This is a genomic window from Novacetimonas hansenii JCM 7643, from assembly GCF_000964405.1.
In the GTDB taxonomy this organism is placed as follows: Bacteria; Pseudomonadota; Alphaproteobacteria; order Acetobacterales; family Acetobacteraceae; genus Novacetimonas; species Novacetimonas hansenii.
In genome coordinates, this window is the sequence record NZ_BANE01000168.1 from 1 (window position 1) to 48,754 (window position 48,754).

Consider the following 48,754-nt stretch of genomic DNA (forward strand, 5'->3'; position numbering starts at 1 on the left):
CCCCAGCCATATTGCGCGCCACATCGTTCTTTATATCCGTGTTCAAAATACACAGTCCCTGGAATGGCGCTGGTTATTGAGCCTGAACCGTAACAATATAGGTTTCACGGCATGAAGTGCCTAATGCAAGAGTATGAGCGTTTACGTAACAATGGCCAGTGCCATTATGGTTGTGAGGCTATTGAATAATCTTATGGATCAGCATGATAGCCGGGCCATCATATTATGTTATGGCGTGAGAACGAAGTGCTCTTGGCGCAAGCTGTTCATGGCCGTTAGCATGCCGGTCAATAGCTGAACATCCGGTATCCGCTGTAGGCCGGGTGGTATTAGTTTTTCTGTTCAGGATCGGGTTTTCTTACCATGAGCAACCAGCCGTACCGTACCGCCCTCGTCACTGGCGCATCTTCTGGCATTGGCGCGCAGATCGTGCGCCGCCTGGCGCTGGAAGGGATTGAGGTTCATGCCCTGGCGCGTGACGCGGCCCGACTGGAGCAGCTTTCGCAGGAAACCGGCTGCATCGTGCATGCCGTCAGCGTATCCGATCAGGCGGGGATCGAGGCGCTGGTCAAGACGCTCGCGATCGACATCCTGGTCAACAATGCCGGGCAGTCGCGCACGGGCAACATCACCAACACCACGCCCGAGGATATCGATGCGCTGGTGGACGTGAACCTGCGTGCGGTGCTGCAACTGACCCGCCTTGTGGTGGCGGGCATGATCGAACGTGATCGCGGGCATATCGTCAACATCACCTCCATTGCAGGCCATTATGCCTTTGCTGGCGGCAACACGGTCTATCATGCCACCAAGGCAGGCGTGCATTCGCTCTCGCAGCAGTTGCGCTGCGACCTGTTCGGCCACCGCATCCGCGTGACCGAAATCTCGCCCGCGCGTTGCGAAACCGAAGTGTTCGGCCGTCTGATCGGCAACATGGAAGAGGCGAAGAAGCGCTTCTTTGATGAATATGAGTCCCTGCTGCCCGAAGATATTGCAAACTCCGTCGCCTTCGCCGTCATGTCACCGCAGCGCATGAATGTCAGTTTCATGGAAGTACTGCCGACCATGCAGGTCGTGGGCGGCCTGAACTTCGCCAAGAAGACATCCGGCGCGGCGTAAGGACGGTGGATCTCACGCATGTCAGGCGGCTGATCGACCTGCTGGCCACGGCTCCGGTTACGGAGCTGGAGGTTGAGGAAGGCGGCTGCCGCATCCGCATCACCCGTGGCGGCGGCGCGCAGCCTGAGGTTGCGCCATCTGCCCCCCCCGTGGTGAGTCCCGTGGTGGGGACGCCCGCAGCGCTCCCGCAGTCAGCAGAGGCATGCGTGGTGGCGGAGACGGTCATTACCGCTCCGTCCTATGGCGTGTTCCATCTCTCGCCCACGCCAGGTGCGCCGCCGTTTGTCACGGTGGGGCAGGCGGTGCGGGCCGGGCAGGAAGTCGGGCTGGTTGAGGCCATGAAGGTATTCAACGCCGTCCGTACCGAGCAGGCTGGCAAGATCGCCGCCGTGCTGGTGGAAGATGGCACCGAAGTGGAGGCAGGCACCCCCCTGTTCCGGCTGTCATGAGTGAGACCCCACGTTTCAACCGGGTGCTGATCGCCAATCGCGGCGAGATTGCATTGCGCATACAGCGCGCCTGCCGCCAGCTCGGGCTGGAGACGGTGGCCGTGTATTCCGAAGCCGATGCCGACAGCCGTCATGTGCACGAGGCTGATATAGCCCTGTGCATTGGCCCTGCCGCGGCTGCCCGCAGCTATCTCGACACCGACGGGCTACTGCTTGCCGCCCGGTTGACCGGGGCGCAGGCCATTCATCCCGGCTACGGCTTTCTGTCGGAAAATGCTGATTTTGCCGATGCTGTGGAAAAAGCGGGCCTTACCTTCATCGGCCCGACCGGCGCTTCCATCCGCATGATGGGCGATAAGATTACCGCCAAACGCGCCATGCGTGAGGCAGGCGTGCCCTGCGTGCCCGGATCGGACGGGCCGCTGCCCGCTGACATGGAGACCGTGAAGGCCATTGCACTGGACGTAGGTTTTCCCGTTATCGTCAAGGCGTCTGGCGGTGGCGGTGGACGCGGGATGCGCGTGGTCGAGCGTGCGGCCGACCTGGCACAGGCCGTAACGCTCACCGCAAAAGAGGCCGAGCAGGCCTTTGGCAACCCGACGCTGTATCTTGAACGCTTCATGCAGAAGCCACGTCATATCGAAATTCAGGTTCTGTGTGATACACATGGCACTGCGCTGTGGCTGGGAGCGCGTGACTGTTCGCTGCAGCGTCGCCACCAGAAAGTGCTGGAGGAAGCATCCGCCCCTGGCATCACACCGCAAACCATTGCAGAAATTGGCACGCGCTGTGCTGAAGCATGCAGGCGTATCGGCTACCGCGGTGCAGGCACGTTTGAGTTCCTGTATGAAGACGGCGTGTTCGCTTTTATCGAGATGAACACCCGCGTACAGGTCGAGCACCCGATTACGGAAGAGACAACAGGCATCGACATCGTGGCCGAGCAATTGCGCATTGCCCAGGGTGCGAGGCTTGGCATCGCGCAGGCGGATATCGGGCTGCAGGGCCATGCTATTGAATGCCGCCTCAATGCGGAGGACCCGTTCACCTTCATGCCCTCGCCCGGTACCATCACGCGCTGGGATCTGCCCGGTGGCCCCGGCATCCGGGTCGATACGCATGTCGTGGCGGGTTACACGGTGCAGCCTTATTATGACTCGCTGATCGGCAAGGTCATCAGTTACGGCGCCACCCGTGAGCAGGCGATTGCGCGCATGCGCGTGGCGCTGGCGGAAATGAAGGTGGAAGGGATATCAACCAATATCCCCCTGCATCAGGACCTTCTGGCCGATCCCGCCTTTGCGCAGGGTGGGGTGGATATTCACTACCTTGAACGCTGGCTTGCAAAAAGGACAGCCTTATGAGCAACCGGTCCGGACAGATGGTGCCCCATTTTGATCGGCTGCCTGAACCCGAACAGATTGGCCAGATGGCGACATGGCTGGCGCAGGCAGGGCTGGAAAGCCTGGAACTGAGCAACGAGGCAGCGGGGCTGAAGCTGCGGATTTGTGTGGGGCAGACCGCATCCGGGGCCACAGCCCCCGATGCCCCGACAGCAGCGCAGCCCGATGTGTCGGCGGGACTGGTGGCGGTGAAAACGCCGTATTTTGGCCATCTGTGCCTGACTCATCCGCAACGCGACAGCGCTTTTTCTCCGGTCGGGGCAAAGGTGGCGCAAGGTGATATTGTAGCGCTCCTCACGCTGGACAGCCTGCAACTGCCTGTTCGCGCATCGGTTGCGGGCACAGTAGCTACAGTAACGGGACAGGCTGGTGCGCTGGTTGGATATGGCACCACGATCATGCAGATCCAGCCGGACTGATACGCTCAGGCCGAGCCCTGGGGTTGTGCACATGGCTGTATCCGGCGCGTTTTTCTGGCCTGTTATCATGTCATTACTGGCGAATATTTGCATGGTGCGGGCGCTTTTATGCCCTCGTCCTGGCGTTATTCTCAACGTGGATAGATCAAAATGATTAATATGCCCGCTCCGGCACGAGATGGCGCAGCTAGCACCCTGACAGGCAAGGCCAGCCCCATGGGTGCGCAGTCCGGCCCCCGCGTCGAGCGCGACCTGCTGGGCGAGGTCACATTGCCTCCGGGCGTGTTGTGGGGCGTGCATACACAGCGTGCGCTGGATAACTTTCCCATAAGTGGCAACACCATCGGCAGTTTTCCGGATCTGGTGCGGGGGCTGGTCGTGGTCAAGCAGGCTGCGGCGCGGGCCAATCTTGCGCTAGGCTACCTCGACCCCACGCGCGCCAGTGCCATTGATGGTGCCTGTCAGCACATACTGCAAAACCCCTCCTGTCATAAGCAGTTTGTGGTAGACGCCATGCAGGGCGGGGCGGGTACCTCGACAAACATGAATGCCAATGAAGTTATTGCCAATGTTGCCCTGGGGCTGCTGGGCGAAAAACCGGGCACCTATGGCGTGCTGCACCCCAATGACCATGTCAATATGGCGCAGTCCACCAATGATGTGTACCCCACGGCGCTCCGCCTGGGGCTGTTGCTTGCGGTTGATCCGCTGCTGGTTGCCCTTGAAGGATTGCACGAAGCACTAGATAAAAAGGCAGAGACCTTTGATGGGATCCTGAAGGTTGGCCGCACGCAACTGCGCGATGCCGTGCCCATGACGCTGGGGCAGGAATTCGGGGCGTTCCGGACTGCTGTGGCGGGAGAAATCAGAAGCATCAAGGCCCATGCCGCAGCCTTTGAGCAGGTCAATCTTGGTGGTACTGCCATTGGCACGGGGCTGAATACCGACCCGCGCTATGCTTCTACCGTCATGGCGGAACTGCGCAGCCTGACCGGGCGACCCATGAGCAGTTCGCCCGACCTGATCGAGGCAACATCGGATGTGGGCGCTTTCGTGCTGTTTTCAGGCGCGCTCAAGCGCCTGGCGCTCAAACTGTCGAAAATGTCCAGTGACCTGCGCCTGCTCTCAAGCGGGCCGCGCACGGGCTTGGGCGAAATCGTGCTGCCCGCGGTGCAGGCCGGGTCTTCCATCATGCCGGGCAAGGTCAATCCCGTCATACCCGAGGCGGTCAATCAGGTGGCCTATCTGGTTGCGGGGCACGACCTGACCATTACCATGTGCGCCGATGGTGGCCAGTTACAGCTTAATCCGTTTGAACCGATGATCGGCTATTGCCTGTTTACATCGATCAAGATATTACGCGCCGCCATCGAAACCCTGACCACGCGCTGCATCAGTGGTATTTCTGCCGATCGGGCGCGGTGCCAATATCTGTTTGACCTGAATATCGGTATCATTACCGCACTGGTGCCGGTGCTGGGATATGATACCTGTTCGGCCCTTGCCAAGCGTGCGCTGGCGGAAGACCGCAAGGTCACGGACCTGATCACGGAGGAGCAACTGCTTTCTCCCGAACGGCTTGCGGCCCTGTTGCAACCCGATGTACTGACCCGCCCCAATATCGGGTGCGTACCGGTCTGATCCCTTAATCGAAAGGTTGGGTACCCGGCCAGTTATGTGAAGCGGCCATCGCCTTGGCAAGGCCGATGAGGAGTTCGCGCACGGCCACCGAGGCCTCAGTCTCGGGAATGATCTCGGGGATGCAGAGCGAAACATCTTGCTGAATGACGGGGTTGTGCAGCGGGAAGATGCGCGACTTACCCGGCATGACAATGCGGCTGGCAACCGACCAGGGCAGGATGGTGCTGCCGATGCCTTGCTCGATGGCGCCTTGCAGGGTGATCAGCGCCTCGATTTCAGCCACGATGCGGGGATCAAGCTGCTTGCGCATGAAGGCCATGTCCACGCTCTTGCGCACAAAATTATGCTTGGGCGGAAGCAGAAGGGGAATGTCAGCGATATCCGCAAGCTGCACGGCCCCTTTTTCATTCTGGGGAAATTCCAGGTCATGGGGTGCAAGCAGGAAGAATTCTTCCTTCATCAGCGGCGTGAAAATAACCCCCTTGATGGGACCAGCGCCATGGATCACGGCCATGTCCAGCCGCCCGGTCATGATCAGTTCGCTGTAGATGTCATCAAAGCTTTCGGTCAGGTGCAGGGTGATGTTGGGCAGGCGCTCGCGCACGAGCTGCAATAGCTTGACCGAAAGTGTGGAGCCCGCGCTGTAGGGAGAGAGTCCGACCGAGACCTTGCCCACCAGTGGACCTGCACCCTGCGTGATTTCAACCATGGCCCGGTCGAACTGTTTGGTCAGGGTCTGTGCATGCCGGTACAGTTCCGCCCCGGCCGTGGTGGGGGTTACGCCGCTCTTGCTGCGGATGACCAGCTTCTGCTTGAAAGCATTTTCAAGTGTGGCGAGTTGCTGGCTTAAGGCGGGCTGAGCAATATTGAGCAGGTCAGCCGCACGCGAAATGCTGCCAAGGTCAATAATCTTAATAAAAGCCTGTAATCGGCGTATATCCAACGGGAACTCCGTAAAGGTTATATTCTATGGATTTATAGGCTTGACATTAAGGACTTTTATTTAACTGTCAACATATTGTGCCAGGAGCAGGCCATATGGAAGGTCGTGCGCTACACCTGCTGCATATACGCAGTGCGGGACCGCCCGAACATGCCTGATGCAGGGTTGCAGATACTTGGCAATATTGTACGAAAAGTAACGTTCGCACAAAAAACGAAACAATTTCAATTATATATTTTTTTATCTGCAAGCAAGAAACAATCCGGGTTCGGAACATATCAATAATTCATATGACGCCAAATCATAACGAATGCGCATCATATCATTACACATATTCACGCGAAACGTTTCGGTCGAGTTCCAAGGGGGGAGAGGCAGATGTCACGCCTGTCAAAGCACAAGTTATATCTGGTGGCCGGGGTAGCATTTGGCGCATTCGTGCCGCTTGCAGGTGAAGCCGCGACCGCTACCGTTTCGTCAGTGCAAAAACATTATCGGGTTGCCGCCGATAAAAAGGCACCCACCCCCAAACAGGCCATGCCCGCAGCCCTGCGTGCATCGAGCCGCCCCGAAGAAATCCATGTTGGCGGTCACCAGACCAATTCCATCTTTTCACCTGGCACAGCACAGCACAGCACCACGCAGGTTACGGTCGTAACGGGCGCGGAACTGCTCAAGACCGGCCAGACCAATGTGCTGTCGGCGCTGTCGCAGGCCAATCCGGCAATTACCACCGCAGCCCTGCCCGGTGGCGGTGCCAGCTCCTTTGTTCAGACCATGCAGCTCCGTGGTCAGTCGCCGGATGATACGCTGATCCTTGTCAACGGTCATCGTCGCCATATTGGTGCCAACTTCAACGCCAACGCAGGCACAAACTGGGGCAGTGAGCCGGCTGACATTTCGCTCATTCCCATCACCGCGATCGACCATATTGAAGTGGTGACCGAAGGTGCTTCTGCGTTGTACGGACAGGACGCCATTGCAGGTGCGGTCAATATCGTGCTCAAACGCGATACGCATGGTGGCACCGTCAACTTCAAGAACAGTGGTTATTACGCAGGCGACGGCCAGGCGCTTGATGGCTCGGCCAGCTATGCCATGGCGCTCGGCAACAGGGGCGGCTACCTCGACCTTGCGGCACAGGTGACCCACCAGTTGCCTACCACCCGTGGCGGTGATTACTATGGCAACCTGTTTTCTGCCAACGACCCGCGTAATGCCACGGCGGACCGTAACGTGCAGCGTGGCCTGGGCCTGCCCAAGAGTACGCTGGAAACCTTGAGCGAAAACATGTCCGTGCCACTTGGGCATGGGTTCAATTTTTACAGCACGTCCACCTTTTCGCATCGTCGTGCCAACGTGGCTGAAACCTATCGTGCCAATAACGGTGATGATATATGGATTAATTCGGCTCTGTACCCTACTGGTAACCAGCCTTACATCACCATGGACCAGTACGACTTCGAGACTGATAATGGCATCCGTACGCGCAAATTCGGCTTCGCATGGGATGCTTACGTAACCTTTGGGCGTGACCAGCAGACATACGGTACGAAGGATTCCGAAAATGCCTCGCTGACGTCTGGCGGCGCATATGCATACGATCCGACGCAGACATCCTTTTATGATGGCAAGTCGATCTCGACCGAATTGACAACCGGGCTGAGGGGATCACGTTCGTTCCATACCGGCCTGCTGCCCAGGGACATCAACCTGCGGTTCGGTGCGGAATACCGCCACGATACCTTCCAGATGACCGAAGGTGAGACCGCGTCGTGGAGTGGGCAGGGCGCAACCGATCACCCTGGCAATCCGGCGCTGGCCGTATCGAACACGAACCGTGACGTGTACGAAGGTTTTGCCAACCTTGATTTCCATATCACCAAAAAGTGGGAATGGACGCTGGGCGGCCGCGTTGCCAACTACAGCAACATGGCAACCGTCGAGACAGGTTCGGTCGGCACGCGCTACAACTTCAATAAGCACTGGGCCATCCGCGCCAACATCAATTCCGGTTACCGCCCGCCAACGCTGGGTGAGATTTCGTACTTCTATTCGGCGCCATATCCCGGCTATGTTGTGGATCAGGTTCCCTCCAACAGTGCCCTGGCCAAGTCCTATGGCGCGACACCCCTGAAGGGTGAATATTCACGTAGCTATACCATTGGGATTGATGCGACCCCCGTAGATGGTTTCCACCTAGCAGGCAACCTGTACTACATCGCCATTAATGACCGGATGGGCAGCTCCAAGAGTTTTGCCGTTGACTCGGGTAATATTACCGGTCTGGGTAACGTGACTTCGATCAGCTACTATGCCAACCTGTATAATACCCAGACATTCGGTGGCGACCTGACTGCTGATTACACACTGCATACCAGTCATTACGGCAAGTTCCGCTTTGCCATGGGTATCAATTTCTCGGATAACGAAATCCGTTCGAGCAAGAGCAACCTGGTCAACGAATATACCAAGGAAATGGTGCTACACGCCGCGCCGAAAAACCGCGAGCAGATCAGCGTGAACTGGCAGTATAAAAAGTGGTCGGTTTTCGTGCAGGAAATGCGCTATGGCTCCATGACCTACATGGCGGCGCCGACAGGCCCGGGCTCCGTGCCGTTCGAGCAGAATCCCGCCTTCATTACCAATATGGAAATTGACTACAAGCCTGTTCCGCGCTGGACCATTGGCATAGGTGCGAACAACCTGGGCAACAAATACCCGACCCGTATTTCCTCGGCTATTGCCCAGTCGCAGCAAGGCCTTGCCAAATATGCTTCCTATTCGCCCTACGGGTTCAATGGCGGCATGTATTATGTCAAGACGTCGCTCGATTTCTGAGCAAGCGCATCGGAGCATAAAAAGCATTTGATAAAGAGTAGGGCAGGGGTTTCATGATCCCTGCCTCGTTCCCCAGGGCCGGAGAGCAGGTTGCCAGAACTTTTCCCGATGGCTTTCGAAAGATGATTTTTCAATAACAGAAGTTCCTGAATATTATCTTTCAAGATCAGCATGTTTTTTCAAGATGTCAGGAACAACCATCAGGTTCGCCTGCAGGTTTATTGTTTCAAAGAACGTGCGAAATTCAGCGTTTCCGACAGATGCTTACGATAACGGTCAATCGTCCCGTCGACATCCGGGGCTTTCATGACATCGGTGGCCAGAAAGGTCGGCAGGGCTGACAGTGCCAGAAACTGATTGGCCTTGTGAAAGGGGAAATAGACAGCATCTATACCTCTGCCTTCCAAGAACTGCACAGGATCCGTAAAGGCATCATCCGGCGCGTTCCATGTGAGGGACAGCATGTAACGCTTACCGCCCAACAGGCCACCCGAGCCATATTTGCGTTCGGGACAGGCCCGGCTGCGCCCATCATTAGCGTAGAGCGTGCCGTGACCGGCGGTAAAGACCTCGTCCATGTATTTCTTGACGATCCATGGCGCGCCCATCCACCAGCCGGGCATCTGGTAGATGACCAGATCTGCCCACAAAAAATTCCGGACTTCCTGCTCGATATCGTAGCCTGCGTCGATTTTGGTCTCGCGTGTCGCGAAACCTGCTTCTGTCAGCACCCGTACCGCGACATCATGCAATGTATCGTTCAGACGGCCATGCGAATGCGCAAAGACCTTGCCACCATTCAGAAGAAGAATGTTTTTCATAGCTCAGAATATTCCTTAATGGGGAATGACAATGACAGGGTGACCGTATCATCGCTGAACGATGCCGCTTTTGGACGGGCTTGATAATCGGCTTTTCCTCCACATAATCTTGGATTCCAATTCACAGATGGGCTCAGGAATATGGATAATCGCGCGGGAGAGATGCAGGTCTTTGTGAGAGTGGCCGAAGCTGGCAGTTTCTCCGAGGCGGCAAGACATCTCCTGATGACACCATCGACGGTCAGCAAGCTGATCGGCCGCATGGAGGAGCGGCTGGGCGTGCGGCTGATTGAGCGATCGACCCGACGGCTCTCTCTGACTGACGAGGGGCGCCTGTTCCATGAACGCAGTGCCGCACTCTTGGCGGAACTGAATGATATCGAGCGCGAGGTCTGTCATGGGGCGGGTGGTGCCAGCGGAATTGTGCGGGTGAGCGCCTCGGTCCCATTCGGCGTCCTGGGGATCGAGCCGCTGCTGCCGGAATTCTGGCGGACCTATCCAAATGTCATCGTTGATCTGTCGCTGTCGGACGAGATCGTCGATCTTTATCTTGATCGTACCGACATTGCTTTCCGTGTTGGCCCCCTGACGGACAGCAGCCTGCTGGCTCGCAAGATCGGAGTGGCACGTCGGCAGATCGTCGCCTCACCCGACTATCTCAAGAATCATGGTACCCCGATCACGATCGACGACCTCAACCACCATAATTGCCTGGGATTCAACTTTCGCCGGGCTGCGCCGGTCTGGCCGTTGCGCGAAGGAAGGCGGATCGTGGACCGCATGGTCGGCGGCAGCCTGCTGGCCAACAATGGCGAGACGGTGCGCCGCCTGGTCCTGGCAGGGGTAGGGCTGGCGCGTCTGGGCGACTTTCATGTCCGCGACGATATTGCCCATGGGCATCTGGTCGAGGTGCTGGCAGATGCGGGGCATGGCGATGCGGAGGACGTCCACGCCCTTTATCTCGGGGGGCAGCGCATGCCGCAGCGTATCCGGCTGTTCCTCGATTTCATGGTACCAAGGTTGCAGGCATTCATGCGGAACGGAGTGTAAGGGGCGTTTCCAACCCATTGGGCTCTTTTTTGTGATCCTGGTTCACAGCTCTTGTGGCCACAAAGCCTCTGGTTGGTTTTATCCTACACTGGCAATTTCCATTTTTCGCCCATCTTTGGCCAAAAAGGGTTGCTGATGCTGTTTTCGCCTTCTTCACTGGGTGGTCTGAACCTGCCCAATCGTATCATCATGCCGCCCACGACACATTCCCGCGCCCAGCGCGAGGGGATGCTACCCCTGGTCATCAATGTGATGCATGCTCAGGGTGATTGCATTTTCACCCGAGTGTAGCATGCCGGACGTGTTTCCCACACCGGCTGCGTATGACCATGTATTTGAAATCTCTTATCGAACCAAAGAGGCGAATGTGCCGGATTCTCATTCTTCGTCAGATCGTGCGCTGTTGTCCCTGGCCTGCGGGGCCTTCGCGATCGGGGTGACGGAATTCACCCCCATGGGTCTGCTGCCTGTCCTGGCAGACGGGGTCCATGTCAGTGTACCCAAGGCAGGCAGCCTGATCAGCGCCTATGCCTTCGGCGTGATGGGCGGCGCACCCTTCGTCACCCTCTTTCTGGCACGTTATCCACGCAAATATGCGCTGATCGGACTTATGATCCTCTATGCGATCGGCAACCTGACTTCGGCTGTCAGTGGCGATTATATGCAGTTGATGCTGTCACGGGTGCTGACCAGCATGGCCCATGGGGCATTCTTCGGGCTGGGCGCGGTGGAGGCAGCAAGCCTGGTTGCGGCCAACCGGCAGGCCAGTGCTGTGGCCAGTATGTTCATGGGTCTGACCGTTGCCAATATCTTTGGCGTGCCGGCCGCGACATGGCTGGGTGACACACTGGGCTGGCGCAGTGCGTTCGCCTCCATTTCGGTGCTGGGTCTGATCGCGGCTGCGGCCCTGTCGGTTGCCCTGCCATTGGCTGAGGCCGGTCCAAGGCCGGACGCGGTGGCCGAGATGAAGGTCATCATGCGCCCCAATGTGCTGATGGCACTGGGCGTCACGGTGATCGGCGCTGGAGCGATGTTCGAACTCTATACCTATATCGTGCCGATGCTAGAACATATCACCCATGCGGGGCCAACCTTAACGACGGTGGCACTGATGCTGATCGGTATTGGTTTCAGTATAGGCAATGCTATCGGCGGTCAGGCGGCAGACCGGTCGCTGGCCGGTACGTTGCTGGTGTTCTTTCCACTCCTCGGCCTGATCATGCTGGCCTTTCCCTTCGCCGCGCAAACGTCGGCCGGTGCGTTGGTCGGAGTCCTGCTGTGGGGCATCGCCAGTTTCTCCCTTATGCCGGCCCTGCAGATGCGCACCATGCAGGCCGCACACGATGCACCGGGCCTGGCTTCGTCGGTCAATATAGGCGCGTTCAATCTGGGCAATGCCTTGGGGGCGGCGTTGGGCGGGGCTGTCTTGTCTATGGGGTTCGGCTATCCGATGGTTTCCGTCGCGGGCCTAGGCATCAGCTTGCTGGGCGTGCTGCTGGTCCTGCTGTCCCGTCAGGGACGGCTGTCACCCGAAAGGTCGCTTTCAGAAACGCGATGATCCGGGGTTCATCGTCGCTGTTGCGGATCAGCGTCGGTACGTTACGCGACGTGCTGCAGGCCGGATTGTGGTAGATCATGAGTAAGAATCCGGATTTGGGCAGCAGGCGGATAAATCGGCGCCCAGAAGCACACATGGTTCGGGATTTCCTGCCCAGAAATCCTTGACTAGGAACAGCATCAGTAAAGTATCATTAAAAATAAGCATATTATTCTATATTTAGGTGAATAATTGCGTGCGATTTAAACCCCGACACTCCGAACGGTCTGGATTCCTGTGTGGGGAGACATGTGCAGGATGAAACCATGGAATATGGGAGTGCCTGGTAGATTTGTTGATGGGATATACACCCGATGGATCAGTTCCAGTTCATTGCCGTGTTCCCATTCAACTGCGAAGATATGCTGCTGCCATGACAGGGAAGCAGAGAGATCCCCGGATGCATGTGAATAATTGAGAACAGCAGCATTCTGACGTGCAATCTGGCCACCTGCTGTGATCACCATCATGAGGCCTGCTACAACCATGGCTGCGTGACCGATATGGTGAAACAGTCGGTCATGTAGGTAAGGAAGCAGATGGCGCATGATGATCGAAGACAGGATTGCGGCCGCGGCAACAGCGATACCCACGATGACGACATGAATACTCATCAGGCCGAATGCCGCGTAGAGAATGAGCTTAAGACCATGCAGCATGATTTCATTGGCGGCGCGAGTTGCAACGATTTCTTCCTTGCGAAGACCAAGCTGGTAATAGAAACCGTTGAAGATCAGGCCGATCGCCCCAGTAAAACCGGAAATGAAGCCTGCGGCGGCACCCAGCGCATGGAGCGATACGATACGAACTGGTTTCCTGTTGGGCTGGATTGGAGGTGTGCGAAATAGAAGGGGGAGATTACCCACCAAAAACAGACCCAATAACAGCGATAGATAGACGGGATTCATGCGACTGAGCGCCCAGGCACCGAGGGCGGAAAATGGCAGTGCGGTTGGCGCAAAATGCCGAACAATGTCCCACCGGATCGCTTTGTGAAACGAAATGATGCGCGCCGCCGAACTGGTAGCAGTGCCAATTGATAGGGCGGCGGGCACCTGCATGTCAGGCAATACCAGCCCCAGCAGGGGCATCAGGATCAGCCCTGCACCGCCGCCCGAAACGGCACTGATCCCAAAGGCCAGTGTCGACGCAACCAGAATTGCAAACCAGAGCAGCATTGGCCGTATAAGCTCCGATTGAAGGCCCTGTGCGCCGGGGCCATGACGGGCGGCCACGTCCTGAAAGGTGCGTGACAGCATTATACCTGGCGAAGGTTCACGGCGATGTCAGCTTACAATATCCCAACCCTCTGGAGAATCAGGGGCCATGCCTCATGCCGGACAACGCACGCTGTCTGAAACACTACTCCTTGGAGATACGTAAGGGTTCCTGTCGTGCAGTCATGACGTTTTGAAGAAATCTTCATCAAAACCCATCCTCGTTTAGCAACCAGCCAGTAAGGCTTTATCAGGCGTGTTTCGCTATCCCATATGAACTTGAGCGGCGGGAGTTCCGGGGATGATGAAAGTCATGAAGGGTCTGGTAGCTCTTGAGTTCGAACGTCTCTACAACATGGAAGTGACCTGTATCGACATCTTGATGGTGGCGCGTCGGGAAGCTGCGATGGTCTGTTTGTCCTGTAACCATGCCCGTAACACTCTCTCTATGGTCGCCGGGTGGGCAGCACATGCCACAGCCGTTGCTGGTCTGGCATTCTGACGCGCATATGCGATGACAATGCCCATTCCGCATCTGCTGTCTTCTATTGCCATCCGTGGATGAATGGCCAGGTTGAACGCATGAACCGGACGATCAAGGCGGCGACGGTCAAGCGCTTTTATTATGAAACGCATGACTAACTGCGCCAGCACTTCGCAGGCTTCGTCGTCGCCTGCAATTTCGCCAGCAGACTCAAAACACTGCGGGGACTTACTTCGGATGAATTTATTTACACGTAATGGGAAAAAGAACCACTACGGTTCATGCAAAATTCGCACCATCAAACCACGGAACTAAACAGCTTATGGACTTGTTTGAGGTTCCCGCAGACGCCGTCGCGCAGCGCGGCGTTCCTGCAAAGCAAGATGTTCATAGCGAACACGCTGGCGTATCCAGTTCAGCATGCCTGAAAATGTCACGACGACAATACCGATAAAGGTCCATCCATCCAGCGCCTGATGAAACAGGAAATAGCTAAAACCCACCGCCCATAACATCTGGCTGTATTGGGGCAGGGCCACCCGGTTGGCGGGGGCACGGGCTGTTGCCACCATCATCAGCAATTGTCCCAACGCCGCCAGGAAACCATACCCGAACAGGAAACACCACGTTTGCAGGCCATGCGGCCAATGCGCATGCGCCAGCATCAGCAGGCCATCACCCACCAGCGGCCCAAACAGGCTGGACCCGAACAGTGACAGGCGTGGCGTATCATTCCCCGCAAGGCGATAGGCGATAACGCCCACGGCATTCGCAACCGCCGCGATCAGGGCGCACAGATGTCCAAGATGCAGGGCACGCATCCCCGGCCGCAGAACGATCAGAACCCCGATGAACCCGACGATAACCGATACCCACGCCCACGCTGATACCTTTTCATGCAGCAAGGTGACAGACAGCATGGTCACAAAAAGCGGCATAAGGAACATCAGTGACAGGGCTTCGGGCATGGGAAGCAGCATGAATGCTTCAACACTTGCGGCGGTAGCGGTAAAGGTCGCGATCGCACGCACAAGCCACATGCCCGGCTTCTGTGGGGAGAAAATATCCAGATAGGATTCATTGTCCCGCCTGATGAACGGAATGATCAGAAAACCGAAGATCCCACCCGAAAAGGCAACCTCAAACGGGTCAAGCTGTCCTGCAAGCAGCTTGGAAAAAGCGTCACTGATTGAAAATGAAGAAAAGGCGGCGAACGCCAGCACCATCCCCGAGGAAAGAAAGCCCATCTTCATCTGTCGCATCCATGATCAGTATTCCGCCCCAGGGGGCTTTACGGGCCAGCAGGCATAAAAACCAGTGCTGTCACACATTACCAGCCATGCATGAAGAATACATCCTATGATATTACTTATATATGAAGAATTATTTTGGAAATAATTTATATATAAAAAATAATAAATCCCGCGACCAGCTTCTGTCCAGACGGCCTGTCACCGTCATTTATCCAGGACAGGTGCCACGTGACATATGATGGCTCTGTCCCTGCCATGGCCAGGTCATACATCGATTATGACAGGGACAGCACCCAAAATGGGGAAACACTCAGTCAGCGGATTTACGACCGAAGATATAGCTCGCCAGCGATGCAGCAGCGAGGATCAGAACCCCATAGACCTTGCATGAGGTCGGGATTTTGTTTTCATGGACCCGTACTTCCCCTTTCAGCGCGCCCAGATGTTCGGCAATCTGTTTGTGCAGTTCCGCCTTGTGCTGGTGAAGGGATTGTTCCACGTGCTTTGTGATGTCCTGAAGGTCTTCAGGGCTCAGCTTGCGTAGGTTTTCGGCAACACTCATGATCCGGTTCGTCCCTGTTTATCATCACTTTGGATATGCCCATGAAATCATTGGGCATATTTTTTATATCGGTTCGGGGGAGATATATTTCAAGCCTTGCCCCTCGCCATGGAAGTCCGATCATTGGCCATGAAATGATGGTGCGTCATTGCAAGGAATGGTTGTAGTGTGAAGACCGCAGGGGATTTTTCCCATTAGTGCAGTTTAGGTACCTGATTTTTGCAATGAAACATAGTTCATCTCGCCATCTCCATCCTCCCCGGCCCCGCATAAAGGGCCTGGCACGCACTGCCGCAATTTTCACCCTGACGATGCTGGCGGCATGCGCGGGGCCGGTTGAGGTCCGGCATGTTTCCCTTATCAAAAGCTATAACAACGCCCGCCTGACCGCGTTACAGGGGCATGGCCTTGGTCCGAATACGCAGATCGTCCTAAGGCGGCACGGGCTGGCCCCTCTGTGGGAGCGTCATCCCGATCGCGCGATCGAAACCCTGCGTGGGCTGGCGGGCAAGGGCACCGGCGATGAACTGCCAGATATGCTGTTTGCACTGGCGGAACTCAGCTACCGTCAGGGCCTGCGTCACCGGCGGGCGGCCGATTTCCTGGCGGCTGCGGTTTATGCCTACGCCTTCCTCCAACCCGGAGAGGTGGGGGGACCCAGCCCCTATGATCCACGTTTCCGGCAGGCGGCCGATTTCTACAATCTTGGCCTGACGGCGGCATTCCCCGCCCCCGTTGCGATCATAACGCAAAACCGCCTCCTGCCGTTCGGGGATATCGAACTTGGCGCCGACCCGGCACAACTGCACTGGCATGGCCGCCTGCTGGAGAGTTTCCTACCGACGGCCACACTTGCCGTCAGCGGCATAAGCAATGTCTATCGCACCCCTGGGCTGGGCGAGGCCCTGACCGCCCTGGGCCGCCCTGAGGATGGCACAATAGAGGCCACAGGCGACGGGGCACAGACAGGCATGCTGTTTGACGTTTCCACCCGCCTGCGGATTCCCACCAGCATGATGTTGGAAATCCGCAATCCACGCGCGCAGGTACTGACCGGACACCTTCATGGGCGTCTGGTTGTGCATGTCATGGATGACACTCCCGGCGTTTCCATCCCGCCCGCATATAATCAGACAGCCGCCCGCGCCATCAGCCTGCATGAAACTGCATTATGGACCAAGGAATATCGCGGTTTCTTTGATGGCACCACCTATGATGGGACGCAACCTCGACTGGTCGCGATGACGCCACACCGGCCTGGCAACATGCCCGTCGTCTTCATCCACGGCACAGCCTCCAGCCCGTATCGCTGGGCCAACATGGTCAACGATCTTCTGGAAGATCGCACCATCCGCGATCATTTTGATTTCTGGTTCTTTTCCTACGCCACCAGCAACCCCATCCCATATTCCGCATGGCAACTGCGCCGTGCCATCACCCAGGCGGTGGACAGTCTGGGCGGCACAAAGGCCGATCCCGCACTGGGACATATCACGCTGGTGGGACACAGCCAGGGGGGGCTGCTGGCGCGTATGCTGGTTATCAACCCGGGAGACAGGCTGTGGGATGGAACGGCGGGACGTCCGCTTTCGACATTTCACCTCAATACCCGCACGCGGCAACTGATCAAGGACACCATGTTTCCGACCCCGATGCCTGAAATACAGCGGGTCGTCTTCATCGCCACGCCACAGCATGGCAGTTATCTGGCCGGGATGTCACTGGCCCAATTGGTTGGCGGTATGGCAAGCCTGCCATGGCGGGTCAGTGAAACCGCGCGCGAAATTGTCACCGGTGCAGGCGACAGCACGCGTCTTGACAATCGTATACCACGATTGGGCAGTGTCTATGCCATGTCCCCACGCAGCGCCTTCATGCGGACGTTACCCACAATCCCGATCATGACTGATGTGCATACGCATTCCATCATCCCGGTCTGTGGCACGGGGAACCCGCTATCCAACGCGAATGATGGCGTGGTGTCGTATGAAAGCGCCCATATCCCAGGAGTGGAATCCGAACTGATCGTACGCCATTCAGAACATTCCACGCAATCCAATCCGTTTACCATCGCCGAAATACAACGCATCCTGCTGCTGCAACTGGCCCAAAACCCTGCTACCGCCCCACAGGGTTCGTCCGTACAGGCCGCAAGGCAATGAACTGGCGCAACTCACTCAGGTGGGGCGGTCATATTACGCTGGTCCTGTATGGTGTGCTGGGGGCGGCGGCAGTCTACTACTCCACCATTCAGCCGGACGTGCTGCGGGTGGGAGGCGCCCTGGTTTTTCCCATCCTGCTGTTTGGTAGTGCATGGATACGCCTGCCGCGCCGCAGGCGTATCCTGCGCACGGCATTGGTCGGGGGTATGGGTGCATGGTATGTCACCGACCCGCCGCGCAATGATCGGTCATGGGCACGCGAATATGCCATCCCCGCCGACGCATGGCGCGACGGTAATGACGTCCATGTCCATAATGTCCGTAATTTTCGGTATCGCACGCCAGATGACTATCTTCCCGCATGGTATGATGCGACCTATCACCTTGACGGGTTACAGAGTGTTGACCTCGTCACCTCTTACTGGGCAGGGGACTCCATTGCACATGTTTTCCTGAGCTTCGGCTTCACAGATGGGCAACACCTTGCCATTTCCATAGAAACCCGGCGGCAGGCACGTTTTGCCTATTCCACCATTGCCGGTTTCTTTCATCATTATGAACTGTTCTATGTCACGGCGGACGAACGTGACCTGATCGGCGTGCGAACCGATATCCGGCGCGAACGTGTCTATCTTTATCGCCTGAATCTGTCGGCACAGGTACGTCAGCGCCTGTTCATAAGTTATGTCGATGCAATCCATGACCTGATCCGCCATCCACAATGGTACAATACCCTGACAGACAACTGTACCACCGGTATTCTGGCACGGGCAGGAGCACGACTGCGCTACCGGCTGGACTGGCGCGTGATCCTTAGTGGCCATACAGCGGCCATGGCTTATGACATGAACCTGCTGGGACCGTACGATTCCACCCATCTGCCGGATTTTGCCGCCCTGCATGAAGCAAGCCATATCATCCGCCCCCCCGGTGCAACTCCGGGGCCGGATTATTCAATTGCAATCCGTGCCAGCCTGCCGCCCCCTGAAGGAACCGGCGGAAAATAAGCGGCCGTTTTTACGACCCTGTTGATACATAAGAGACTGTTTAAAAACAACCTATTGGTAAGGAATGACAACCCCGTCTGGACAGCGACCTTCGAAGATTTTTAAAAATCTTCGCAAAAATTTTATCATTCCAATGGGGTGTCGGTTCCATATTTTCAGACAGGCCGCCAAAAGCATCCCATGTTTTTTGATGCCACCCGGTTCCACGGACTATGGATATCCCTGTCCCACCGATGTTGTGCTGGCGCGATTACGGCGGCGTGCCACCACCTGCCACCCGTCATAAAGACAGACAAAAAACACGGCATTCAACAGGCTGGCGATGGCCGTCATGCGTTCCGTCGGATCCAGCAGCATTGCCACAAAGACCATGCAGATCCCGCCAATACTTACATATCCCTGCCAGATACGACCCATCGTATTCCTGCGACGCATCATTACAAGGTAACTGACCGCGATCAGCAGATAGACCAGCAAGATGACGCCGCCACTGCAACTTAGCAGGAAAGAGAAGATCACGTTTGGCGACAATATGGAGCAGAATGCGACAACAAGACCAGCAAACGTACTGGCGATCAGGGCCGACCGCGGGGCACCCTGTGCCGAATGCCGCGCCAGCAGGGCAGGGGCATTGCCTGAGCGTGCAAGTTCGGCAAGGATACGCGATGTTATGTAAAGGCTGGAATTCAGGCATGACAGGATCGCGCTGAATACGACAACACGCATGATCGTTGCGGCACCGGGAACACCCATGACACTCATGGCGGCGATGAAGGGAGATTTCCCCGCCGTCACCTCAGTCCATGGCACGATCGCAAGCAGCAGCATGATGGATGTCAGGTAAAATACCGTGACCCTGACACCGATACTGCGTGTCACACGGGCAACCCCCACACGTGGGTTAGCGGATTCCGCAGCCGCCACCGTCGCAACTTCGGACCCGATCATGCTGAACATGATCGTCGGTATGACCGCAAGTATGGCCGTAATCCCGTGGGGGGCAAACCCTGCATGCCCAAGGTAATTGGCCCGCACGGAAATGCCTGGCCCAAACATATGCCCCACGAAAAGCACACCCATCACGATGAACATGATGATGCTTGCGACCTTCATCAAGGATAGCCAGAATTCACATTCCCCGAATACATCCACCGACCGCAGGTTGACGGCCATCAGCACAAGGATAATGCCGACCGCCAACAACCAGATGGGCAATGCGATCCAGTCCTGCATCAGCAGACCGCCTGCGATGGCCTCGCTCCCCATTGCGACCACCCAGAAAAACCAGTACATCCATCCCGCGACAAACCCGGACCTGCTGCCATATCCCTGCCGGATATATTCCACGAACGAGCCCAGGCCCGGTTGCTGCATCACCATTTCGCCCAGCATGCGCATCACAACCATAATCAGTCCGCCGCACAGAGCATATGCCAACAGAACCGCCGGGCCGGCCACGGTAATGGCGGAACTGCTGCCCACGAACAGGCCCGCCCCGATGACACCACCAAGGGCGATCATGGCAATATGGCGATTTTTCAGCGTTCGGCCAGAAACGGCATCCTGTGTCATCAAATATCCTTCGTGGGCCACGGACCGTCTGTGGCCCGCCAGAACCGTCTGCTGCCCATCAGGGAAAGGGCGACATAATGTTAGTTCCTGTGTGCTGGGAACGATACCACCTTTCATGGCATATGTCCAAAATCGTAACGTAAATCTTCTTTATATTCTTATATTTTCCATATTTTATTACATATTTTTCGCTTCAGATCCGAAAAGATATCATGCGAATTTCAGGATTTTATATTCTGAAACTGATCTCACTTTCCATCATGTTTATTTATAAAATTCAATAAAACAACCATATTACTCTCCCACACCATGCAGGACATGCGATGGTGTGGGGTAACGATATGCTGTGTAATCAGAAATCGGCCTTGATGGCGCCAAAGGCCATACGTGGCGTGCCAAGCAGCATCGACTGATCACCATAGGCAGATGCGCCATTCATCGGGTTGCCATTTTCCCCCATCGTCGCGATATAGCGGGTATTGGTCAGGTTGGTCAGGTTGAAAGACAAGGTCAGGCCACGCAGGAAACCGCCAAGGCGCGGACCGGTATCGCTGGTCTTCTTTACATGCCATTGCAGGCCAAGATTCGACAGCCAGTAACCCGGAATCCGGTATTCTCCCTCATAATCATAATTACGCTGCCCGACATAATTTCCATCAATATAGAAACTGAGTGAACGCCAGTCATAGGACAGCCGTGCTTTGTACATGAACCGCGGATAATTCACGACCTGCTTGCCCTTTGTGGCATGTGTGCCGTTGGAATCCGTAATGTTATCGTCATAAACGGCATGGTTGTAGCTGACGCTGTTGGTGATCGCGAGGTTACGCAGTGGCGTTATCGTCAGGGCCGCATCCACGCCATTCATGGTCACGCCGCCCACATTGGCAACACTGGAAATCGGGTTGACCGCAGGACCAGACGTAATCTGTTGCAAGCGATTGTTGAAATTCGTGCGATAGGCATAAACCGAAGCCCCAAGCAACCGGTCATGATACCGATAACCGATGGCATAGGTCCACGCTGTCTCCGGCCGCAGGGTGCTGCGCGCATCGTTATAGGCGGTTTGTGTCACCGCAAACGGCGAGTTGGACAGCTTGAACCCTGACTCCGCATAAGTATGGACATTTTCTGAAATGTCGATGAACAGCTCATGACGTTTCAGGAATGTCCAGTCCACGCCAATATGTGGCAGGAAGGGCTTGGCAATTGTCTGGCTGACGCCACTCGTGATATTACCGATATTGCCGTAATAATCCTGATTCAGATACCCATCACCCACGCGTGTTGTATTCAACAGTGACTTGAACCCGAAATGCAGCGCAAGATTACGGATCGGACGATATGTATCCTGCACGAAGGCGGTGAAGGTATTCGTGTTATAGTTCTGGTTGAAAACCTCGGCAAACGGGTCTTTGAAATGTCCCAGTGGATTGACAAGGTTGCCCTGCACGACGCCGTTGACGACATTGGGTTCCGCATACTGGTACATCGGGGACTGATAATCATTGTTTTCATACCAGACGCCACCACCAATATGATTATGCGCGATATCATATGTGACCTGCGACAGCACGCCAAAGCGCCGGATGGAAGGCTGCTTGACCAGTTCGCTCAGGGGGGAGCCATTGGGTGAACCACTATAGGGCGTGGTCCAGGTGGTCTGCTGTGATTCCCCGTGACCATAGGCAGTGGTTGTCCAGCGCACCTTGTCCGTCAGTGCCAGGTCAGCCTTGAGATAGCCTACGATGTCGTCCTGGTTGGTCGCCCCTTCGTAATAGGATGCATCCGACGCATCACTCAGGTTGCCATATCCGGCGGGATAGCCACCGCCCTTGTTCTGTGCCGCCAATGCTGCGTCATAGGCACGGATATAACCGCTTGCCCGGCCATTATAATAATTATCGGCATTGGGGCCGAGATGATTGAGAATATCAGGCGACATGTCCTGATATTCCAGTTCATGCAGGTCGCTCCAGTCGAAATAGGCGGAAAGTGAGCTATTATTCCCGATCGGCTGAACCAGCTTGGCATTGACCTGCTGATAGAACTGCTCCCCGTACCCTTTCCATTTATCCTGATCATTGCGCATATAGGATGCATAAAAGCGGGTGCCGGTGCTGTTCAGGTCACCACTATCGACCCGTGCAAATGTATGGAACGTATTAAAACTACCGAAGCCCTGATTGACCGTGCCGCCGAGCTTATGGCTCGGGTCAGTAGTGGTATACGCCAGGGAACCCCCAAGATTATTGGTCGCCGCCACATCTTCGGCGCCCGCTGACTGCGACACGTCAATGCCCTGTACATTTTCGGACGAAACAGCCAGAACGGGATTCAGACCGTTATAATTTCGATATGTCATTTCACCCAGCGGCACACCATCAAGCGTCATGCCGATTTCCTGCTGCTGGAAACCATGCATGAAGATCTGCGTACTCCACGTACTGACGCCCTGCGCATCGGCGGACTGGAAATCCACACCGGGCATGGTGTTCAACGCCGCCATCGGGTTGGTACCCGGTGGCGCTGCCTCCAGCAGTTTCTTGCCAACAACCAGGTGCGCACCATGCACCGTGCGATGTGCCGAAACCGACAGGGATTCAGGTGCGGCACGTGAACGGACCGGACCGGTATCATGCGTCGTGGCCGTATGATGTGCTGCATGTACGCCCATCGGGCGCATATTGCCCCGCGATGTGGCATGTCCTGTCTGGATCGTACTGGTGGCGGCATAGACCGAATGTGAGGACACGCCCGACAGGACCGTTGTCATCAAAAGCAGGCCTGAGAAAATTTTACGGTTGCTCATGCGTCTGTGTTCCTACCGGGCGTATGGACAGGAGAGGGTCACAACATGCGCGGGCACATCACAGCCCATGGCGGCAACCCGGTTTAACAGTCGGTGGAACAGGTCGTTTTCATACAGCATCATTCCTAACCCCTCTGTATATATTTTAGAATACCAAGAACAAAAACATGAAACCTGCATGAATATGAAAGTATTCCCTGAATATGGCACATGACCAAAGTGTCTTTTCCGTCACAATCACCTGACATCGCTGATGTGTGGAATATTGCAGAAATTGGTATGGCTTCCCCCTTTGAGGATTTATGCATCTCAAAGTCAGGATTTCTGTGGGAAAATTGCTTTCATTAAAAGTGTTTCGTTGTTTTTGTTTCCTAAAACCCCGCGATTGGTATCGAATATATCGTATACCGTGCATGAAATATAATATATGATCAATACGTTTCCGCATTATTTTGCGACAAAAAAGAGATTGATTCCCCAGATCGTTGCATATTTAACACACAATTTACGGCGGAAAGTTCTAAGAATATGTTTGTTTATTTTAAAAATAAGCAAAGAAAATTCTCATGAATTTTAATGATTTATTCCATATATATAATAATTATACAATGAAATGAAATTATTATAATGGATCATATTCCATTCATATGCTCTGGAATTATATCACGGTATAACTTGAATCAAAACTACAGCTTTTACTTACAATCCACTTTGCGCGCACATCTGTACAACGACAGACGTCAGCATGTCACCATCTGCCCAAAGATGCAACATCATATATTATATGATGTTGCGATTTTTATATATAAAATATTCCATTCATGTCGCGAAATAGGGCATATTTAGAATAAAATATATGCACATGCCATTATTTTCATCATATTGGATATGTCAGGCGAACTCTCCGCCCCGTTCGTGCTGTTATATCCGGCGTGCCGCAGGTTGAAACAGCACTGAATGATTTGCGAATAATGTCCTGATAAAAAACAATGAATACCGAATCATTTTTCGAAAAAGCTAACTGTCGAGGATATCACGGGAAAGATTCCTCGAAATTTTCAGGGCGTTGCAATTATCTTTCCGACAGTTCCTTGGGGGCTGTCGGAAAAAAACAGGTCCAACAACCCGCTGAAATCATGAATATTGTTGGTCGATATTGTCCTGGAAACGCTTTGAAAAATGTCAACTTCTTGAAAAAAGGCATAGATCAGAATTTTTATTATTGTATTTCAGTTGGTTATCCGAAAATTTCTTATTATTTAGAACCAGCACGCGGCAGTTCCTTACGCAGATCCTCATGTGTATCGCGGATATGGTTGCGTGACAGCTTCAACAGGGTCTTTTCATCCCTGTCGATCCAGGCCGCCAATATCTTGCCATGTTGTATGTTGGCCTGTTCCGGTCGCCCCATCGGACCAAGATGAAAACGCACATATCGGTCCGCGATGACATTAAGGCGTTCAATCATTGTATAGGTTAACGTGCCCGCCCCAGGGCGGATCAGGGACATGTGAAAGGCGCGATTACATTCCCCCCAATCCCCGTCGCCCTGCATGCAGGCATTTCCCACCTCCGCCAGCATGGCGCGCGCATGTGCATGATCCGCAGCCGTGGCATGCCGGCTTCCTGCTACGGTAGCTGTTGGTTCAAGTTGCAGCCTCAGCGCAAAGACCTCGTCCGCTTCTTCCGCGCTCAGTGTATTGACGGTGAAACCGCGATTGACGTGTGACCTGACCAGGCCATCCTGTTCCAGGCGGGCCAGGGCCTCACGCAGCGGGATCTTGCTGATTCCCAGTTCGGCTGCAATCGTATCTTGGCGTATGGGCTCTCCCTCCGCCAATTCTCCTTGCAGGATACGTTTGCGAATCAGGTAGTAAAGCTGATCCGCAATGGTGCGTATCTGCAGCGATGCGGAATGGCGTACGATGCCCATGCACAGGGGGCCTTTATGCAAGATGTAAGGTCAGGACTGCAGCGGATGGCCGGTTTCAGACCACCTGGAAACCGTTGCTGAAAACATCTTCCTTATCAATCCAGATCGTATTGAACCCGGTTGAAATGGCGCTTCCCGTAATCAGCGGAACGATCGCCTGATGGTCGCCTACTTTCGTCTTGCTGTCGATACGTCCGGTAAAACGGCTGCGGATATAGCTTTCATGGATGAATGACTGTCCCTGATCAAGGATTCCCTTGTGCGACAGATGTGCCAGTCGCGCCGATGTCCCGGTGCCACAAGGGCTACGGTCAATGGCTTTGTCACCATAGAACACGGCATTGCGTCCCTGACGTGCGGGATCTTCACCCGGTTCCGCCCACAGGACGTGGCTGACCCCCTTGATTGTGGGGTCAAGCGGGTGGACCGGGGTATAGGCCTTGCGCACCAGATCACGGATCACGGGGCTGAGCTCAAGTATACGGCGTGCGCCAAGTTCATCGAGCGTATGGTATGCGCCCTGCGGTTCCACGATGGCATAGAAATTCCCGCCATAGGCCACATCCACCGTCAATGGGCCAAAACCCGGCAATTCAATGGAAATCCCGGTTCTGGCCACCCATGCCGGCACATTGCGGATGGTGACAGACGTCACCCGGTTATGTGCATGTGTATAGGTGATGTCGATTATGCCCGCAGGAACTTCCAACCGCAATTCACCTTCTTTGCGGGGTTGCAGCAGCCCATGTTCCAGCCCGAATGTTACCAACCCGATCGTGCCATGGCCACACATCGGCAGGCAGCCACTGGTTTCAATGAACAATATCCCCCCATCCGTATCGGGACGGGTAGGGGGATACAGGAAACCGCCGGACATCATGTCATGGCCACGGGGTTCGAAACACAGTCCGGTGCGTATCCAGTCGAAACGCGTCAGAAAATCCTGACGCCGCTCGCTCATGCTTGTCCCGCGCAGCAAGGGCGCCCCGCCCGCGACCAAGCGGACGGGATTGCCCGCTGTATGCCCATCAACACAGAAAAACGTATGTCGCATTGTCATATCCCTGATGTAAACGCGGCGGACGCAGGCGTGTGGCCTATTGTGCGCAAGGGCGTGTGGCGGCCGCTTTTTCCACCATGGCCGTGACTTCGGCGCGACGCGCGCCGGTCAGGGGCATGCGTGGCATACGGACGCGTTCATTGCCACGCCCCATGATCTGTTCCGCCAGCTTGATCGACTGCACCAGGTCATGTTCCGCATCCAGATGCAGCAAGGGCATGAACCAGCGATAGATTTCCAGCGCCCGCGCCATATCCCCCCTGTTCAATGCCGCCACCAGCTCGACCGATTCCTGTGGAAATGCGCTTGTCAGCCCTGAAATCCAGCCCGCTGCCCCCAGGGTCAACCCCTCGAACGCCACGTCATCCAGCCCCGCCATCATGATATAGCGTGCGCCAAACGCATTGACCACATCGGTATAGCGACGCGTATTGGCTGAACTTTCCTTAACCGCAACGATCGTCTTCACATCCGTCAGCTCTTGCAGAACCTCCATGCTGATGTTCACGCGATAGGCGGTGGGATTGTTATACAACATGATCGGCAGGTCGGACGCCCCCGCCACGGCCTTCAGATGGGCGACAAGCTCCGCTTCCTTGGGGACATAGACCATCGCTGGCAGAACCATCAGCGCATCTGCACCAATCCGTGCGGCATCGGCCGCGAACTTCACCGCGCGCGGCGTCGTCAATTCGGATACGCCCACAATAACGGGCACACGCCCTTTTGCCGTTTCACATGCGGCGGCAAGGACCTTCAGCTTTTCTTCGGGTTCCAGAGAATTGTTCTCGCCACATGTTCCCATGATCGTCAGGCCATGGACGCCATCGCCGATCAGGTTATCCAGAACTGTTTGCGTCGCTGTAAAATCGATCGACAAGTCCGGGGCGAACTGCGTGGTCGCCGCAGGAAAAACACCTGTCCACTGCATTGGAACTCTCCACTTGATTTCGATATCGTTTCGTCTATCGTATACGTATTGATTTGGAAAGGACGAAATATCCATGCCCCCAAAATCCGGTCGCGTTGCATCCGCTGTCGTGGTCGGGGGTGGGGTCATAGGGCTTTCGTGTGCGCTGCGCCTGCGACAGAAGGGATTTTATGTCGTGGTCCTGAATACGGGTGAGGCACGCGACGCCGCGTCATGGGGGAATGCAGGGCATATCGCGACTGAGCAGGTGATGCCGCTGGCCTCGCCACGCATGCTCCTGTCCGCACCGGGGCGCATGTTCACGCTGACGGGTGGGGCGCTGGATATCGGCTGGCGGCATATTGGTACATGGCTGCCATGGGGCATGCGCTATGTGCGCGCGTGCGCACCTTCCACGGCGCGACGCGGACACATGGCCCTGCGTGACCTGCTATCGCACGCCATGCCCGCATGGCGACGCATGGTGGGTGATCTTGGTGCGCCTGACCTGCTTATCGACAAAGGGCACCTGATGCTTTGGGATGGAACGACCGACCCACGCCGCGCGATGCGTGCGGTCATGTCGTCCGACCTTGGGAGCGCAACGGCATGTGCCATGACACGGCAGGAACGCGAAAGCCTGATCCCGTTGCTTGGGCATATTCCACGCGCAGGGCTGGCTTTTGGCGGAACAGGGCAGGTCCGTGACCCCGGATTGGTGCTGACAACATTGCAGGACCGTCTGCACGCGGAAACTGGATGCGAACTGCGACAGCAACGCGTTATCCGGGTTTCATCCGGCCCGTCGGGGGCGCAGGTCATCGTGCAGGATGGCACATCCCTTACGCCTGATATCGTCGTGATGGCCGCAGGGGTGGGGACGCGCGACCTCGTCCATGGCTGGACGCCCCCGCTAATCGCGGAACGTGGTTATCATATCGAATGGGACCATGGCGGCATGCCCGAAGGGCCACCGATGATCTTTGCAGATCACGCCGTCATCGTATCGCGCTTTGAAGCACGGATGCGGGCTTCGACGTTTGTTGAATTCACCCGTGCCGATGCACCACCTGACATGAGGAAATGGCAGAAACTGGAACATATGGTGCAGAAAATCGGCCTGCCCGTCAGGTCCGGCTTTTCCCGCTGGGTCGGCTGCCGCCCCACTTTACCCGACTACTTGCCTGCCATCGGCCGTATTCCCGGGCTGCCGGGGATCATCGCCGCGTGCGGACATCAGCATCTGGGCCTGACACTTGCGCCATTCACGGCGGAAATTGTGGCAGCCATAGCCACTGACGAAGACATATCGCTGAACCTGCATCCCTTCCGCCCGGATCGCTTCGGACGGACACATGCACGAAAGGTATAAAATATGACAGGAGGAAAAGAAAATATGACATTAAGCGGAACCTTGCTGATCGGGCAACGCGATGTCGGGGGTGACACGCATTTCCATGCGATCAATCCCGCAACGAACGCACATCTGGAACCGGCCTTTGCCTGCGCCACGTCCGCAGATGTGGATACTGCCTGCCGTCTGGCGTCCGACGCATTCGATCCCTATCGTGCCGTATCATTTGAAAAACGTGCGGTGTTCCTTGAACGGATCGCATCCTGCCTGGCCAAGAATGCCGATGCCATCATAGCGCGCGCAGGCGCGGAAACCGCATTGCCCGAAGGACGCCTGCGCGGAGAGATGGGGCGCACAATGGGGCAGTTACGTCTGTTCGCCACGCTGGTGCGGCAGGGGGAATGGAGTCAGCCGCGCATTGATCCTGCATTACCCGACCGCACGCCAATGCCGCGCGCCGACCTGCGCCAGCGCCGTATTGGCGTGGGGCCGGTTGCTGTATTCGGTGCCAGCAATTTCCCGCTTGCGTTCTCTGTCGCCGGTGGTGACACGGTTTGCGCGCTTGCTGCGGGATGCCCGGTGATCTGCCGTGCCCATCCCGCACATCCGGGAACCAGTGAACTTGTGGCGCGCGCCATCCGCCAGGCAATTCAGGACTGCGCCCTGCACGAAGGGGTTTTCTCCCTGCTGGGTGGGATCGGGCATGAGGTGGGGGAATGGCTGGTAAAGCATCCTGCCATTATGTCAGTCGGTTTTACCGGCTCTTACGCCGGGGGGACGGCCCTTGCGGCAATCGCGGCGCAGCGTGCGGTGCCCATTCCCGTATTCGCGGAAATGGGCAGCATCAATCCGGTCTATCTGTGTCCGCAGGCATTGTCCGCACGCACGGAAACACTGGCGCGGGAATTTGTCGGTTCCCTGACCATGGGGGTGGGGCAGTTCTGTACCAATCCGGGCATTGTCATCGCCCTGGAAGGAGAGACGTTCGAGGCCTTTGTCCACACAGCCGCGCAGGACATCGCCACACGCCCGGCGATGACGATGCTGACACCAGATATCCATGCTGCCTATGATGCAGGGGCGGGGAAGCTGGCGCGATGTCCGGGCGTCACGGTCGTAGGGCAGGGGACGGATGACGGGGCACCCAATCGGGGGCGGCCGATGCTGTTACGTACGACAGCCGCTGACTTTATGCGTGAAAGCATCCTGCGGCACGAAGTTTTTGGCCCGGTCTCGCTTCTGGTTTCATGTCCCGATATCACCACGCTGCATGCCCTGAGCGAAAGTCTGGAGGGGCAGTTGACCATGACCTTGCACATGGATGACGGCGACATTGACTTTGCACGGATGCTGCTGCCGGTTTTCGAACGCAAGGCAGGACGCATTGTGGTCAATGCGTGGCCCACCGGAGTAGAGGTCAGTCCTGCCATGGTCCATGGCGGCCCGTTCCCCGCCACCACGGACACCCGCACCACATCGGTAGGGACTGCTTCCATTGAACGTTTCTTGCGGCCAGTCTGTTATCAGGATCTGCCAGACATTCTTCTGCCCCCTGAACTGGGGCGCGCCAACCCTCTTGGCCTGACACGGCTGGTGGATGGAAGGCCACAGGCCGCCGCCTGATCCAGTGTCCGCACCGGCGCACATCTGTCCATGACCTTGTGCGCCACGCATCAACCGGCAAGGAAGTGCGCCATGGCCCCGCCATCACCGACATTCAATCGTTCGCTTTCCCTCCTCGATCTGACATTACTGGGGTTTGGGGCGGTTTTCGGGTCCGGCTGGCTGTTCGCGGCGTCGCATGTCGCGGCGATTGTCGGTCCCGCCAGTATCCTTTCATGGCTGATGGGCGGGATTGCGGTCCTGTTTCTGGGGCTGATCTATTGCGAACTCGCCGCCGCCCTGCCAGAGGCAGGGGGCATGATCCGGTATCCGGCCTATGCACACGGTCCCCTGCTGGGTGCATTGCTGGGGTTTATTACCGTCATTGCCTATTCCAGCCTGATTTCCATCGAAATCATCGCAGCACGCCAGTATGCGGGATCATGGGTCCCCGGACTTACAGCCAACAAGGCAGGGGATCCGACCCTTTTGGGGTGGGGGATGCAGGTCGCGGTGCTGGCAGGGATGCTGCGGCTGAATATTTCTGGCGTCAAGACATTCGCATTATTCAACAATATCATAACATTCTTCAAATTCGTCGTGCCAATGCTGGTCATTGGTGTGCTGCTGCTGTTTCTCCGTCCTGATAATTTCACGAAATACGGCTTCATGCCTTTTGGCGGACAAAGCATGGAAAGCGCCGTCTCCGTCGGGGGCGTCATCTTTGCCTATCTGGGCCTGACCCCCATCATTGCGGTCGCAAGCGAGGTCCGCAATCCGCAACGAACCATTCCCATCGCCCTGACGCTTTCGATCTTCCTTGCCGCCTTTGTCTATATCCTGCTGCAGGTCGCCTTTATCGGCAGTGTGCCCGCCCGCATGCTTGCACCACATGGATGGGCCGGTATCGACCGCCTGCTGCCCCTGCCATTTCATGATATCGCCATCACGCTAGGTCTCGGATGGCTGGGCTTTGCCGTTGTCATTGATGCGGTCGTATCCCCCACTGGCACGGGCAATATCTATATGGGATCGACCACACGCATCATTTACGCATGGTCGCGTTCCGGCACCTTCCTTTCATGGTTTGGGCATCTGGACCCGCGCCATGGCATACCCCGGCGCGCGGCTTTCCTGACATTCGGGCTCGGCCTTTTCTGGATGCTGCCTTTTCCATCGTGGGAAGCACTGATTGGCGTGGTGTCATCCGCCCTGATCATGAGTTATGCTTTCGCCCCGGTTGCCGCCGCCGCATTGCGACACGCAGCCCCCGACCTTGTCCGCCCGTTCCGGGTCAGGTGCATCCGGGTTATCGGCCCGGTTTCCTTCATGATCGCCAGCCTGATCGTATTCTGGTCAGGATGGTACACGCTATCTTGGCTTTTATCGGTTCAACTTATTTTTGCGGTGGGGTTCCTCGCCATTCGCACGTTACGCGCCATGGGCAATACAGGCGAAGATATCCGCAGTAGCGCATGGGTGCTGGCCTATTTCACGGGCATGCTTGCACTTTCGGCCAGTGGATCCTTTGGGGGATATGGCTTTGTGCCCCATCCATTCGACGATATGGCGGTGGTCATTTTTGCCGGGCTGATTTTCATATGGGGCGAACATACCGCACATCGCAATATGACATTGCCCGATGCACCCACCGGCATCCCGATGACCATGACGCCAGATACGCTTATCGCCCAGGAACCTGTTATTTCTCTTTGAAAGGCCGGTTGAAACACCTTCTTCGAATCATTTCATGGTTCTGAAATCGCAAGATGGCCGGACGGCGGGCAAATCCTTTGACGGCATTGGCAGCGTATCATATAATTTTATATATAATGTATACCAAGGCTCCTGTCGTATAACTTGCCCGCTGCACCATGGCAGGAGAGGGGGAGGCGCCGGGAGCCTATGTCCGGGAGATTGCCATTTCCCCGTCTGCCCTGCGTTGGGGACACGACCATCTTGCGAGGGGAAATATCTGCATGCTGCCATCTGCCATCTTTGATGTGGAAACCGGCCAGAAACGTGGTGCCGCGTCAATTGTGGTTGGGGCCGCGTTGCGCAATGCCATCCTGACGGGACAGCTTCCGGCCGGGCAGGCATTGCCGCAATCAGAATTGGCTGGTGGTTTTGGCACCAGTATCATTCCCGTGCGCGAGGCGCTGAAGCAGCTAGAAGCCGAGGGGCTGGTAACGTTCCTGCCCAATCGTGGCGCAATGGTGACCGGCATGACCGAACAGGACATCATCGAATATTCCGAAATCCGCGCCTCGCTGGAGGAAATGGCCGCCCGTCACGCCGTCAGCCACATGTCACGCATGGACCTTGCCCGGGTGGAGGACGCCTATGACGCCTTTGTCGAAGGTGCGGCCAATGCCACCAGCAAACATGATTCCGGCGACCTGAACCGGGCCTTTCACAATGCGATCTATGTCGCGGCACAACGCCCACGCCTGCTGGAAATGATTGATGACCTGCATATCCGGCTCAATCGCTATATCCGCAGCCATCTTGAAATTGAGGGGCGCAAGCTTGTAACCGATAGGGAACATGCGGAAATCATGCAGGCCTGCCGACGACGTGATGGCGATGCGGTTGCAAATCTGACGCGGCGACATATTCTTGAAGCCGCCGACATTTCCATCCGGGTCATCCGCGAGCGCGCACAGTCCTGACGATATCAGGGCCGTACATCATCCCAAACGGCCTCCAGCCATAATCACAGGCACCGAAAGTTCCCGGTGAAGCTTTTCCTCAAAGCTTCAGGAAACATCCTCTGCCTGAAACAAGACAATCCGTAAATTCTGATCACCTGTTATCAACGGGTTGATTTGAAAATAGCTTGCCATTGCCTTCCGCGATGGACGCATGACCACGCCATTATGCTGCAAAAACATGCTATGAATTTTTAGATCGTATATTATAATAAGAAAATTATATCATCTTGGGTTTCTCCCGGATGTGCTGCCTGCCTTGGGATCTTCATCATGGTGTTTTTCAAAGAGTTTTCTGGTCCGGTGGATGCCCCTTCACCCCTGCGGCAACGGATAACCGATGCGTGGCGTCGGCCCGAACGTGAGTGCATTGCCGCGCTGGCTCCGGCTGCGACGCTGACCCCGGCGCAGGGCGCGCATACAACCGCACTTGCAACAAGCCTGACCGAGGGATTGCGCCATAACCGCGCACCTGGTGGGGTGGAGGCACTGGTGCAGGAATTCTCCCTTTCCTCTGCCGAAGGGGTGGCTTTGATGTGTCTGGCCGAAGCACTTCTGCGCATTCCCGACAGCGCCACGCGCGATGCCCTGATCCGTGACAAGATCGGCTCAGGCGACTGGATGGCGCATATTTCGCGCGACCGTCCGTTATTTACCAATGCCGCCGCATGGGGACTGCTGGTGACGGGACGCCTGACGGGGACGGAAACACACAAGGAAGCCGGTCTTGCACGGGCGCTGAAGGGACTTGTGGGCCGATGCGCCGAACCCGTGATCCGCAAGGCCGTCGATCTGGCCATGCGCATGATGGGCGAACAGTTCGTCGTGGGGGAAACCATCGAATCCGCGCTGAAGAACAGCGAAAATCTGGAGGCAATGGGCTTTCGCTATTCCTACGACATGCTGGGGGAGGCGGCGTTGACGGCACACGATGCCGAACGGTACCGGCAGGACTATATCACGGCCATCCATGCAATCGGCAGGCAGGCACAGGGTGCGGATGTATATGAACGCCCCGGCATCTCGATCAAGCTGTCTGCGCTTCATCCGCGTTACAGCAGGGCGCAGCGCGCACGCGTGATGGCTGAACTTCTGCCGGTGGTGATCGAACTGACCGTTCTGGCGCGGCAGTATGACATCGGCCTGAACATTGATGCGGAAGAGAGTGAACGGCTTGAACTCTCGCTCGACCTGCTGGAAGGGCTGTGCCATGAACCGGCCCTGCAGGGATGGAACGGCATCGGCTTCGTCGTTCAGGCCTATGGCCGTCGTGCGCCCTTCGTGCTGGATTTCATAATCGACCTCGCACGACGTACCGGCCATCGCATGATGGTGCGCCTGGTAAAAGGCGCCTACTGGGACAGTGAAATCAAGAAGGCGCAGATCGAGGGGGTACAGGATTTCCCCGTTTATACGCGCAAGGTCCATACCGACATCAGCTACATCGCCTGCGCGCGCAAGCTGCTTGATGCACGCGACGTCATATTCCCCCAGTTCGCGACCCACAACGCCCGCACGCTTGCGACCATACATACGCTCGCGGGGCCGGAATTCCATGTCGGTTCCTATGAATTCCAGTGCCTGCATGGCATGGGGGAACCCTTGTACAAGGAAGTCGTTGGCCCCGGAAAGCTGGACCGGCCCGCGCGCATCTATGCCCCTGTCGGGACACATGAAACATTACTGGCCTATCTGGTGCGACGCCTTTTGGAAAACGGGGCGAATTCCTCCTTTGTGAACCAGATCGGGGATGAACGCGTGCCGGTTTCCACCCTGGTGGCGGACCCTATGGCCATTGCACACGGCATCGTGCCGTTCGGCGCCCCCAATCCGGCGATCACCGCCCCGCCCGACCTGTTCGCACCGGAACGCCGCAATTCCGCGGGGCTGGACCTGAATGATGAAAATACCCTTGCAGCACTGGGTGCGGGGCTGGTGGCGGAGATGCCTTCATGGACATGTGCACCGATGGTTGCCACATCCATCCCGACCGGACGTATGCTGGATGTTGAAAACCCGTCGGACCGGCGTGACATCGTGGGGACATGGGCCCCCGCCGATATCGCCATCATCCCCGCCGTCATGGACAGTGCCGTTGCAGGTAGCAAGGTCTGGGCCGGGGTGCCGCCCACAGAACGTGCCGAAATACTGACACGCGCGGCGGACATCATGGAATCACGCCGCGATGCGCTGCTTGGCCTGATTGTGCGTGAAGCGGGGAAATCCTTTCCAAACGCCATTGCCGAAATTCGCGAAGCCGTTGATTTTCTGCGTTATTATGCGGCTCAGGTCCGTGCTGAATTCGATAATGCCACCCATATCCCCCTTGGCCCTGTTATATGTATCAGCCCATGGAATTTCCCGCTGGCAATCTTTACGGGACAGGTTGCAGCAGCACTGGCTGCGGGAAATAGCGTCGTCGCCAAACCGGCGGAAGAAACACCCCTGATTGCGGCACAGGCCGTCAGTATCCTGCATCAGGCGGGCATTCCCACAGACGTCCTGCAACTGCTGCCTGGGGCAGGGGATGTGGGTGCGGCCCTTGTTGCAGCGCCACAGGTGGCAGGCGTGATGTTTACCGGATCAACCATGGTGGCGCAGTCGATCAACCGGCGGCTTGCACCCCGTCGTGGCCGCATGGGACAGCCCGTACCGCTGATCGCTGAAACGGGGGGGCAGAACGCGATGATCGTGGATTCCTCCGCCCTTGCGGAACAGGTCGTCACCGATGTTGTTGCCTCAGCCTTCGACAGCGCGGGACAGAGATGTTCGGCATTGCGCATCCTGTGTGTGCAGGAAGACTGCGCCGATCATGTGCTGGCGATGCTGCGTGGGGCGATGCGCGAACTGCAACTTGGCAATACCGCCATGCTGTCCACCGACATCGGGCCGGTCATCACGCCCGATGCGGCAAAAGGGATAGAGGCGCATATCGAGGCCCTGCGTGCAAAGGGCGCGCCCGTGTTCCGCGTGCAGGCCCCGCCACAATGCGACCATGGCAGCTTCGTCTCCCCAACCCTGATCGAGATTGATTCCATCTCTGACCTTGGGCCAGAAATCTTTGGGCCCGTGTTACATGTCTTGCGTTACCGTCGGCAGACACTCGATACCGTCATCGATGCCATCAATGCATTGGGCTATGGCCTGACGGGGGGGCTGCATACCCGTATCGAAACCACGGTCGAACATGTGACGCAACGCCTGAACGTGGGGAATCTGTATATCAACCGCAACACGATTGGCGCGGTTGTCGGGGTACAGCCCTTTGGTGGGCGTGGCCTGTCAGGAACGGGACCAAAGGCGGGGGGGCCGCTGATCCTGCGGCGCCTTGTCGCACAATGCCCCGCGATGATCGCCCTGCCGCGCGGCATGACCGCCGGACAGGTGCCGGCAATGATGCAGACATGGCATGACTGGCTGGTGGGAACCGGGCAACGCCAGGTAGCACGATATGTGGCTGATATGATGAAAGCCCCGCTTGTCGGCGCACAGATGATGTTGCCTGGTCCGGTGGGAGAGGAAAATCTCTATCACCTCATGCCGCGTGGCAACGTCCTGTGCATCGGCGGCGGCACGCGCGGGGAACTGCTGACAGTCATATCCATGGCACTGTCATGTGGTAATACGGTGTTCGTAACCGGAGCAGAAGGGGAGACGACATGGCTGTCGGGACTGCCCACGCATATCGCACAACATGTACACGCTGTTCATGACGTGGGGCAGCACACATATGCGGTCGTAATTGGCACCCGCGACAATGACAGTTTCCGAACGATCACGCACACACTTGCCAATGGGACAGGGGCGATTACGTCCGCCTTCCTGCTGCAAGATGGCGACCTGAGACGGGAATTCCTGTTGGAGGAACAGTGCCGCAGCACCAACACGACAGCAGCGGGTGGTAATGCAAGCCTGATGGCAATCGGGTAAGCAACCGCACACAGGGCGCCATCTTTGAAAAAGATGGCGTCTGAAAGATCACTCTTGCACCGGCATGTTGCCAGGCCGGCCTGCCGGGCAGGTTTCAGCAGCCTCCGGCAAGCACCTGCTCTATGATATCCATGCCTTCGTCAATGATTTCATCTGATGCCGTAAGCGGGACAAGAATGCGGATGGTCGCACCCTGCACCCCGCATGACAGCAGGATCAGACCTTTGTCACATGCCTTTGCACAGATCGCGGCAGCAGCGTTGTCACGCAATCTTACGTCACCATGGGCGTGCAATATGTCGAATGCAATCATTGCCCCCAATCCCCGTGGGGCGCTGATCGGCAGGAGCGTCGTATCCTCATGCAATTGCATGATACGCGCGCGCATCCTTTCGCCAATGACATTGGCGCGCGCGGGCAGGTCTTCTTCCTCCATGATATCCAGCACGGCAAGTGCCGCGGCACAGGCCAGTGGTGCACCGGCATAGGTTCCGCCCAGGCCACCCGGTCCAACCGCATCCATCAGGTCCGCGCGCCCGATGACACCCGACAGGGGCAGGCCACCCCCCATGGATTTTGCAACCGCCACAAGATCCGGTTCAACCCCGGAATGGGTGATGGCGAACATCCGGCCAGTACGGCCAAAGCCACTTTGCACCTCATCCGCAATCAGCTTGATCCCATGTGCATCGCAGATCTGGCGCAGGCGATGCAGCAATTCAGGCGGCGCCACACGAAAGCCGCCTTCTCCCTGCACGGGTTCAATGATAATCGCGGCAACGTGGGACGGATCAATATCCGCGGCGAACACAAAGCCAAGCATCTTCAGGCTGTCATCCACCGTAATATCCCCATCGGGGAAGGGGATATGATAGACTTCACCCGGCAGCGTCCCGAACGGTTTCTTATAGGGCCGGACCTTTCCTGTCATGGCCGAGGCCAGCAGCGTGCGGCCATGGAACCCCCCACAAAACGCAATCACCCCTGTACGCCCTGTTGCGGCACGGGCGATTTTCACGGCATTTTCGGTGGCTTCCCCGCCAGTGGTGAAAAAGATGGTTTTTGCCGGGCCGGAAAATGGGGCGAGAAGATTCAGCCGTTCCGCCAGAGTGATATAGGATTCATAGGCCGAGACCTGAAAGGCGGTATGTGTAAAACGTTCCAGTTGCGCCTGTACCGCCGCCATGACCCGGGGATGGCGATGCCCAACATTCAGGACTGCGATGCCACCCGCAAAATCTATATAGCGACGATTTTCAATATCCCACACTTCAGCATTCAGGGCACGGTCGGCGAAAATGGGGGTCGAAGTCGCAACACCACGTGCAACGGCGCGTTCACGCCGGGCACGCAGTTCCTGATTGGTGATCGTCATTGCCGTTTTCCTTTCATGCCTGTCATCGCAGGGGAGTGAAGGAAAAGGGATAGGAAGGTTGGGGCAGGGCAGGAAGTTGTCTTTTATCCCACGGGTGGTGATGAAAAATCACCACCCGTGGCTGTTCCCCAATCTGACAGCATTCTTTGCTGTCTCTCTTTCAATCCGCAGTTGGCGTGACCCTGGCTTTTGCCAGTTCCTCCAGATGTGCGCGATAGGCATCGTAATGTTCAGGGGCAGCATGTTTAAAGTGGGGATCATCCAGATGGGGGACGCGGCCATGATGACCGAAATTGACCAACCGTGCCTCCAGAAGATGAATCTTGCCAAACAGGTCACACTGGATAGCAAGAACCGCAAGTGACGATCCTGCAAAAGGACCGATCAGATAAATCCACAGGCTGGTCCATGTCCCATCGAACAGTGCCGGTCCAAGGCTGCGTGCAAAATTGACGCTGTTGCCCGACAGCCATGCGGTCAGGGGATTCATGACAAGGAAGAATATCCCGCCGATCCATGGGGTCACAGCCTTGTAACGCGGATGCGCCGCAAGCCAGTAAAGCGTGATGATCAATAACCCGGTCACAAGTGCCTCAGACCCCAGGGCGTACCAGACTGAAATGCTCGTATAGGGGATGGTCGCACCGTAATGCACCTCGCGCGACAACAGGTGCCACGGGGCAAAAACCAGCCCCAGGGCATAAACCACCGCCGTTCCTGCCAACGCGCCCACGATCTGCGCAATGGCATAGCCAACGGCATCAATCCAGACGATCCTGCGCGAGAGCATGAACGCCAGGGTGACGGAGGGATTGAGGTGCGCGCCACTGATCTTGCCAAACGGTGTCATCGCCGCTGCTGTTCCCGCCATACCAAAACACAGGCCACACAGAGCGGTCTGGATATTTGGATACGGTGCCAGCAGGCGGGCAAGGAACGTGCCTGGCGCACTCAGCAGGATGACACAGACCAGCCCGACGATCATCAGCACGGCCGTGGCAAGGGCCTCGCACCAATAAAGTCGCCAATGAAATGGCCTGTCGGGGTGGGGTGCCCCCGACAGGGGCCGGTCGTGAAAGTGAATGTGGAAATGCGGCCAGTGGATATGCGGCAGTTGCACATGAGGAAGATGAAAGTGCGGCAGGTGCATATGCGGCATATGAAAATGCCGCGGCCCATCCTTGTGTTCCGTACTGTCCTGATGTTCCGACATTATCCTGTCCATGTATTCATCATGCCATGAAAGCAGAAACACATCATATTCCCATATTATTTTTTGTCATTACATTTGAATACATAGGTCATATTAACAGTTTTAATCGTAAATACATCGTGATAACCCAACATATTCATTTATTTTATTATATTTATATATGTGTTTTAGGTTCTTATAAAATCATATACTCGCGACATACATCAGGTATATCCAATAATTATTTTCATGATCACCATGACTATCCAAGTATAGCCGATATCGTATGTTGCTTCCCATCATCTGACATCCTGACCCGATGCCCCATCACCACAACCTGCCCATCCATCAACAGTCGCGTCACCCCGCGGCAGACATGGTTCGGGTTTTCAATGGTGATGACATACAACGCCGTTCGCCATGCAAGCTTTGCCTCAAAACCAGGCCAGCCAGCGGGAATGCAGGGATCAAGTATCAGTTCGTCACCCTCTATGCGGATGCCAAGAATGGTTTCACATCCCACCCGCTGCATCCATCCGGCGGACCCTGTATACCATGACCATCCGCCACGCCCTTCGTGCGGGGGACGGGAATAGATATCCGCCGCCACCACATACGGTTCCAGCCGATAGAGTTGTGCCGCACGCATCGTCAGGGCGTGCGTAATGGGAAGCAGGTCGTGAAACAGGGCATGGGCACGATCCCCATCATGCAACCCAGCCACCGCCATGACAGTCCACAGCGCCGCATGCGTATATTGGCCGCCATTTTCACGAATGCCCGGCGGATACCCACGGATATAGCCGGGGTCTGGGCCATTTCCGCCGAATGGCGGTGCAAGCACCAGGACCAGCCCATGCGGTTGCCCCGCCAGACGCTGCATGACGGACCGCATGGCGTGCGCGGCACGTTCGGGCATTGCCACCCCCGACAGGACCGCCCATGATTGCGAAATCGCATCGATCTGGCATTCTGTATTAAGGTGCGAGCCCAATGGTGTACCATCGTCGAAATAGGCCCGCAGGTACCAATCCCCATCCCATGCCTGTTCCAAAGCACCCGCCAACGCATCCGCATGGGCCTGCCATGTATCGGCACGGGCATCCGCCCCACGTTCGCGCGCAAACGTGATAAAATCCATCAGGGCCGCATGCAGGAACCATCCCAGCCATACGCTCTCTCCACGGCCCTGTTCCCCCACACGGTTCATCCCGTCGTTCCAGTCGCCCGTTCCCATCAGGGGAAGGCCATGTACGCCCACCCGCATGCTGTGATCCAGCGCACGTGCACAATGTTCAAAAAGGGAGCTGGTAACAGCCGAAATGGCAGGTACCATGAAACGATCATGCTCGGTCAGGGATAGCGGCGGCGCCTCCAGAAACGAGACCGGCTCATCAAGGATACCGCGATCACCACTGACCCGGACGTAATGGGCAACGCTATGGGCCAGCCACGCACAGTCGTCCGAGATATGAGTACGCACGCCCGCCCCTGTCTGGGGCAGCCACCAGTGCTGCACATCCCCTTCGACAAACTGGCGCGATGCAGCATGCAGCAGATGCGCCCGCACCCGCGCGGGACAGGCAGACACCACAGCCATGCCGTCCTGCAACTGATCGCGAAACCCGAAGGCTCCGCTGGCCTGGTAAAAACCTGCCCGCGCCTGGATACGGCTGCTGAGGGTCTGGTAAAGAAGCCAGCCGTTGAGCATGATATCCATCGCGCGATCAGGCGTGCGAACCTGCATCGAACAGGCCAGCCCCTCCCACCGGGCCCTGACGTCATTGAGGACGGCATCAAGGCTGGTCGCACGGTATTTTGCCACAAGGGCACGCGCGGCGTCTTCATCCTCTCCTTCCCCCAACAGGCAGACAACCTCCACCCGTCCATCGGGGGGCAGGGTCACGATCGTCTGCAATACCCCACACGGGTCCAGCCCCGCGCCCAGGGCTCCGGCCACGCCACCAGGCCGCATGAAGGCCATCGGCGCGTCAAGCGTGCCATGACGTCCCATAAAGGCCGCCCGATCCCCGCAGGCTGCGGTGCTATATCCGCCGATATCAAGGAAGGCGACACGACGGCCATATGTTACGTTCCACGGATTACGCGCAAACAGCGCCCCACTTTGCGCATCAAGCCCGGTAATGACGAACGGGGCGGCCATCGCACGTGCGGCCCCCAGCACCCATTCGACATACGCGGTGACAGACAGCGTACGCGGGCGTTGGGACAGGTTATGCAACTGGATGCGCGAAATCTTGACCGGGTCGGTGTCAGGTACGTACTGCAGCACCGTGCTGGCAATGTCATGGGCCACGCGTTCATGGCGGGTATAACCGCGCCCATGGCAGGTCACATAGGTCGCCCCCGCTTCCCGGCGGGTCGCAGCCAATGGGCACCATAGGTCACGTGTGTCCTGATCCTCAAAATAAAAGGCTTCGCCGGCACGGTCACTCACCGGGTCATTCGACCATGGCGTCAACTGGTGCTCGCGGCTGTTCAGCGCCCATGTATATCCCGCCCCTTCGGCAGAAACCTGAAAACCAAAATCGTCATTGGCGATGACATTCACCCACGGCGCAGGCGTCGTACGACCCGGTGCAAGAATTACGACATATTCCCGGCCATCATCAGCAAAACCCCCGAAGCCATTGAAGAACTCCAGTTCAGGCAGGACAGGCACCCCAAGGGCGGGAACGTCGGCCCCCGGCATACCCCTTGTCATGACGGGGAGGGAGGAGGTCAAGGCTTCCGCCTGTTCCAGTTGCTCTGCAATGGGACGGGCCGCTGACAGCACAACACGCGCCACCGACAGCAGCAGGTCGCGCATGGCAGGCAGGATCAGGTCCGCGCGGAGCGTACGCACCGACCCCGCACCTGCGACCAAACGTCCGGTCGCACGCACCAGGTCATCCAGCGAAATCTGAAGATCCTGCAGGTAAGACGACGGGTGTTCATTCAGGATGACGATATCCACCGCCAGCTGCTTAAGCTGGAAATATTCCTGCGCCTGCAGCAGGTGACGTACTACATCGGTATTGGCATTGTCACGTATCCGCAGGAGTACGATCGGCAGGTCCCCTGAAATCCCCTGTTCCCACAACAGGGGCTGCGCGCCGACCCCCTTACTGATGCACACCGCCTCGGCCCGCAGGGCCGGGCCTGCAAATATGATGTGCCCTGCAAGACGCTGGAACAGGTCAGCATCCGCCGGGGTGATGTCCAGATGACGCAACTGTACCTGCGCCTGTGTCCAGGCCAGCGTACGTACCCGTTCAAAGGCGGCATGGTCACGGTGTGTGTCGATCAGGTCAAGCAACGCCTCACGCGACGGGGCAACCAACGTCCAGAAAGTGATCCGGGCCATCGCACCGGGCCTTATCAGCATCGTGCTACGGATCGAAAAGACAGCATCCAGCACTGTTCCCGTCCGCCCTGACATAACCCCGTCAGGCCGGAGCGCACGCGGATGGCGCGTATCATGTCCGCGCCCGACAAAGTACGCCCGGTCCGTTTCCACCTGCACCGGCGTTGCGCAGACCGCCAGATGCGCAGCCCAGATTTCGGCTTCATCAGCCGTACGGCGACGGCGCGTGGCAATTATGGCACGGGAATCCGGCAGGTATTCTGTCTGTACGAACAACTTGGTGAATGCAGGGTGCGCAAGGTCCGCCGCCTGGGTAATAAGCGCAAGTTCCGCATAGGACGTGACGTCAATTTCCAACACATCACCACCACCATTAAAGACGGAAACCTGCCTGCATTCGGCATCGTCCTCGGCCGAGACCATGACCTCCATCATGGTCGTGACAGCACCGTCGCGGCGGGCGAATTCCGCCCTGTCCTCATGAAACACAACGGCATGATCGTCCCCCCGCACGCCACAGGGCTGCACCCCTGCGGACCATACCTGTCCGGTCCGGACATTCCGCAGATAGATATACGATCCCGTATCATCGCATGTCGGATCTTCACGCCAGCGGGTAATGGCCTGCCCCTGCCACCGGCTATATCCTGATCCGGCAGTCGTCAGCATGACCGAATACCGCCCGTTTGACAGCAGGTGCGTTACGGGTTGCGGTGTATCGGGTGTCCCATAATATCGTCCGGCCGCCGCCGTCACCGCCCGCACCGGCACAGGGGCCGCATCCTCTGCCACCAGGGCGCGGGCCACCGCCCCGGTGCGCGGCGCGCGTTCCTGCAACAGCAGTTCGGCCGATGCGATGGCTGGATCATCATGGAAACGCGAACGCATGATGCCGTTCATGACCGCATCGGCCACCGCCAGGATCGACATGCCCTGATGATGGGCCATATAGGCACGCACGACGGCGACACGTTCATGATCGGGCACGCGCTGCGGGGTGTAATCAAGGGATTCGTAAAACCCGTAACGGCCCTGCGCGCCCACATGCTCAAGGGCCAACAGGTTGGCAACCGCCTTTTGCGGATCCACCATCGCCGCAAGCATCGTGGCATAAGGTGCAATGACGATATCGGCCCCAAGGCCACGTTTCAGGCCCAGACCCGGGACGCCAAAATTCGAATATTGATAGGTATATTCAAGATCACGCACATTATATGCGGATTCCGAGATCCCCCATGGCACATCATGCCCCTGCCCATAGGCGATCTGGCACTGCACGATCAGTGTATTGGTCTGTTCCAGCAGACTTCCGATCGGCGCGCGCATGACCAGCGATGGCATCAGATATTCGAACATCGACCCCGACCATGATACCAACGCCGCGCCATTGCCCACGGGGGTAATGGCACGTCCCAGGCGGAACCAGTTGCGTGCAGGTATGTCCCCCTTGGCGATGGCGAAAAAAACCGCCAGTCGCGCTTCGGATGCCAGCAGGTCGTAACAGTTGCTGTCCTGTATGTCTTCGGCCACCACAAAGCCGATCGAAAGCAGCTTACGTGATTCATTGCACAGAAAACCGAACTGCATGTCCTGCGCCATGCCACGTGCCTTGCGTTCAAGCGCCTCCAGGCGCGCCCGCAGGGACGATACGGGGGGGGCGGACGCCAGATCCCGCATGTGGCTCTCCAGCCCGCGCAACGCCGCATTGGCCCAGAATCCCGGGTCCGCACGTCCCGTGGGCATTGTGTCCACAGACATGTTCGCTATGGCATCCACCTGCTGGCTCACACGACACGCACGTGCCTGCAATATGGAAAGCTGCGTGTACGATGGCAGTTCAGGGGCAGACAGGACCGCGCTTTTCAGGGCTGCAAGTGCCCGCACCAGACGCCGTTGCCCGATGGACAGGGACAGGCGCGCACCATTGTGGAACGTAAGGTCGGTAATGGCGATATTAAGCGCATCGGCGACCCCTTCGCGCCATGATGCGCAAAGCCTGTCATCGCCATGGCGCCACTGGCGGCAGGCACTGGCCAGTGTCACGAGATGGCCCGCCATGTTGCCACTGTCCACGGTGGAAATATAGGCGGGTTCCAGCACCGTCAGGTCGGATGTATCGTACCAGTTATAGAAATGCCCGCGATAACGTCCCATGCCATCAAGCGTAGCGAACGTAGCCTCCAGCCGGTCGATCGTATCGGTCAGCCCGGACCAGCCGAAATCACGTGCGCTGATGCAGCACAGCAGATACAGCCCGATATTGGTGGGCGACGTACGGCGCGCCAGTACGGCATCGGGATCTTCCTGAAAATTGTCGGGCGGCAGCATATGGTCCGCAGGCGTCACAAATGTTTCAAAAAAGCGCCATGTCCGTCGCGCGGTCATCCGCAATGCGCGAATATCCGTGCGCGATGGCCGTGACCGCGCCGCCGTGACCGGAAACCTGCTGACCCACATCGCAACGATAGGTGACATGCCCCACACCATGATCAGTGGCACGGCCACGAACAGGCTTCGTACCGCAAAACGTGCGATCATGTCCCCCATCACCAGGGACAACAGCGGGACTGCAAGCATCCGGCGGTAATATTCCACCATCCCCGGATGCACGGTCGGGATTGTCTGTGCCGCTGGCACCCATTGCAGCAGATTGCGGCGGGTTATGAACACCCGGATCAGGGTCCGCACGATCGCATCCCCCATCAGGACCGCCAGATGTGCAGCAAAAGTGATATTGAGCGCGGCGAGCACACATGCATCCGCCGCATCGGCCATCAGAACGCTGCCGTAACTGCGTAACGTGATCCATTCGCGACGGGGAACAAAATCCGCAAGGACAGGCAGGAACACCGGCAATGCCATCATCGTCATGATGAACAGACCCCAGACCATGGCGTCATGCAGGGGCAGGAACCAGCTTGTGAACAGTGCCAACAGCACGAAAGGTGCGCTAAGTGTGCGTCGCAGGTTATCCGTCATTTTCCATCGCGAAATTCCCGACAGCCGACGCCGTGGGTCCGCCCTGCGCCCAAATACCGGAAAGATCCACGGAAGGAGCTGCCAGTCCCCACGCGTCCAGCGATGCAGCCGCCGTGCCGCCACGAGGTAATCGGTGGGGGAGTCCTCCACCACTTCGATATCGGAGGCAAAGCCCGCACGCGCGAAAATCCCCTCGAACAGGTCATGGCTCAACAGGGTCGATTCCGGTATGCGATGCGCAAGCGCGGCCTCGAACGCGTCGATATCGTAAATACCTTTTCCTGCATACGATCCTTCGCCAAACATGTCCTGGTACAGGTCGGACACGGCGGCGGAATAGGCGTCAATGCCGCTGGCGCTGGAAAAAGCCCTCTGGAACACGGTGCTTTTGTGGCCGACAGGCAGGGCGGGCGTAACCCGTGGCTGCAGGATCGCGTATCCTTCAACCACACGGGCGGATACGGGATCAAACCGCGGCAGGTTCAATGGATGCGCCATTTTCCCCACGAGCCGACGTACCGTCTCCAGCGGCAGGCGCGTATCGGCATCAAGGGTCACGACATAGCGGACACCATCAGGCAGCACACGCGCAGGGTCCGGCAGGAAGGTCGTATTACGCGCACCACGTAACAACTGATTGAGTTCATGCAGCTTGCCACGCTTGCGCTCCCATCCCATCCAGATCCGTTCGCTTTCGCACCACACACGCCTGCGATGCAGCAGCATGAAACGTGGCCCGCCGATTGCAGGGCCATGGCGGTGATTGAGGCGCGCGATCCCGTCACAAGCCAGCGCCAGCAATGCCTCATCATCGGGTGCATGCGCACTGTCATGATCGTGCCAGTCGCTGAGCAATGCAAAATGCACCGCATCATCACGTGTGGCGAGGTAGTGTACCTCCAGCCGTGCGACAAGCTCCGCAACTGTTTCCTGCGTTACCAGCATGACCGGCATCACAACAATCGTACGCAGATGCTGGGCAATGCCATCGCGCAGTTCCAGTCCCGGCAGCGCAGTGACACGAATGGCCTGTAACGCAAGCCGGTTGATGCACGCCACGGCGGCATCGGTCGTGGGCACGAACGCAAGGAGCGCCACCACCATGGCCAGAGGTGTCGTAGTCCCCGCCGACGAGAGAAGCCAGAACGGAATCACAAGAAAGACAAGCGTGAGGAGTGTGACCGCGATGCTATATCCCGCGATCCCCCAGCGACATCCCCCCCGCACCACCCACATCAGGGGCGTGGGCCTGAATCCCAGCGCCTGTTCCAGCCCCCGGCGACCATCCATCAGCAGGTAATATCCCGGGTCGCCCCGCCGTGGATCATCAGGATGTGCCTGCTGCGCAGCTCTTGCCATTGTCACGGCAGTCTGCGCGATGTCTGTTTCGGTATGATCGCACCCACGGGCGATCTCTTCTATCGCCTTGCGATACAGGTCGCGACTGGCGAAATCAGCCTGCGTGAAACTGTCATATTCCGCAAATACCCGATCCACCAGACAGATACGCTCAAACGCCTCGGTCCAGTCAATCCCGGCAATCAGGCGAAGGCTGGTGATAATGTTGCGGATCGTGGCATTGAAGGCGCCCTGTTCATGCAGGTCGTCGCGGACAGCGGCCTCAATCGTGCTGTCCCTGTCGGACAGGCGTTGCGCCAGCCAGACAAGGGCCGGGTCCTTTTCAGGGTCCAGTCCACGCAGGCAATGCGCCATCTGGGCGGCAAAGGCGGGAGTAAGCAGGTCAGGCGCCACGGCGGCAAGAAGGACAGACGGCACCGGATGACCATTTTTCCGTGCAGCAGCCAACTGTTCACACAGCAGGTCGGCCGCACGGCGATGGGTGTTGTTGTGCATAATCGCACCGACAACGCGACGCAGGTTTTCAATCAGCACAATCCGTAATGTAATCGGAACGGCCCATAATTCCCCGATCGTCAACGCCTCCACTTCCTGATAGGCAAGAAGGTAGCCACGCAGGATATCGGGTTGCAGATTGCTGTCGGTATGGGCGACATACGCCCACGCCACGGCGAATATCCGTGGCAGGCCGGCAAACGGACTATTCGCAAGCTTGGGCAGCCGCGCATAATATCCCGACGGAAGATCCAGTGCTGTTTCACGGATCTGCATATCGACCAGGGCATAATTATCCGCCAACCATTGCGCTGCTGGCGTCAATTGCCTGTCTTGTGTGATCGCCTTTGTGATCTCGCGTTCGGCATTGCATAAAAAAGCACTGTTCTGCGCAAGGCGTCGCGACAGGGGTTGTGTGCCCCATTGTCGCGCGTGCGCTAAGGTAATCTCCTGCGCCGCAGCAAGGCTGCGGGCATGATCCTCCAGCCGCTCCGCGCCAAAAATCTCGCTTCTGACAGGAAAATCATCGGTCTGCCATATTGGCCACGGCTTCCTGCGAAAGAGGCGACGCATGAAACCAGACCATCCGCCCCCCGCCGTCAGGGACGGGGCAGACGTCAATACAGGATGCGCGTCCATGCTCTGCTCCGGTCCCTGGGGGGGAAGAAGGTCAAAACTCTATTTCTTTTAAATATCTATTTCCGAAAAAGGGTCTGCCTCTGCCGCTGATCCTTTTTCCCGGAAATTTGTCGCAACAGGGGAGGGATGTCCCCGGAAAAGGGCGACCGTACCGACGGTTTTATCGCGACATCATCTTTTTTCCGCTTTTCTTCAGCGGTCTGCGTAATGTCTGAAAATCCCATGACCTTTCTCCCCGATCTGTCAATGTGGAAACGATCTGGACCCCGCATATCAGGGCGTCATTCGCATGTTTTACGAATATGGCATGATCGTTTGAAAGCGTGCAGACAACGCACCATCGCATCGCATGTTGCATGGACATCCGTGCAGGCATAAGACAGCCATCATAGAGACTGTTTGAAAAGTCAGGATCGATAAAACTCTGAAATTATAAAGGTTTTTTGTGAAGATTTTTCTAAAAAGCTTCAGAAGACGCCGCCTTTTTGAAAAAAAG

At 57.0% G+C, this 48,754-nt stretch carries 29 protein-coding genes and 1 pseudogene; 17 read left to right on the top strand and 13 right to left on the bottom strand.

The window, feature by feature from the left end:
• Positions 1–363: 363 nt before the first annotated feature.
• From B7G66_RS11385 to B7G66_RS11405, 5 genes are all read left to right on the top strand, one after another.
• A complete protein-coding gene (locus B7G66_RS11385; RefSeq protein WP_048859205.1) occupies positions 364–1,119 on the top strand; it encodes an SDR family oxidoreductase in 756 nt (251 codons plus the stop codon).
• Positions 1,120–1,124: 5 nt separating this feature from the next.
• Complete coding sequence (locus B7G66_RS11390) at positions 1,125–1,568, top strand: acetyl-CoA carboxylase biotin carboxyl carrier protein (RefSeq protein ID WP_048859206.1); 444 nt, start codon at positions 1,125–1,127, stop codon at positions 1,566–1,568.
• Positions 1,565–2,932, top strand: a complete 1,368-nt coding sequence (gene accC / locus B7G66_RS11395) for an acetyl-CoA carboxylase biotin carboxylase subunit (RefSeq protein WP_048859207.1) — start codon at positions 1,565–1,567, stop codon at positions 2,930–2,932. Before B7G66_RS11390 ends, accC begins: the two co-directional genes overlap by 4 nt.
• Positions 2,929–3,390 (top strand): biotin/lipoyl-containing protein, encoded by a 462-nt coding sequence (locus tag B7G66_RS11400; protein ID WP_003619841.1) that lies wholly within the window; start codon positions 2,929–2,931, stop codon positions 3,388–3,390. The genes accC and B7G66_RS11400 overlap by 4 nt, the downstream gene beginning before the upstream one ends.
• A 216-nt stretch (positions 3,391–3,606) precedes the next feature.
• On the top strand, positions 3,607–5,031 hold the full coding sequence (locus tag B7G66_RS11405; RefSeq protein ID WP_003619843.1) for an aspartate ammonia-lyase: 1,425 nt from the start codon (positions 3,607–3,609) through the stop codon (positions 5,029–5,031).
• A 4-nt stretch (positions 5,032–5,035) separates the two neighbouring features.
• Here B7G66_RS11405 and B7G66_RS11410 read toward each other — a convergent pair whose 3' ends face one another.
• Positions 5,036–5,974 (bottom strand): LysR substrate-binding domain-containing protein, encoded by a 939-nt coding sequence (locus B7G66_RS11410; RefSeq protein WP_003619845.1) that lies wholly within the window; start codon positions 5,972–5,974, stop codon positions 5,036–5,038.
• A 378-nt stretch (positions 5,975–6,352) separates the two neighbouring features.
• Between B7G66_RS11410 and B7G66_RS11415 the strand changes: the two genes are divergently transcribed.
• On the top strand, positions 6,353–8,815 hold the full coding sequence (locus B7G66_RS11415) for a TonB-dependent receptor plug domain-containing protein (protein WP_003619847.1): 2,463 nt from the start codon (positions 6,353–6,355) through the stop codon (positions 8,813–8,815).
• Between the two features lie 218 nt (positions 8,816–9,033).
• On the opposite strand, the gene B7G66_RS11420 is transcribed toward B7G66_RS11415, so the two are convergent.
• Positions 9,034–9,636: an NAD(P)H-dependent oxidoreductase gene (locus B7G66_RS11420; protein ID WP_003619849.1), complete on the bottom strand. Its 603-nt coding sequence runs from the start codon at positions 9,634–9,636 to the stop codon at positions 9,034–9,036.
• A gap of 141 nt (positions 9,637–9,777) precedes the next feature.
• Between B7G66_RS11420 and B7G66_RS11425 the strand changes: the two genes are divergently transcribed.
• Positions 9,778–10,686: a LysR family transcriptional regulator gene (locus tag B7G66_RS11425; RefSeq protein WP_003619851.1), complete on the top strand. Its 909-nt coding sequence runs from the start codon at positions 9,778–9,780 to the stop codon at positions 10,684–10,686.
• Between the two features lie 292 nt (positions 10,687–10,978).
• Entirely contained in the window at positions 10,979–12,244 is a 1,266-nt protein-coding gene (locus tag B7G66_RS11430) for an MFS transporter (RefSeq protein WP_003619856.1), read from the top strand.
• 242 nt (positions 12,245–12,486) lie between these two features.
• Here the strand turns inward: B7G66_RS11430 and B7G66_RS11440 are convergent, their stop codons facing one another.
• Positions 12,487–13,461, bottom strand: a complete 975-nt coding sequence (locus B7G66_RS11440; protein ID WP_040511925.1) for a sulfite exporter TauE/SafE family protein — start codon at positions 13,459–13,461, stop codon at positions 12,487–12,489.
• A 352-nt stretch (positions 13,462–13,813) separates the two neighbouring features.
• On the opposite strand from B7G66_RS11440, the gene B7G66_RS18205 reads away from it, so the two are divergent.
• Positions 13,814–14,002, top strand: a complete 189-nt coding sequence (locus B7G66_RS18205) for a hypothetical protein (RefSeq protein ID WP_167613934.1) — start codon at positions 13,814–13,816, stop codon at positions 14,000–14,002.
• Positions 14,003–14,052: 50 nt separating this feature from the next.
• Positions 14,053–14,238, top strand: a pseudogene (locus B7G66_RS11445) (IS481 family transposase); the annotation flags it as partial.
• A gap of 66 nt (positions 14,239–14,304) precedes the next feature.
• On the opposite strand, the gene B7G66_RS11450 reads toward B7G66_RS11445, so the two are convergent.
• Together B7G66_RS11450 and B7G66_RS11455 are read right to left on the bottom strand one after the other, a co-directional pair.
• Positions 14,305–15,237 (bottom strand): DMT family transporter, encoded by a 933-nt coding sequence (locus B7G66_RS11450; protein ID WP_003619866.1) that lies wholly within the window; start codon positions 15,235–15,237, stop codon positions 14,305–14,307.
• A gap of 310 nt (positions 15,238–15,547) precedes the next feature.
• Positions 15,548–15,799: a hypothetical protein gene (locus B7G66_RS11455; RefSeq protein ID WP_003619870.1), complete on the bottom strand. Its 252-nt coding sequence runs from the start codon at positions 15,797–15,799 to the stop codon at positions 15,548–15,550.
• Positions 15,800–16,023: 224 nt separating this feature from the next.
• On the opposite strand from B7G66_RS11455, the gene B7G66_RS11460 reads away from it, so the two are divergent.
• Complete coding sequence (locus B7G66_RS11460) at positions 16,024–17,961, top strand: esterase/lipase family protein (protein ID WP_050772114.1); 1,938 nt, start codon at positions 16,024–16,026, stop codon at positions 17,959–17,961.
• Positions 17,958–18,968 carry an Lnb N-terminal periplasmic domain-containing protein gene (locus B7G66_RS11465; RefSeq protein ID WP_003619874.1) on the top strand — a complete coding sequence of 337 codons (1,011 nt, stop codon included), beginning with the start codon at positions 17,958–17,960 and terminating at the stop codon, positions 18,966–18,968. Before B7G66_RS11460 ends, B7G66_RS11465 begins: the two co-directional genes overlap by 4 nt.
• A gap of 210 nt (positions 18,969–19,178) precedes the next feature.
• Here the strand turns inward: B7G66_RS11465 and B7G66_RS11470 are convergent, their stop codons facing one another.
• The 5 genes from B7G66_RS11470 to B7G66_RS11490 form a co-directional block, all read right to left on the bottom strand.
• A complete protein-coding gene (locus B7G66_RS11470; protein WP_003619875.1) occupies positions 19,179–20,540 on the bottom strand; it encodes an amino acid permease in 1,362 nt (453 codons plus the stop codon).
• A 352-nt stretch (positions 20,541–20,892) separates the two neighbouring features.
• Entirely contained in the window at positions 20,893–23,352 is a 2,460-nt protein-coding gene (locus tag B7G66_RS11475; RefSeq protein ID WP_003619877.1) for a TonB-dependent receptor, read from the bottom strand.
• A gap of 1,255 nt (positions 23,353–24,607) precedes the next feature.
• A complete protein-coding gene (locus B7G66_RS11480; protein WP_003619880.1) occupies positions 24,608–25,285 on the bottom strand; it encodes a GntR family transcriptional regulator in 678 nt (225 codons plus the stop codon).
• Between the two features lie 55 nt (positions 25,286–25,340).
• Positions 25,341–26,339: a 4-hydroxyproline epimerase gene (locus tag B7G66_RS11485; RefSeq protein ID WP_003619882.1), complete on the bottom strand. Its 999-nt coding sequence runs from the start codon at positions 26,337–26,339 to the stop codon at positions 25,341–25,343.
• Positions 26,340–26,382: 43 nt separating this feature from the next.
• Positions 26,383–27,276 (bottom strand): dihydrodipicolinate synthase family protein, encoded by an 894-nt coding sequence (locus tag B7G66_RS11490; protein ID WP_003619884.1) that lies wholly within the window; start codon positions 27,274–27,276, stop codon positions 26,383–26,385.
• Between the two features lie 73 nt (positions 27,277–27,349).
• On the opposite strand from B7G66_RS11490, the gene B7G66_RS11495 reads away from it, so the two are divergent.
• The 5 genes from B7G66_RS11495 (at position 27,350) to putA (ending at position 36,852) form a co-directional block, all read left to right on the top strand.
• Entirely contained in the window at positions 27,350–28,627 is a 1,278-nt protein-coding gene (locus B7G66_RS11495) for an NAD(P)/FAD-dependent oxidoreductase (protein ID WP_003619886.1), read from the top strand.
• Between the two features lie 24 nt (positions 28,628–28,651).
• Positions 28,652–30,232: an aldehyde dehydrogenase (NADP(+)) gene (locus B7G66_RS11500; protein ID WP_003619888.1), complete on the top strand. Its 1,581-nt coding sequence runs from the start codon at positions 28,652–28,654 to the stop codon at positions 30,230–30,232.
• Between the two features lie 72 nt (positions 30,233–30,304).
• Positions 30,305–31,927, top strand: a complete 1,623-nt coding sequence (locus B7G66_RS11505; RefSeq protein ID WP_003619890.1) for an APC family permease — start codon at positions 30,305–30,307, stop codon at positions 31,925–31,927.
• 263 nt (positions 31,928–32,190) lie between these two features.
• Complete coding sequence (locus B7G66_RS11510) at positions 32,191–32,883, top strand: GntR family transcriptional regulator (protein WP_003619892.1); 693 nt, start codon at positions 32,191–32,193, stop codon at positions 32,881–32,883.
• Positions 32,884–33,195: 312 nt separating this feature from the next.
• Positions 33,196–36,852, top strand: coding sequence for a trifunctional transcriptional regulator/proline dehydrogenase/L-glutamate gamma-semialdehyde dehydrogenase (putA, locus tag B7G66_RS11515; protein ID WP_003619894.1), 3,657 nt, complete (start codon positions 33,196–33,198; stop codon positions 36,850–36,852).
• A 94-nt stretch (positions 36,853–36,946) separates the two neighbouring features.
• Here putA and gabT read toward each other — a convergent pair whose 3' ends face one another.
• The 3 genes from gabT to B7G66_RS11530 form a co-directional block, all read right to left on the bottom strand.
• Entirely contained in the window at positions 36,947–38,227 is a 1,281-nt protein-coding gene (gene gabT / locus B7G66_RS11520) for a 4-aminobutyrate--2-oxoglutarate transaminase (RefSeq protein ID WP_003619896.1), read from the bottom strand.
• Between the two features lie 160 nt (positions 38,228–38,387).
• Entirely contained in the window at positions 38,388–39,347 is a 960-nt protein-coding gene (locus tag B7G66_RS11525; protein ID WP_048859209.1) for an MIP/aquaporin family protein, read from the bottom strand.
• A 334-nt stretch (positions 39,348–39,681) separates the two neighbouring features.
• A complete protein-coding gene (locus tag B7G66_RS11530; RefSeq protein WP_003619899.1) occupies positions 39,682–48,258 on the bottom strand; it encodes a GH36-type glycosyl hydrolase domain-containing protein in 8,577 nt (2,858 codons plus the stop codon).
• Positions 48,259–48,754: the final 496 nt, after the last annotated feature.

Bases quoted from the DNA above. Each gene is read 5' to 3' on its own strand.
- B7G66_RS11385 (WP_048859205.1), top strand. From the start codon at position 364: ATGAGCAACCAGCCGTACCGTACCGCCCTCGTCACTGGCGCATCTTCT.
- accC (WP_048859207.1), top strand. From the start codon at position 1,565: ATGAGTGAGACCCCACGTTTCAACCGGGTGCTGATCGCCAATCGCGGC.
- B7G66_RS11400 (WP_003619841.1), top strand. From the start codon at position 2,929: ATGAGCAACCGGTCCGGACAGATGGTGCCCCATTTTGATCGGCTGCCT.
- B7G66_RS11405 (WP_003619843.1), top strand. From the start codon at position 3,607: ATGGGTGCGCAGTCCGGCCCCCGCGTCGAGCGCGACCTGCTGGGCGAG.
- B7G66_RS11415 (WP_003619847.1), top strand. From the start codon at position 6,353: ATGTCACGCCTGTCAAAGCACAAGTTATATCTGGTGGCCGGGGTAGCA.
- B7G66_RS11420 (WP_003619849.1), bottom strand. From the start codon at position 9,636: ATGAAAAACATTCTTCTTCTGAATGGTGGCAAGGTCTTTGCGCATTCG.
- B7G66_RS11425 (WP_003619851.1), top strand. From the start codon at position 9,778: ATGGATAATCGCGCGGGAGAGATGCAGGTCTTTGTGAGAGTGGCCGAA.
- B7G66_RS11430 (WP_003619856.1), top strand. From the start codon at position 10,979: ATGCCGGACGTGTTTCCCACACCGGCTGCGTATGACCATGTATTTGAA.
- B7G66_RS11440 (WP_040511925.1), bottom strand. From the start codon at position 13,461: ATGCTGCTCTGGTTTGCAATTCTGGTTGCGTCGACACTGGCCTTTGGG.
- B7G66_RS18205 (WP_167613934.1), top strand. From the start codon at position 13,814: ATGAAGGGTCTGGTAGCTCTTGAGTTCGAACGTCTCTACAACATGGAA.
- B7G66_RS11450 (WP_003619866.1), bottom strand. From the start codon at position 15,237: ATGAAGATGGGCTTTCTTTCCTCGGGGATGGTGCTGGCGTTCGCCGCC.
- B7G66_RS11455 (WP_003619870.1), bottom strand. From the start codon at position 15,799: ATGAGTGTTGCCGAAAACCTACGCAAGCTGAGCCCTGAAGACCTTCAG.
- B7G66_RS11460 (WP_050772114.1), top strand. From the start codon at position 16,024: ATGAAACATAGTTCATCTCGCCATCTCCATCCTCCCCGGCCCCGCATA.
- B7G66_RS11465 (WP_003619874.1), top strand. From the start codon at position 17,958: ATGAACTGGCGCAACTCACTCAGGTGGGGCGGTCATATTACGCTGGTC.
- B7G66_RS11470 (WP_003619875.1), bottom strand. From the start codon at position 20,540: ATGACACAGGATGCCGTTTCTGGCCGAACGCTGAAAAATCGCCATATT.
- B7G66_RS11475 (WP_003619877.1), bottom strand. From the start codon at position 23,352: ATGAGCAACCGTAAAATTTTCTCAGGCCTGCTTTTGATGACAACGGTC.
- B7G66_RS11480 (WP_003619880.1), bottom strand. From the start codon at position 25,285: ATGGGCATCGTACGCCATTCCGCATCGCTGCAGATACGCACCATTGCG.
- B7G66_RS11485 (WP_003619882.1), bottom strand. From the start codon at position 26,339: ATGCGACATACGTTTTTCTGTGTTGATGGGCATACAGCGGGCAATCCC.
- B7G66_RS11490 (WP_003619884.1), bottom strand. From the start codon at position 27,276: ATGCAGTGGACAGGTGTTTTTCCTGCGGCGACCACGCAGTTCGCCCCG.
- B7G66_RS11495 (WP_003619886.1), top strand. From the start codon at position 27,350: ATGCCCCCAAAATCCGGTCGCGTTGCATCCGCTGTCGTGGTCGGGGGT.
- B7G66_RS11500 (WP_003619888.1), top strand. From the start codon at position 28,652: ATGACATTAAGCGGAACCTTGCTGATCGGGCAACGCGATGTCGGGGGT.
- B7G66_RS11505 (WP_003619890.1), top strand. From the start codon at position 30,305: ATGGCCCCGCCATCACCGACATTCAATCGTTCGCTTTCCCTCCTCGAT.
- B7G66_RS11510 (WP_003619892.1), top strand. From the start codon at position 32,191: ATGCTGCCATCTGCCATCTTTGATGTGGAAACCGGCCAGAAACGTGGT.
- putA (WP_003619894.1), top strand. From the start codon at position 33,196: ATGGTGTTTTTCAAAGAGTTTTCTGGTCCGGTGGATGCCCCTTCACCC.
- gabT (WP_003619896.1), bottom strand. From the start codon at position 38,227: ATGACGATCACCAATCAGGAACTGCGTGCCCGGCGTGAACGCGCCGTT.
- B7G66_RS11530 (WP_003619899.1), bottom strand. From the start codon at position 48,258: ATGGACGCGCATCCTGTATTGACGTCTGCCCCGTCCCTGACGGCGGGG.